At 54.9% G+C, this 49642-nt stretch carries 41 protein-coding genes, 9 tRNA genes, 1 rRNA gene, 1 other RNA gene and 1 pseudogene (1 of these 53 running past the window's edge); 50 read left to right on the top strand and 3 right to left on the bottom strand.

Annotation, left to right across the window (positions count from 1 at the left end; translation table 11 throughout):
- The 9 genes from AAFN83_RS20105 to AAFN83_RS20065 all read left to right on the top strand — a co-directional run.
- Positions 1 to 100: ribosomal RNA gene (locus tag AAFN83_RS20105) — 23S ribosomal RNA — on the top strand; the annotation flags it as partial.
- A gap of 121 nt (positions 101 to 221) precedes the next feature.
- A tRNA-Ser gene (locus tag AAFN83_RS20100) sits at positions 222 to 310 on the top strand.
- 37 nt (positions 311 to 347) lie between these two features.
- A tRNA-Met gene (locus AAFN83_RS20095) sits at positions 348 to 424 on the top strand.
- A 61-nt stretch (positions 425 to 485) separates the two neighbouring features.
- Positions 486 to 561 (top strand) — tRNA-Val (locus AAFN83_RS20090).
- Positions 562 to 564: 3 nt separating this feature from the next.
- Positions 565 to 640, top strand: a tRNA-Thr gene (locus AAFN83_RS20085).
- Between the two features lie 31 nt (positions 641 to 671).
- Positions 672 to 748: transfer RNA gene (locus AAFN83_RS20080), tRNA-Asp, on the top strand.
- Positions 749 to 818: 70 nt separating this feature from the next.
- Positions 819 to 891: transfer RNA gene (locus AAFN83_RS20075), tRNA-Phe, on the top strand.
- 12 nt (positions 892 to 903) lie between these two features.
- Positions 904 to 989: transfer RNA gene (locus AAFN83_RS20070), tRNA-Tyr, on the top strand.
- 12 nt (positions 990 to 1001) lie between these two features.
- Positions 1002 to 1074 (top strand) — tRNA-Lys (locus AAFN83_RS20065).
- 81 nt (positions 1075 to 1155) lie between these two features.
- Here the strand turns inward: AAFN83_RS20065 and AAFN83_RS20060 are convergent.
- A complete protein-coding gene (locus tag AAFN83_RS20060) occupies positions 1156 to 2847 on the bottom strand; it encodes an MFS transporter (RefSeq protein ID WP_347772689.1) in 1692 nt (563 codons plus the stop codon).
- A 176-nt stretch (positions 2848 to 3023) separates the two neighbouring features.
- On the opposite strand from AAFN83_RS20060, the gene AAFN83_RS20055 reads away from it, so the two are divergent.
- The 24 genes from AAFN83_RS20055 to AAFN83_RS19940 all read left to right on the top strand — a co-directional run bounded on the left by AAFN83_RS20055 (position 3024) and on the right by AAFN83_RS19940 (position 26370).
- Positions 3024 to 3677 carry a TetR/AcrR family transcriptional regulator gene (locus AAFN83_RS20055; protein ID WP_347772687.1) on the top strand — a complete coding sequence of 218 codons (654 nt, stop codon included), beginning with the start codon at positions 3024 to 3026 and terminating at the stop codon, positions 3675 to 3677.
- Between the two features lie 59 nt (positions 3678 to 3736).
- Positions 3737 to 4684, top strand: coding sequence for an MraY family glycosyltransferase (locus tag AAFN83_RS20050; protein ID WP_347772685.1), 948 nt, complete (start codon positions 3737 to 3739; stop codon positions 4682 to 4684).
- Between the two features lie 29 nt (positions 4685 to 4713).
- The gene (locus tag AAFN83_RS20045; protein WP_347772683.1) at positions 4714 to 5844 is read left to right on the top strand and encodes a PucR family transcriptional regulator; all 1131 of its coding nucleotides are present in this window, start codon (positions 4714 to 4716) and stop codon (positions 5842 to 5844) included.
- 102 nt (positions 5845 to 5946) lie between these two features.
- Positions 5947 to 7071: an ABC transporter ATP-binding protein gene (locus AAFN83_RS20040; protein ID WP_347772681.1), complete on the top strand. Its 1125-nt coding sequence runs from the start codon at positions 5947 to 5949 to the stop codon at positions 7069 to 7071.
- 171 nt (positions 7072 to 7242) lie between these two features.
- The gene (gene hprK, locus AAFN83_RS20035) at positions 7243 to 8184 is read left to right on the top strand and encodes an HPr(Ser) kinase/phosphatase (protein ID WP_347772679.1); all 942 of its coding nucleotides are present in this window, start codon (positions 7243 to 7245) and stop codon (positions 8182 to 8184) included.
- A gap of 51 nt (positions 8185 to 8235) precedes the next feature.
- The gene (gene lgt / locus AAFN83_RS20030) at positions 8236 to 9444 is read left to right on the top strand and encodes a prolipoprotein diacylglyceryl transferase (protein WP_347772677.1); all 1209 of its coding nucleotides are present in this window, start codon (positions 8236 to 8238) and stop codon (positions 9442 to 9444) included.
- Positions 9445 to 9570: 126 nt separating this feature from the next.
- Positions 9571 to 10236, top strand: a complete 666-nt coding sequence (ppaX, locus tag AAFN83_RS20025; RefSeq protein WP_347772675.1) for a pyrophosphatase PpaX — start codon at positions 9571 to 9573, stop codon at positions 10234 to 10236.
- A complete protein-coding gene (locus tag AAFN83_RS20020) occupies positions 10221 to 10727 on the top strand; it encodes an acyltransferase (protein ID WP_347772673.1) in 507 nt (168 codons plus the stop codon). The genes ppaX and AAFN83_RS20020 overlap by 16 nt, the downstream gene beginning before the upstream one ends.
- A gap of 99 nt (positions 10728 to 10826) precedes the next feature.
- Positions 10827 to 11984, top strand: coding sequence for an ATP phosphoribosyltransferase regulatory subunit (locus AAFN83_RS20015; protein ID WP_347772671.1), 1158 nt, complete (start codon positions 10827 to 10829; stop codon positions 11982 to 11984).
- A 16-nt stretch (positions 11985 to 12000) separates the two neighbouring features.
- On the top strand, positions 12001 to 12636 hold the full coding sequence (gene hisG, locus AAFN83_RS20010) for an ATP phosphoribosyltransferase (RefSeq protein ID WP_347772669.1): 636 nt from the start codon (positions 12001 to 12003) through the stop codon (positions 12634 to 12636).
- 17 nt (positions 12637 to 12653) lie between these two features.
- Positions 12654 to 13940, top strand: a complete 1287-nt coding sequence (gene hisD, locus AAFN83_RS20005; RefSeq protein WP_347772667.1) for a histidinol dehydrogenase — start codon at positions 12654 to 12656, stop codon at positions 13938 to 13940.
- A complete protein-coding gene (gene hisB, locus AAFN83_RS20000; protein WP_347772665.1) occupies positions 13940 to 14539 on the top strand; it encodes an imidazoleglycerol-phosphate dehydratase HisB in 600 nt (199 codons plus the stop codon). Before hisD ends, hisB begins: the two co-directional genes overlap by 1 nt.
- A 1-nt stretch (position 14540) precedes the next feature.
- Positions 14541 to 15146 carry an imidazole glycerol phosphate synthase subunit HisH gene (hisH, locus tag AAFN83_RS19995; RefSeq protein ID WP_347772663.1) on the top strand — a complete coding sequence of 202 codons (606 nt, stop codon included), beginning with the start codon at positions 14541 to 14543 and terminating at the stop codon, positions 15144 to 15146.
- A gap of 112 nt (positions 15147 to 15258) precedes the next feature.
- The gene (gene hisA, locus AAFN83_RS19990) at positions 15259 to 15993 is read left to right on the top strand and encodes a 1-(5-phosphoribosyl)-5-[(5-phosphoribosylamino)methylideneamino]imidazole-4-carboxamide isomerase (RefSeq protein WP_481810531.1); all 735 of its coding nucleotides are present in this window, start codon (positions 15259 to 15261) and stop codon (positions 15991 to 15993) included.
- A gap of 43 nt (positions 15994 to 16036) precedes the next feature.
- Complete coding sequence (gene hisF / locus AAFN83_RS19985) at positions 16037 to 16795, top strand: imidazole glycerol phosphate synthase subunit HisF (RefSeq protein WP_347772659.1); 759 nt, start codon at positions 16037 to 16039, stop codon at positions 16793 to 16795.
- Positions 16792 to 17562, top strand: a complete 771-nt coding sequence (gene hisIE / locus AAFN83_RS19980; RefSeq protein WP_347772657.1) for a bifunctional phosphoribosyl-AMP cyclohydrolase/phosphoribosyl-ATP diphosphatase HisIE — start codon at positions 16792 to 16794, stop codon at positions 17560 to 17562. The genes hisF and hisIE overlap by 4 nt, the downstream gene beginning before the upstream one ends.
- Positions 17563 to 17927: 365 nt before the next feature.
- Entirely contained in the window at positions 17928 to 18875 is a 948-nt protein-coding gene (locus tag AAFN83_RS19975) for a ribose-phosphate diphosphokinase (RefSeq protein WP_347772655.1), read from the top strand.
- A gap of 44 nt (positions 18876 to 18919) precedes the next feature.
- Complete coding sequence (locus AAFN83_RS19970) at positions 18920 to 20683, top strand: tetratricopeptide repeat protein (RefSeq protein ID WP_347772653.1); 1764 nt, start codon at positions 18920 to 18922, stop codon at positions 20681 to 20683.
- Between the two features lie 25 nt (positions 20684 to 20708).
- Entirely contained in the window at positions 20709 to 21665 is a 957-nt protein-coding gene (gene trxB, locus AAFN83_RS19965; protein WP_347772651.1) for a thioredoxin-disulfide reductase, read from the top strand.
- Between the two features lie 313 nt (positions 21666 to 21978).
- The gene (locus AAFN83_RS19960) at positions 21979 to 22926 is read left to right on the top strand and encodes an ROK family glucokinase (protein WP_347772649.1); all 948 of its coding nucleotides are present in this window, start codon (positions 21979 to 21981) and stop codon (positions 22924 to 22926) included.
- A 196-nt stretch (positions 22927 to 23122) separates the two neighbouring features.
- Positions 23123 to 24010: an RNase adapter RapZ gene (gene rapZ / locus AAFN83_RS19955; RefSeq protein WP_347772647.1), complete on the top strand. Its 888-nt coding sequence runs from the start codon at positions 23123 to 23125 to the stop codon at positions 24008 to 24010.
- Positions 24011 to 24027: 17 nt separating this feature from the next.
- Positions 24028 to 25005, top strand: a complete 978-nt coding sequence (locus AAFN83_RS19950) for a gluconeogenesis factor YvcK family protein (protein WP_347772697.1) — start codon at positions 24028 to 24030, stop codon at positions 25003 to 25005.
- Positions 25006 to 25010: 5 nt separating this feature from the next.
- Complete coding sequence (gene whiA / locus AAFN83_RS19945; protein WP_347772645.1) at positions 25011 to 25946, top strand: DNA-binding protein WhiA; 936 nt, start codon at positions 25011 to 25013, stop codon at positions 25944 to 25946.
- A 154-nt stretch (positions 25947 to 26100) separates the two neighbouring features.
- Positions 26101 to 26370, top strand: a complete 270-nt coding sequence (locus AAFN83_RS19940; RefSeq protein ID WP_347772643.1) for an HPr family phosphocarrier protein — start codon at positions 26101 to 26103, stop codon at positions 26368 to 26370.
- 152 nt (positions 26371 to 26522) lie between these two features.
- On the opposite strand, the gene clpP is transcribed toward AAFN83_RS19940, so the two are convergent.
- Positions 26523 to 27119: an ATP-dependent Clp endopeptidase proteolytic subunit ClpP gene (clpP, locus tag AAFN83_RS19935; protein WP_347772641.1), complete on the bottom strand. Its 597-nt coding sequence runs from the start codon at positions 27117 to 27119 to the stop codon at positions 26523 to 26525.
- 246 nt (positions 27120 to 27365) lie between these two features.
- Positions 27366 to 27440 (bottom strand) — tRNA-Arg (locus AAFN83_RS19930).
- Between the two features lie 319 nt (positions 27441 to 27759).
- On the opposite strand from AAFN83_RS19930, the gene AAFN83_RS19925 reads away from it, so the two are divergent.
- From AAFN83_RS19925 to AAFN83_RS19845, 17 genes and pseudogenes are all read left to right on the top strand, one after another.
- Positions 27760 to 28782 (top strand): sugar-binding transcriptional regulator, encoded by a 1023-nt coding sequence (locus tag AAFN83_RS19925; RefSeq protein ID WP_347772639.1) that lies wholly within the window; start codon positions 27760 to 27762, stop codon positions 28780 to 28782.
- 138 nt (positions 28783 to 28920) lie between these two features.
- The gene (gap, locus tag AAFN83_RS19920) at positions 28921 to 29928 is read left to right on the top strand and encodes a type I glyceraldehyde-3-phosphate dehydrogenase (protein ID WP_347772637.1); all 1008 of its coding nucleotides are present in this window, start codon (positions 28921 to 28923) and stop codon (positions 29926 to 29928) included.
- Between the two features lie 108 nt (positions 29929 to 30036).
- Positions 30037 to 31218, top strand: coding sequence for a phosphoglycerate kinase (locus AAFN83_RS19915; protein ID WP_347772635.1), 1182 nt, complete (start codon positions 30037 to 30039; stop codon positions 31216 to 31218).
- A 279-nt stretch (positions 31219 to 31497) separates the two neighbouring features.
- Positions 31498 to 32250, top strand: coding sequence for a triose-phosphate isomerase (gene tpiA, locus AAFN83_RS19910; RefSeq protein WP_347772633.1), 753 nt, complete (start codon positions 31498 to 31500; stop codon positions 32248 to 32250).
- Between the two features lie 2 nt (positions 32251 to 32252).
- Positions 32253 to 33797, top strand: coding sequence for a 2,3-bisphosphoglycerate-independent phosphoglycerate mutase (gpmI, locus tag AAFN83_RS19905; protein ID WP_347772631.1), 1545 nt, complete (start codon positions 32253 to 32255; stop codon positions 33795 to 33797).
- A 148-nt stretch (positions 33798 to 33945) separates the two neighbouring features.
- Entirely contained in the window at positions 33946 to 35235 is a 1290-nt protein-coding gene (gene eno / locus AAFN83_RS19900; protein ID WP_347772629.1) for a phosphopyruvate hydratase, read from the top strand.
- A gap of 282 nt (positions 35236 to 35517) precedes the next feature.
- Positions 35518 to 36249, top strand: a complete 732-nt coding sequence (locus tag AAFN83_RS19895) for a M50 family metallopeptidase (RefSeq protein WP_347772627.1) — start codon at positions 35518 to 35520, stop codon at positions 36247 to 36249.
- Positions 36250 to 36254: 5 nt separating this feature from the next.
- Positions 36255 to 37025 (top strand): sugar phosphate isomerase/epimerase family protein, encoded by a 771-nt coding sequence (locus AAFN83_RS19890; protein ID WP_347772625.1) that lies wholly within the window; start codon positions 36255 to 36257, stop codon positions 37023 to 37025.
- 166 nt (positions 37026 to 37191) lie between these two features.
- On the top strand, positions 37192 to 37563 hold the full coding sequence (locus tag AAFN83_RS19885) for a GntR family transcriptional regulator (RefSeq protein WP_347772623.1): 372 nt from the start codon (positions 37192 to 37194) through the stop codon (positions 37561 to 37563).
- On the top strand, positions 37560 to 38474 hold the full coding sequence (locus AAFN83_RS19880) for an ABC transporter ATP-binding protein (protein WP_347772622.1): 915 nt from the start codon (positions 37560 to 37562) through the stop codon (positions 38472 to 38474). The genes AAFN83_RS19885 and AAFN83_RS19880 overlap by 4 nt, the downstream gene beginning before the upstream one ends.
- Positions 38471 to 39163 (top strand): hypothetical protein, encoded by a 693-nt coding sequence (locus tag AAFN83_RS19875; RefSeq protein WP_347772620.1) that lies wholly within the window; start codon positions 38471 to 38473, stop codon positions 39161 to 39163. Before AAFN83_RS19880 ends, AAFN83_RS19875 begins: the two co-directional genes overlap by 4 nt.
- 194 nt (positions 39164 to 39357) lie before the next feature.
- Positions 39358 to 39591 (top strand): preprotein translocase subunit SecG, encoded by a 234-nt coding sequence (secG, locus tag AAFN83_RS19870; RefSeq protein ID WP_347772618.1) that lies wholly within the window; start codon positions 39358 to 39360, stop codon positions 39589 to 39591.
- Positions 39592 to 40029: 438 nt separating this feature from the next.
- Positions 40030 to 42660: pseudogene (gene rnr, locus AAFN83_RS19865) on the top strand (ribonuclease R); the annotation flags it as partial.
- A 962-nt stretch (positions 42661 to 43622) separates the two neighbouring features.
- Positions 43623 to 44108: an SsrA-binding protein SmpB gene (smpB, locus tag AAFN83_RS19860; RefSeq protein ID WP_347772616.1), complete on the top strand. Its 486-nt coding sequence runs from the start codon at positions 43623 to 43625 to the stop codon at positions 44106 to 44108.
- 183 nt (positions 44109 to 44291) lie between these two features.
- Positions 44292 to 44654: a transfer-messenger RNA gene (gene ssrA, locus AAFN83_RS19855) on the top strand.
- Between the two features lie 337 nt (positions 44655 to 44991).
- Entirely contained in the window at positions 44992 to 49134 is a 4143-nt protein-coding gene (locus AAFN83_RS19850; protein WP_347772614.1) for an NACHT domain-containing protein, read from the top strand.
- Positions 49135 to 49357: 223 nt separating this feature from the next.
- Positions 49358 to 49642 carry the 5' portion of a tRNA dihydrouridine synthase gene (locus AAFN83_RS19845; RefSeq protein ID WP_347772612.1) on the top strand. 663 nt of this gene lie beyond the right edge of the window, so 285 of the gene's 948 nt are visible here — the first part of the coding sequence; its start codon is at positions 49358 to 49360; its stop codon lies beyond the right edge, outside the window.

Below are 49642 nucleotides of genomic sequence, written 5' to 3'. Positions count from 1 at the left end.
TTAGTAAGACCCCTGGAAGACGACCAGGTTGATAGGTCCGAGGTGGAAGTGCGGCAACGCATGCAGCTGACGGATACTAATCGGTCGAGGGCTTATCCAACACAACACATCGGTAAGAATGTTTACTCGCGAGTTGCTTCGCATCCGGTTTTCAGGGAATAACCTTCCTTGAGAGAATTGCTGCTGCACGAAAGCGGGGCTTGTCCCTGTTTACGGGGTTTGGAGAGGTACCCAAGAGGCCGAAGGGGGCGCTTTGCTAAAGCGTTAGGGTGTAACAGCCGCGAGGGTTCGAATCCCTCTCTCTCCGCCATTCCCTTCACCTTAGCCAAGTTTGATGGTTGTTACGTGGCGGTGTAGCTCAGCTGGCTAGAGCGTTCGGTTCATACCCGAAAGGTCGGGGGTTCAAGTCCCTTCGCCGCTACCAAAAAAACTTCTTGTCAAACAGTTTCGAATGTGGTAAGATCTTAAATGTTCGTGTCGATTATGGAGGCTTAGCTCAGCTGGGAGAGCATCTGCCTTACAAGCAGAGGGTCGGGGGTTCGATCCCCTCAGCCTCCACCATAAGCCGACGTAGCTCAGTTGGTAGAGCAGCGGTATCGTAAACCGCAGGTCGGGGGTTCGAGTCCCTTCGTCGGCACCATTTGTACAACATAGTTTTCTTCTGATGATGCGGAGCCGTGGTGTAGAGGCCTAACATGCCTGCCTGTCACGCAGGAGACCGCGGGTTCGAATCCCGTCGGCTCCGCCATTTTTAACCCAATGGCTTGACCCGTATTTGCGCCTATGACGCAAAATTTTTTTTGCCCGTTTGTCCCTGTGGCTCGGTAGCTCAGTCGGTAGAGCAGAGGACTGAAAATCCTCGTGTCGGCGGTTCGATTCCGTCCCGAGCCACTTTTTTGTTTTGGAGGCTTAGCGAAGTGGCCAAACGCAGCAGACTGTAAATCTGTTCTCTGACGAGTTCGGTGGTTCGAATCCATCAGCCTCCACCACTTGTATTCTAAGAGCCATTAGCTCAGTTGGTAGAGCACCTGACTTTTAATCAGGGTGTCGTAGGTTCGAGTCCTACATGGCTCACTCATAGAAAAGGACGTTCGTTCGGAGCAATCCGAGTGAACGTCCTTTTTTGCGTTTCCGGCTATCGTAGAGAAGGTAGGATTAGGCTTTCTCCTTCGAGACAGAGGATAGCCGGAGCTTTCGATAGCTCACATCGCTTCCCATGGCAAGAGGAATCCCGATAAGCAAGAGCAGGCAGGAGAAGCCAAACGTTTGATGGAAGGCGGACTCCCCGGCTCCTTGAAACCGGTCATAGGCTTGTCGGACGAGTTGAAGGACGGTTTCCTTCTGTTCGTCATAGGTGCTCAAGAAAACCTTGCGCGACTCGTCAGGAAGGGTCTTGGCGATCTCCGCCTTTTGTTGGTCCAACTGGGCACTGAGGGTAGAGGGATCAAACCCTTCGGACGTGGTGGAAGAGCCCGAGTTCGTTGCAGCCTGTCCCAGTTGGTCGGTGACCACCTGCTTCCATGCTGGAGCTAAGGTAGGCGATGCTTGAACGGATGTCAGGCTGTTTTCTAGAGCCAGCTTCATTTCACTCGCCAGGGTGTTGTTCAGCATGGTAACCAGGAGGGCTACTCCAAGCACGTTTCCGATGGAACGGGCCATATTGACGACACCAGAGGCAATACCAACTTTCTCTTCAGGAACATTGCGTACAGAAGCCGCGATAACGGGAGACAGGCAGAGCCCGAGTCCAAGCCCCGACAGAGCAAGCCGCCACACAATGGCAAAGGTAGTGGAGTGAGTCGTGAGGTCGCGAAAGGTATAAATGGAGAGGATCATGAGCAGCATTCCGACGACTGCAAACCAGCGGCTGCCGTATTTGGCGGACAACGGTCCGGAGAAGACCGAAGTGGCCATGGAAGCGAGGGCCATGACCGAAATCGTAAGCCCGGCATGAAGTTCGCTCATCCCGACAATTCGGGTGAGGAAGAAGGACATCAGGAAGGCCACGCTCATGATGGCGCCGCCTGCGACGATAAGGGTAGCGGCAGCCCGGCGGAAGACGCCGATCTTGATCAGGGCAAGGGGGAGCATGGGATGCTTGCCTTTGGCTTCAGCAAGGATGAAGCCGAGGAGGGCGAGGAAGCTGCCGCCAAAGAGAAGCAGGATGGCAGGGGACCCCCAACCGTAATCAGGAGCCTTGATCAAGGCGTACGTGAGGCAAAACATGGCCGTCGAAATGGTTAGCGTGCCTACCCAGTCGATTCTTTTGTCTGTGGAGGGGTCATGAGATTCTTGGATATAGCGGAGGGTGAGGACGATGCTTAGGATGCCCAGAGGAACATTGACGAAGAAGATCCAGGGCCAGCTCAGTACATCGATAAGAATTCCGCCCAATGCGGGGCCGCTAGCCGCAGCCAAGCCGGATACGGCCCCCCAGATCCCGATGACGATCCCGTGCATTTCCTTAGGGAATGTCGAGGTAGTCAGCGGAACCGTAACCGGCACAATGATCGCTCCGGCCAATCCCTGTATAATACGGCAAACTACTAAAGCTTCACTCGAAGGCGCAAGCCCAGCTGCTAATGAGGAGAGGGTAAAGATGGAGAGTCCGATGAGGAAAAGCTTTTTTCGACCGAATTGGTCGGCAAGCCGTGCGGCGGTCAGAATGAAGACGGCAAAGGCGAGGTTGTAGCCGTTCATGACCCAGGAGATCTCGCTGACGGAGGCGGAATAGCTGCGCATCATTTCAGGTAGAGCGATGTTCACGATCGTCGTGTCCAACAGAGCCATAAAAAAGCCAAGTACGATTGCGCAAAACGAGAGGGTGGAGCGTTTGGTCCATTTCATGGAGAGGCCTTCTTTCTGCTCAAAATATGAACTATGTTTCATATACGATAATATGAACTTTATTTCATTTTTGTCAATCAAAAAATGCAGCTTTTTCTCCGGGCATGTCCATCGATGAGTGCTTGCAGTGCGAACCGATGTCTTTTAGAATGCGAAGAGAAGGGAGACGAAAAGATATGGAACCAAAGGATCGAGTTCGTACCCCGCGGCAAGAACGAAGCATGAAGACAAAGACAGCGATTCTTCACGCGGCTATCCAGATTTTCTCGGAAAAAGGCTATCACGCCACCAACACGAAAGAGATTGCAGCAGCTGCTGGTGTATCTACGGGCAGCGTATATTCCTATTATGCGGACAAGCGGGCGATCTTCCTGGATGCCGTGCTTTTATACAATCGCGAATTTGTCGACCGGATGGAGCGGGAACTGGGCGATATTGATATCAAGGTAGAAGATAAGAGAACGGTGCTGCCCAAGCTGATCGAAAGCTTGATTAACGCTCATCAAGTGTTTAAGAGCTTCCACAATGAAATGAAGGTCTTGTACTACTCCGATCCCGTTGTACGCCACTTGATGGATGAGCAGTACGAACGCAGCCGGGAGATGACGGTTCGGCACATGTACCATTGGGGGGACGAGCTTACCTTGAGCGATCCGGAAGCGGCTGCCTTTGTCGTTTTTGAAGCGATCAGCCAGGTGGTGGATATGCTCGTCTTCTCAAAAGTACCTGTCTCGGAGGAACGCATCAAAAAGGCTCTCAGCGCCATGGTAGAGAGCTACCTCATGAGTCCGGACGAATCCGAGCACGAAGAGAAAGTCAGCAAGGGATAAGGAGCCAGGTCCAGGGAAGCCTAACAAAGCACTTTGGATAAAGCGGAGGGAATCCGGCCATGACCTACGCAATTCCCCTATTTACCGCCCTGCTGGTCGTGCTCTTGCTCATCCCCCCCATTCGAGCTCTCGCGCTTCGAACCGGCTTTGTGGATCGGCCAGGAGGAAGGAAGATTCACGGCCAGCCGATTCCCCTGCTCGGCGGAACTGCGATCTACCTCGGGGTTATCGTGTCGGTTCTGCTGTACGCCGGGTGGACGGCTCAAACGAAAACGATCCTTACCGGGGGAACGCTGATGGCCTTAACCGGTCTTTTGGATGACTCCTGCAAGGCGAAGGGGAAGGACTTCCCTGTCTGGCCAAGGCTCATCCTTTACTTGGCGGCAGCCGGTATCCCTCTCTTGTATGGAATCGGGATCAGCAGCGTACGAGGGTGGGAGGGGCAGATCGCGTTCCCGCAGGCGGTGATTTGGATCGGGACCATCCTCTGGATGTTCGCGATTCCGAATATGATCAATTTCATCGATGGAGTAGACGGGCTCGCCTCCGGCATTGTGTCCATCGCCTCGGCTGCGCTGTTTTTGGCTGCGCTGTGGCAGAGGCAGCCGGAGTCCGCGGTGCTTGCCGCCATCCTCTTCGGGGTAAGCCTCGGATTTTTGGCTTACAACTTTTACCCGGCACGCATCTTCATGGGGGATTCCGGGGCCGTATTTCTTGGCTATACGATCGCGGTGTTGGCGGTGAATGGCTCCTTTAAGAGTGCAACGGTCATCTCGCTGGCGGTTCCGGTATTGGCGCTGGGGGTTCCAATCTTCGACACCGCTCAGGTGTTCCTGCGGCGGCTCTTGAAGGGGAAGGGGCTTCACCGGGCAGACAACCTTCACACGCATCATTTGCTCATGCGGTGGGGGCTGAGTCAGACGCAAACGGTCGCCTTCTTGTATTTAGTGGAGCTGGCATTTACGCTTCTTGCGGTTATTTTGCTGCTCCTTTATCCATCCCTGTAACCTCTGCGACCTGTCGCGGGGGTTTTATTTTGCCGGAAAAATGGGGTATCATGGAGAAAAACAGCGGATCGGAGCATACGGAGATGAACTGGGAGAGGCTGGCGGAGCAACTGGAGAGTAAGCTCGGAGCATCGGTTGAACTCCGGGTGGAGCCCTTAGGGGAGAACGAGGAAAGGGAAGGGAGAAGCCACCTGCGGACTTATCTTCTGGAAGAGCAGGCGGAAGAACGGCTCATGCTGGCTGTGGCATTGGACGGGATCACGGACCGGGAGGATGCACTCATTGAGCTCGCCATTGAGGCGTATCGGAGTGTAGATTCCTCCGCTTTCGAGCAAGAGGGAGAAGCCCGGGATGAGGAGGAGCAGAGCATTGGCTTCTTGCGGGACTGGATCGTCCAGCACCTGGAGAATGGTCAGCTGTCCGCCGAGCTTCCGGAGCCCTTCGCCTCACGGGTCGGGAAGCTGAAAACCTGTATACCGCTTGTCATTACAGGGGAATTCTCGGCGGTCAGAAAACAGTTGCCCAATCGGGAGCTGAAGCGGCTGCTGGAGTCCTTTTTTGACACGGAGGTCCAGCTCATTCCTCTATCGGACAAGGAGTGGCTGCTGCTCGCCCCCGGCGCCCTTCTTTCCGATATGAGCGGCGAAGAGGGGACGGAGGAACGGATTGAGGATGGGCTCGGCGATTTCGCGGATGGACTGTATGACATGCTGTCGAGCGAATGGCTGGGGGAGTGCCACGTGAGCATCGATTACCCGCTTACGAGTGCCAAGGCGCTGCTGCCTGCTGTGCTCCACTTGAAGGAAGCCATTCAGCTCGGCAAAGCTTTTCATCCAGGAAGCAACATTCATTTTCCATGGAAGCTGCAGCTGGAGAAGCTGCTCACTGGAGTTCCCGAGGAGGAGAGGCTTCACTTTGTCAGCCGAGTGCTGAAGAGCCGAGATGCCCTGGAGGGCGAGCTTCTGACGACGCTGGAGAGCTTCTTTGCTCTGGAATGCAACGTCAGCGAGACGGCGAAGAAGCTCTACATCCACCGCAATACCCTTCTCTACCGGCTGGATAAGTTTAAGCAGGAGACCGGGCTCGATGTGCGGAGCTTTAATGATGCGGTATTGGTACGCACAGCTGTGCTATTGGATAAAGTCACGAAAAGGCAGTAGGTTTTTTTGTAGGGATTGTGCATAGCGTTTTCATTTCCAGTGGGGTAAGATATTCATGTATCAGTTAGGCATGATCAATTTATTTTTCGGGAGGAATATCGCATGGCTGGCGTTCGCTTAAACCACATTGTTAAGAAGTATCCCGGTAACCCAGAAGCTACGGTTAAAGATTTCCATTTGGACATTAAAGATAAAGAATTCCTCGTTCTGGTAGGGGCTTCGGGTTGCGGCAAGTCCACCACGCTTCGTATGATCGCAGGCCTGGAAGAGATCTCCGAAGGCGAGCTGTACATCGGCGACCGTCTCGTGAACGACGTTGCTCCGAAGGATCGCGACATCGCGATGGTATTCCAATCGTACGCTCTGTACCCGCACATGAACGTATACCAAAACATGGCATTCGGTCTGAAGCTGCGCAAGTTCAAGAAAGCCGACATTGACGCTCGCGTTCGTTCCGCTGCCAAGACTCTCGATATCGAACATCTTCTCGATCGTAAACCGAAGGCTCTGTCCGGTGGTCAACGTCAACGGGTTGCTCTGGGCCGCGCTATCGTCCGCGAACCGCAAGTGTTCCTGATGGACGAACCGCTCTCCAACTTGGACGCCAAACTCCGCGTACAAATGCGCGCAGAAATCACCAAGCTGCACAAGCGTCTCGGAACGACCTTCATCTACGTAACGCATGACCAGACGGAAGCCTTGACCATGGGTCAGCGAATCGTCGTTATGGATAAAGGCATCATTCAACAAGCGGCTACGCCGGAAGAAATCTACAACCACCCGGTAAACATGTTCGTTGCAGGCTTCATCGGATCCCCTTCGATGAACTTCCTGACCGGCAAGCTGGTTGACGAAAACGGAGCGCTTCGCTTCAAAACCGAAGGAGCCAACCTGGAAGTACCGGCAGGCCGCGCTCAAACCCTCCGCTCCAAAGGCTTTGTAAACAAGGAAGTAGTCCTCGGTGTTCGTCCGGAAGAGCTTCACGACGAGCCGATCTTCCTGGAAGGTTCCCCGAACTCGATCGTGAACGCTCACGTGGAAGTATCGGAAAACCTGGGTCATGAAATGTACCTCTACCTGAACGGAATCGGCACCGGATCGGTTATCGCCCGCGTCGATGCCCGCACGGCAGCCAAGGAAGGCAACAATGTTCGCCTCGCGATCGACATGAACAAAGTCCATTTCTTCGACAAAGAAACGACGGAATCGATCCTGGTTGAACGCTAATCAGTAGTAGGGTAAGCGCAAAGGGTCAGCCAAACGGCTGACCCTTTTTTGACGAATGAAGGGAAGGAGCCGGCTCTCACAAGTTCTAGGGGAGAGAGGCACAGGTTTTGTTGATTTCACTACTTAATTTCGATACGATGTAGCTAATGGAGAGAGAAGGAGCAGCGTGACATGGCCAAAAAAGTGAAGATCGCCGAACTGGTCAAACGGTTCAAGCTTGAAGTCGTCTGCGGCGAAGATGATCTGCAGCGTCAGATCACGGTATCGGACCTCTATCGTCCGGGCTTGGAAATTGCCGGTTACTTTAATTATCATCCCTCAGAGCGGATTCAGATTCTCGGAAAGACCGAGCTGACGTTCCTGATGACCTTAAGCGAGGATCAGCGCAAGGAACGGCTGGCCAAGCTATGCGATTCGGAGGAAACGCCCTGCATTCTCGTCACCCGGGGCTTGCCCGTACCGGACGAGCTGATTGAAATTGCGACAGCCAAGAAGCTTCCGATCGTACGGAGTACCATTCCGACGACGACGCTGTCCAGCCAGATGACCAACTTCCTCGAAACGAAGATGGCTCCGACCACGACCATTCACGGCGTTCTCGTCGACGTGTATGGCATTGGCGTGCTCATCACCGGTTCGAGCGGCATTGGCAAGAGCGAAACGGCCCTGGAACTGGTTAAGCGCGGCCACCGCCTTGTGACGGACGATTCCGTCGAAATCCGGCAGACGGCAGAGAATGTGCTGATCGGCAACCCGCCGGAGCTGATCAAGCACCTGCTAGAAATTCGCGGCGTCGGCATCATCAACGTGATGACGCTGTTCGGGGCAGGCGCGATCCGCAGCGACGTGAAGATCAACCTGGTCGTCAAGCTGGAAACCTGGCAGCAAGAGAAGCAATACGACCGCCTCGGGCTGGATGAAGAGACCACCCGCATCATCGACACGGACTTGCCGCTCATGACGATTCCGGTTCGCCCGGGACGCAACTTAGCGGTCATCGTTGAGGTAGCGGCCATGAATTACCGCCTGAAGCGCATGGGCTTCAATGCCGCGCTGCAGTTTGCCAACAAGCTGACAGAGACGATTGCCGAAGAATCGGAAAACCTGGAGTAATCCGCAGTACGCGGATAGCAAGGTAAGCATGAAACGGAGAGGAGCAAGAACATGGCATTGGCGTTGGATCGCATTGCGTTTTCCATCGGGAGCCTGTCGGTGACCTGGTACGGCATTATCTTGGCTTCGGCTGCGCTGGCCGGGCTCTTCCTGGCGATTCGGGAAGGGAAGCGATTCGGCATCATCCCTGATTTCTTCATGGACCTCCTGCTCATTGGGGTTCCATCCGCCATCGTGGGCGCACGGCTCTATTACGTCGCCTTCACCTGGAGCGAGTACCGCAACAACCTGATCGATATCTTCAAAATCTGGGAGGGCGGAATCGCCATCTACGGAGCGTTGATCGGTGCGTTCATCGGGGCGTATTTCTACATAAAGAAGAAGGGTTACACCTTCTGGCGCATCGCGGATATTTGCGCACCGAGCCTGCTTATCGGGCAGTTGATCGGCCGATGGGGCAACTTCATCAACCAGGAAGCCTATGGCAGCCCTGTGGATGAGAGCTTCCTCCGAAGCACGCTGCATCTTCCCAAGTTCATCGTAGACCATATGTTCATCATGGGGGAATATCATCACCCCACCTTCCTGTACGAATCACTGTGGAATCTTCTGGGGCTCCTGTTCCTCCTTTGGCTGAGAAGAAGGCCTTTCCTGCGCTCGGGAGAACTGCTGATCAGCTACCTGATGTGGTATTCCCTCGGCCGTTTCTTCATCGAAGCGTTGCGCACGGACAGCCTGATGTTCGCCGGCCCCAAATGGCTGGAGGGCTTGCTGGACGGTCTTTGGTCGCCGATGACGCTGCTGTTTGACCAAGGAGCAACGGAGATCGGCAAGAACATTCGCGTGTCGCAATTGCTCGCCGTACTCCTAATTCTCGGTGGAATTATCCTCATCATCTACCGTCGAAAAACGGGAGCGGCTTCGACCAAGTATCTCGATCCCATCGTCTCGCCCCGTGTGGCAGCGGCAACGGAAGGCCCCGCTGGGGGCGCAAGCCCTGCAGTCGCTGCAGGCACGCTTCCGGTTGTAGACGCGGTGGTGTATCCGCTTGAGTCAACAACGCCGGAGACGGCGGTTGACCCTGAGGAGGAGAACAACGAAGAAGCGGGAGAGCGGGAGGAAGGCGAGTGGACAGAAGGGGCGGCACCGGACGCAGAGCAAGGAGCTGCCGAGGAACCGGCTGTAGACACCGCACCGGATTCTGCGCCGGACTCGACGCCAGATTCGACACCCGATTCCACTTCGAATAACGAATCCTAAGTAACAGCCATGATTCTGAATACACAAGTAAATGAAGAAACGGTCAACGCCCCATACAGGCGCAGCCGTTTCTTCTTGTAATCAGGGCTTCATGGACATTTCATCCCCACTCTAAAGGAGAGCCTTATGTTCGATACGATTTTGTTTGATTTTGACGGAACGCTGGTGGACACCAACGAGTTGATCATCACAACCTTTCTTCATGTCCTGGAAGGGAAAACAGCGACACCGCTGACGAGGGAGACCATTATTCCCCGCATGGGCCTTCCGCTTCGCGAGCAGCTCCATCTCTTTTCCGGGCAGGAGGAGGTAGACGAGCTGATCCTGGCCTACCGCGCTTACAACCTTCAGGTTCACGATGAATTAATTCGCAAGTATCCTTATGTGGATGAAGTTCTTCGCGAGCTGCACGAGAACGGCATCCGAATGGGACTGGTAACGAACAAGGTCCGGATCACAACCGAAAAAGGGCTCAAGCTGATGGGCTACGACGCCTACATCACGGAGGCGGTGACCGCCGATGACGTGCAGGTCGGAAAGCCTGACCCCGAGGGGGTTCTGCAAGGAGTGAGCCTGTTCCAGTCCGATCCGGAAAAGACGCTCATGGTGGGGGACAGCCATTTTGACATTTTGGCCGGACAGCGCGCGGGTGTACGTACGGCAGGGGTAGCGTGGTCACTGAAAGGCGAAGAGTATCTGGCGGAGTATAACCCGGATTACATGCTGAAGGACATGCGCGACCTGCTTGCCATCACCGGAATAAAGAGGGATGTTCCGTGCCGAGAAAAGTAGAACGCTACCCGGTCACCGGGCCGAATTCGCTCTGGCAGGTGTATTCGACGGTCAGCCGCTGGAAGGCGATTCGTAATTTCATCTTCATTCAAGTGTCCCGCTACTCCCCCTCCCTTCGTCTGAAAAATGCAATCTACCGCCGTGTGCTCGGCATGCGGGTGGGCCGCCATACGGCTTTTGCGCTTATGGCGATGCCGGACGTGTTCTTCCCGGAGAGAATCACGGTGGGGGAGGATACGATCATTGGGTACAATACGACCATTCTCTGCCACGAGTACTTGACACATGAATACCGGCTTGGGGATGTGCGGATCGGGTCCCGGGTGATGATCGGCGCGGGCAGCATCCTTTTGCCGGGGGTGACCATTGGAGACGATGCGGTGGTAGGAGCGGGAACGGTGGTTGTGCGGGACGTAGCACCGGGCAGCTTTGTGGCGGGAAACCCGATGCAGGTCATTCGTCCAGGGCAGGGAGAAGCGATTGACGAGTAAAGGCAAGCGTGCTATGATAACAAAACGTTCTTTATCTTGCTAATATGGTAGCGAACTAAAGCGTTTGATTTCGAGCCGAACAAAGCGAGGGGAAACCGCTTGTCCAAGCCAAAAGGATTTGAGAAACCGACGGGCGTAAAGGATTACGTTCCCGAGGCGGTGGAACGGTTAAGACGGATCGAATTCCGCGTGCTGGACTGTATGAAGCGCTGGGGATACCAGCAGATCATCACGCCGACGCTGGAATTTTACGATACGGTGGGAACGGCGAGCGCCACAACCGACCGAAAATTGTTCAAGCTGCTGGACCAGAACGGACGTACACTCGTCTTGCGCTCCGATATGACGGCTCCGATTGCGCGGGTGGTCTCTTCACTTCTGAAGGAGGAGCCGCTTCCGCTCCGATTAAGCTATCACTCCAGTGTCTTTCGGGCTTTTGCCGAAGAGGCGGGGAAAGAATCGGAGTTCTTTCAAACGGGGGTAGAGCTGGTAGGCGATGCTTCTGCGGAGGCGGATGCGGAGGTAGTCGCCCTTGCGATTGCTTCGCTGGAAGCCGCCGGCATTACGGAGTTCAAGCTGGCGATCGGGCACATTGGCTTCCTGAACGGACTGCTGGAGGAATTGCTTCCGTGGCGGAACGAGGAGCAGGAATGGTTGAAGGAAAGCCTGATCAACCGCGACTATGTCGGCTATCGGAGAATTCTCTCTGAGATCGGACTGACCGGACGTTCGGCGGAAAAGCTGGAGGGGTTGCTTGCTCTGCACGGCGAAGGAGGCGGGCTAGAGGTAGCACGAGGCTTAACCCGCAATGCAGAAGCGCAGAAGGCGGTCGATCATCTGAGGAATGTTCTCGAGGTGCTCGATGCTTACGGAGTGTCGGACCGTGTACTCGTCGATCTGACGATGGTAGGCGACTTCAGCTACTACACGGGGATGACCTTTGAAGGATATGCCTCGGGACTTGGGTTTCCGGTGGTGAGCGGGGGGCGCTATGACAACCTGCTCAGCCAGTTTGGAAGACCGGCGCCTGCGACCGGCTTCGCCATCAAGACGAATCGAATCATGGAATGGGGAGCCGCTGCTTCTGAACAAGCGGAACGCACGACGATCCTATACCGCGCAGCCAAGAGACGGGAGGCGCTTGCCCAGGCGGCTGAGCTCCGTGCGGCCGGAAACGGGGTTGTGGTCACACGACTCGTACCGGACGGAGAGGGACTGCCGACGGTAGCCGGCAATCGGCTGATGACGTTCGAGTGAGGAAGGATGAAAAGCGATGGCGGACCTACTGAAAATAGCGATGCCGAAGGGGCGGATCAACAAGTCAGCCATTCGGCTGTTTCAAGCGGCAGGCTATCCCTTGCCGGACGACCTGGAGGAATCGCGCAAGCTCATCGTGACGGTTCCCGATGCGGGCATGGAATTCATTCTGGCGAAGCCGGTGGATGTCGCCACGTACGTCGAGTACGGGGCTGTCGATGTGGGCATTGTCGGCAAGGACGTGCTTCTGGAAGAGAATCGCGACGTCTATGAGTTGCTCGATCTGGGGATTGCCCGCTGCCGGATGTCGGTCATCGGGCTGCCCTCCTACCAGCCGGAGCTTCATCCCCGAGTGGCGACGAAGTATCCGAATGTAGCGTCGGATTACTTCCGCCGCCAGGGACAGCAGGTTGAGGTGATCAAGCTGAACGGCTCCATCGAGCTGGCCCCCTTGATCGGCCTTGCGGACCGCATCGTCGACATGGTGGAGACCGGACAAACCTTGCGGGAGAACGGCCTGGTCGAGCTAACCACGATCTTCCCGGTAACGAGCCGCCTCATTGCGAATCGCGTCAGCTATCGGATGAAGAACGAGCCGATCGAGCGGCTGTGCCGCCGGCTCACGGAAGTGATAGAGCATACAGTCAAGTAGAGAGGACGGGACGAGTCATGCGGATTATCGATGCGGATTCCTTCACGCTGGAGCGGGAGGTAGACAGCGGAACAGCGGAGCAGAGCCGCGCAGTTGCGGATATTCTGGAGGCGGTGCGCCGGGAAGGGGATGCGGCGCTGCTTCGCTATACGGAGAAATTCGACGGCGTTAGGCCGGAGAATCTTCGCATCACGGAGCAAGAGCTTCAAGAAGCTTATGCCGAGGTGGATGATGAATTTCTCGCCGCCCTGCGGGAAGCAGCGGCCAACATCCGCGCCTTCCACGAAAAGCAGAAGCGCAACACGTGGATGGACCTGTCGCCCAGCGGCACGATGCTCGGCCAGATGATCCGCCCGCTCCGTCGGGTAGGCCTGTATGTGCCGGGCGGCAAAGCGGCCTACCCGTCCTCTGTGCTGATGAACGCGATTCCCGCCCAGGTGGCGGGCGTGCCGGAGGTCGTCATGGTGACGCCTCCCGCGACGGCCGGGGTTCCGGGCGTGAATCCGTACGTGCTCGTGGCCGCTGCCGAATGCGGCATCACGGAAATCTATCGCGTGGGCGGCGCCCAGGCAGTGGCGGCACTCGCCTACGGCACGGAAACGATCGCCCGCGCGGACAAGATCGTCGGTCCCGGCAACATCTATGTCGCTCTTGCCAAACGCCAGGTGTTTGGCGCGGTCGACATCGACAGCATCGCCGGACCGAGTGAAATTGTCGTGCTGGCGGACGACAGCGCGAAGCCGGCGTATATCGCCGCGGATCTGCTGTCGCAAGCAGAGCACGACGAGATGGCGTCCGCTGTGCTGGTGACGCCTTCGGCGGCGCTCGCTCAGGCGGTACAGCAGGAGGTCGAGCGGCAGCTCGCCGCTCTCCCGAAGCGGGACATCGCCGGCGCGTCCATCCGCGACTACGGCGCCATCCTCCAGGTACGGGACCTGGAGGAAGGGGTCCGTGTCGTGAATCGCCTTGCCCCCGAGCACCTGGAGGTGGTGACGGAGGCGCCGTTCGACCTGCTCGGGCAGATCGAGAACGCCGGCGCGATCTTCCTCGGGCCGTACAGCTCCGAGCCGGTGGGCGATTATTTCGCCGGCCCGAACCATGTGCTGCCGACGAACGGCACGGCGCGCTTCTCCTCGCCGCTCTCGGTGGATGACTTCATCAAGAAATCGAGCATCATTCACTACAGCCGGCAAGACCTACTAACACACGGCGCGAAGATCGTGAAGCTTGCCAGAGGAGAAGGGCTGGACGCGCATGCAGAGGCGGTCGCCGTTCGGCTGAGAGAGGAAGGAGGGGAAGCCTGATGGAGACGAAGAAGGAGCGAGTGGCAAGCATAGCCCGCAAGACCGGCGAGACAGACATCGAGCTGGCCTTCGGCATCGACGGCAGCGGTCAAGTGGAGCTGGAGACGGATGTCCCTTTTCTGAATCATATGCTTGACCTGTTCGCCCGACACGGGCAATTCGACCTGAAGGTGAAGGCAAAAGGGGATGTAGAGGTCGACGATCACCACACCGTCGAGGACATCGCCATCTGCTTGGGGCAGGCACTCCGCGAAGCACTCGGCGACAAAGCCGGTATCAAGCGCTACGCCAGCGTCTTCATTCCGATGGACGAGGCACTCGCTCAGGTCGTGCTTGACTTGAGCAATCGGCCGCATCTGGAATACCGCGCGGAGTATCCCTCCGCCCAGATCGGTAGCTTCCAAACCGAGCTCGTGCACGAGTTTCTGTGGAAGCTGGCGCTCGAAGCGCGAATCACGCTTCATGTGATCGTGCATTATGGCCGCAACACCCACCATATGGTGGAGGCGGTGTTCAAAGCGCTCGGCCGTGCGTTGGATGAAGCGACGGGCTATGACCCGCGCGTGAAGGGCGTTCCTTCGACGAAGGGAGTGCTGTAGCATGATCGCCATCGTCGATTACGGGATGGGCAACCTGCACAGCGTCTCGAAGGCGATCGAGCGGCTCGGTGCGGAAGCGTTCGTAACCGCCGATGAGCGTGAGATTTTATCCGCCTCCGGCGCCATTCTTCCCGGCGTCGGCGCGTTTGGAGACGCGATGGCTGAATTGACGGCGAGTCGCCTGGACGAGGTCGTTCGCCGGTACGCTGCGAGCGGCAAGCCGCTTCTCGGCATCTGCCTGGGCATGCAGCTGCTGTTTGCCGAGAGCGAGGAGCACGGCGCGCATGCCGGGCTCGGACTCCTGCCGGGAAAGGTGATCCGCTTTGAGGGCAGCTACAAGGTTCCGCACATGGGGTGGAACAAGCTGAACTTCCTTCAGCCGAGCCCGCTCACAGCGGGAGTGGAGGAGGGACACGTCTACTTCGTCCATTCCTATCATGCGTTGCCGGAGCAGCCGAGCGACCTGCTTGCGGTCACGGACTATTATCAGCCGGTCACGGCCATCGTCGGTCGGGACAACGTCTACGGCATGCAGTTTCATCCCGAGAAGAGCGGTGCGGTCGGGCTGCAGCTGCTCGGGAACTTTGTGAGAATGTGCGGGCAATAAGCAGCAAGCAAACTTAAAACAGCGGGCAGGCAGTCCCAAGGTAGTCCAGGGCTGACCATCGGCCATGAGCGCAAGAGAATCGAAACGGGAGACAAACAAGGGGGAGAGCGGGTTGGCATTCATCATCTATCCGGCCATCGACATTCGCGGAGGCAAATGCGTGCGGCTGGTTCAGGGAGATTACAAGCAAGAAACCGTCTACCGCGACCGCCCCGAGGAAGCGGCGGAGGAATGGGTCACGGCGGGAGCGGAATGGATCCATCTCGTCGACCTGGACGGGGCGCGGGAAGGTAGGCCGGTGAACCATGCGGCCATCGGTGCCATTGCAGGAGCAACGGGCATTCCGGTCCAATGCGGCGGCGGCTTGCGCACGCTGGAGGATGTCGCCCTTCTCGCCGACCTCGGGGTATCCCGGGTCATCCTCGGCACGGCTGCGATCGAAGACCGTGCCTTTGTGGAAGAGGCGCTTGCCCGTTATGGGGATCGTGTGGCGATCGGCATCGACGCTCGTAATGGCTATGTGGCTACCCGAGGCTGGCTGACCACATCCGAGGTGAAGGCCGAGGAGCTGGCCAAGGAGCTTGCACAGGCTGGAGCTCGGACGTTCATCTTCACCGATATCTCTCGCGACGGGATGATGCAGGGACCGAACGTCGAAGCGATCATCCGTTTGGCGCAAGCCTCCGGGCGTGAGGTCATTGCTTCGGGCGGCGTCAGCCGCTACGAGGATTTGGAAAAGCTCGCCCGGCATGAGCGAGACGGGGTGGCCGGCGCCATCGTCGGCAAGGCGCTTTACACCGGCCAGATCGAGCTCGGGCAAGCGCTCGCCGGCCTGCGCGAGGCCTAACCTGCCGGATAGGCAACTTTTCGATGCGAAGGAGGACGGCCCGATGCTGGCCAAACGGATTATTCCCTGTCTCGACGTGAAGGACGGACGTGTCGTCAAAGGGGTCAATTTCATCAACTTGCGGGATGCCGGCGATCCGGTGGAACTGGCCGCCTTGTACGACCGGGAGGGAGCCGATGAGCTCGTCTTCTTGGATATCTCGGCATCTGTCGAGGGAAGAGCGACGATGGTGGAGGTCGTTCGCCGGACGGCAGGAGAGATCGCGATTCCGTTCACCGTCGGCGGCGGAATCGCCAGTGTCGACGACATGAAGCGGCTCCTTCGCGCCGGAGCGGACAAGATCGGCATCAACACGGCGGCGATCCTGCGCCCGGAGCTGATCGCGGAAGGGGCGCGGCGCTTCGGCAACCAGTGCATCGTAGTAGCGGTCGACGCTCGCTATAATCGTGAATGGGGCGAATGGGAAGTGTTTACGCACGGCGGGCGGAAACCGACCGGCATTCGCGCCTTGGACTGGGTAGCGCGGGCGGAGGAGCTGGGGGCGGGAGAGCTGCTCCTCACGAGCATGGACGCCGACGGAACGAAGGACGGCTTTGATCTGCCTCTCACCAAGCAGGTGGCGAACCGCGTGGGCATTCCGGTCATCGCCTCCGGCGGTGCGGGAAACGCCAAGCACTTTGCCGACGTATTCCGAGAGGCTCAAGCCGATGCCGCACTGGCTGCTTCGATCTTCCATTACAAGGAAGTGTCCATTCCGGACGTGAAAGCAAGCCTGAAGAAGGAAGGAGTCGAGATCCGATGACGGAATCCTTGAAGGAGAATGAAGCTGCACATCAACCAGTCAATGGGGAGCTGGCAAGCGAGGAAGGCCTTGTCGCCATCCGGTGGGATGAACGGGGACTCATTCCCGCTATCGTTCAGGATGCGCTCAGCAAGGAGGTGCTTACCCTTGCCTATATGAACGAAGAGTCTCTGCAAAGGACGCTCTCCTCGGGTGAAACCTGGTTCTGGAGCCGTTCCCGGCAGGAGCTTTGGCACAAGGGGGCAACCTCCGGCAACACGCAGCAGGTGCAGGCCATTCGCTACGACTGCGATCAGGACGCGCTGCTCGTGCAGGTCATCCCGGCAGGGCCGGCATGCCACACAGGAGCCTACTCGTGCTTCTCAGGAGAATTGAAGCTGGCCGGCCGTGATCAAGCCTCGGAAGAGTGGACGACGGAGGAGGCGGAAAAGGCGGGCTTGGCTGCGCAAGGACTCGATCGCAGCGTCACGCGCGGTGCTGATCGCTTCCGCATTCTCAGCGTGCTGGAGGAAGTGATTGCGCGCCGGGATGCAGAACGCCCGGAGGGAGCGTACACGACCTATCTGTTTGAGCGGGGACTCGACAAGATTCTCAAGAAGGTAGGAGAAGAGACCGCCGAGGTGATCATTGCTGCGAAGAACCATAGCGCCGATGAGCTTCGCTACGAAGCGAGCGACCTCCTGTTCCACCTCCTCGTTCTTTTGCGGGAGCAAAAGCTGCCGCTCGATGATGTGCTTGCCGAGCTGGATCGGCGTCACAACAAGTAAAGGGTACGGGCATGCCTCCTTCCTCCGGGTAAGGGGGCTTCTTGTCTTTCTATGCAAAATCAACGATTTTTTTGGGCGTTTTTATCTCGAAACCCAACTTTCCCTTTTGTAAAATGGAATGGAACAGGTATAATTGTACCGTGACGATTTCTATGACAGTTTGTTGACAATCCCAAGTGTGACGCGCACGCGTCAGGTTTTTTGATTACACTGGGAAAGGACAAGCCAGAGGCAGGGGTTGTCTTAAGGCCGGTCTGTTGGCCTGAACTCGAGGATTCGCCAGCATCTTTCGCGGTGTCTGGTACTTTTTCGAGGGATTCATCTGCCATACAAGAGTGGATCGCACCATTACTAGGAGGTCTAAAATGAACGGCAATTTGAAGATTTTCTCGGGTTCATCGAATCCAAAACTGGCAGAGGAGATATCCCGCGTACTGGATCGTCCCTTGGGGAAAGTGAAGCTTTCTCGCTTCAAGAGCGGCGAGTTGTACTGCTTGTACGAAGAACCGGTCCGCAACTGCGACATCTTTATCGTGCAGACCTTCTCTCACCCGATCAATGAGCATTTTGTCGAATTGCTCGTCATGATCGATGCTGCCAAACGGGCTTCCGCCCGCACCATCAACCTGGTCATTCCCTACTACGGCTACTCGCGCCAAGAGCGCAAAGCAGCTCCGCGGGAACCGATTTCTGCGAAATTGGTTGCCGATGTGCTCACCACGGCCGGAGCAGACCGGGTGATTACGGTGGATCTTCACGCTGCCGCCATTCAAGGCTTCTTCAATATCCCGGTCGACCACCTCACGGCGCTCGATCTCATCAGCGATTACATCCGCAAAAAGGACATCCCGAATCCGATCGTGGTATCGCCGGATGCCGGCCGCGCTACGACAGCCGAACGTCTGGCCAATATCTTGAATGCTCCGTTCGCGATCATGATCAAGAAGCGCCCGGCGCATAACGAATCCGTGATCACCCACGTCATCGGGGAAGTCGAAGGCTATACTCCGATTATCATCGAGGACATGATCGACTCGGGCGGCACCATCGTCAACGTGGTCGAGGGCCTTAAGGAACGCGGCGCCGGTGACTCCTATGTCTGCGCGACGCATCCGATCTTTTCCGGACCGGCCCTGCAGCGGCTTGACCATCCGAACATCAAGGAAGTGGTCATCACGGACACGATCGCCATTCCCGATGACCACTCGTCCCGATTCAGCGTCATCTCGGTTGCGCCTCTTCTGGCCAATGCGATCCACATTGTCATTGAGGGCGGTTCGATCAGCTCCCTGTTCAAATATGGCGGGGTTTAAGAGTACAGATTGGGCAAGCGGGTTCTTGGAGGAGGTGCTGACCCGTGAGTAAGAATATCGCGCTTGAGCGCAAAACGAAACAGAAGGTCATCCCGCTCAAAATCGACGCGACCTTTTTCTTCGAGCGGGCCGTTCGTTCTCTGGATCGCTGCCATTACGATAAAGCTTTGAAATACTTCCGCCGCGCTGTGGAGTACGAGCCGGACAATGCTGTCAATCACTGCAACCTGGCGGGCGTGCTGGCCGAAATCGGCAACTTTGAGGAGTCGAATGCCATTCTCCTCGGCATCCTGGAGAAGCTTGATCCCGGCATGGCGGAATGTCATTACTATCTGGCGAATAATTATGCCAACATGGACGATTTCGAGGCGGCGGAGCAAGCGGTGCTCCGCTACCTGGAGACGGACGAGGACGGCATCTATGTAGAAGAAGCGGAGGAGATGGTCGAGCTCCTCTCCTACGAGCTCGGTCGTCCGGTGCAGATTCGTTCGGTGCGGAGTCGGGGCGGTGTGTACGAGCATGACGAAGCGCGCCGCCTGTTGGAGGAAGGGCGCTTTGTGGAAGCGACCGGGGTGCTGCAAAAGCTTGTGAAGAAGTATCCCGAGTTCCTTGCGGCACGCAACAACCTGGCGCTCGGGTTTTATTACCTCGGTGATTTTGAGCAGGCCCTTCAAACGGTGTTTGATGTGCTCAAGATCGACGAGGGGAATTTGCATGCCCTTTGCAACCTGGCGATCTTCTATCAGCATCTGGGCGAAACGGAGAAGCTTGCGGAACTGAGTGAACAGCTACGCAAAACCTACCCGTTCCATCCCGAATACTTGTTCAAGCTCGCCACGACGATGGGCATCCTGGGCGACCATGAGACGGCCTATCGCTTGTTCCACCGTCTCCTGAAGATAGGAGCGGAAGAACAGGACCCGAGCTTGTACCATTACACAGCGGTCGCTGCGTATAACACCGGCCGTTTTGAAGAGGCGCGCAAGCGCTGGAAGCAGGTCGGCAAGCTCGATCCGGGAGCGGAGATCGCCCGATTCTATCTGGAGCAGTTGGAGCGCGGGGAACACGAGGGTGTCTTCCTTCACTACCACTACCACCTTCCCTTCGAGCAAAAGGTGCTGGCAACAGCCCAAGAAGGGGAAGCCTCGCTGTCGGACAGCATCAAGCGTGATCCGCTGGTGCGGTCGTCCTTTTTCTGGGGGCTGCGTCATGGTGATGCTCAGACGAAGCTGCAGGTGATTCAGGCCTTCGGGGCGATTGCGGACGAGGAAGCGCAGTCGGCGCTTCGCAGCTTCCTGCTGGAGCCGGAGGAGAGCGATTCCCTCAAACGAATTGCGCTCTTTGCCCTCCGCAGCATGGGGGATTCCGAGCCGCTTCCCATCCTTCTGTCCGGGACGAAACGGACGATCGGAACGGCTCCCTATACGCCTTCTCTCCCGGTATGGGAGGAGGACTGGCAGGCGGTGCTGACCCTCGCTCATCAACAGATGGCGAAGCGTTACGATCTGGTGCAGCAATGTGATTTGGAATCGCTCTGGGTGGAATACTTGACCTGTGTGTACCCGGTGAAGCCGCGAATCGCCAAAATCGAAGGCTGGTCGGCCGCACTCGAATACTTGACGGCGAAGATGCACCGGCGGGCCATCTCCTTCGAGGAGGTAGCCGGTCGCTACGGCATCTCCGCTGCCACCGTCAGCCGCACGGCTCGCCGCATCGATGAGGCCTGCCGTCTGATGGAGAAGGTAGCCCCGATGGGGAACCGTTCATCGGACGAAGCGGGCGACGGTTCGGATAACCCGACCCCGTAATTCGTGAAATCAGGAGGAAGCTGCCATGTACAAAAGCATCATTATCGGAACGGGGCCTTCCGGCCTTACCGCTGCGATTTATTTGGCTAGAGCAAACCTGAGTCCCCTTGTGATTGAAGGGCCGGAGCCCGGCGGGCAATTGACCACAACGACGGAAGTGGAGAACTTCCCAGGCTTTCCAAACGGGATACTCGGCCCGGAGCTGATGGCCAATATGCGAAGCCAAGCTGAGCGCTTCGGGGCCGCCTTCCGCTCCAGCTGGGTCGTGAAGGTGGACCTGTCCGCCAAGCCCTACAAGCTTACGCTGGAGAACGGCGAGGTGTTGGAGACGGAGACGGTCATTCTCTCCACCGGCGCATCGGCGAAGCTCCTGGATATTCCGGGAGAGAAGACGAGTATCGGCCGCGGCGTCAGCACCTGCGCGACCTGTGACGGCTTCTTCTTCCGGGGCAAGAAGATCATTGTGGTCGGCGGCGGTGACTCGGCGATGGAGGAAGCCCACTTCCTCACCCGCTTCGCGAGTGAAGTGCGCGTGGTTCACCGCAGAGAAGAGCTGCGTGCCTCCAAGATCATGCAGGATCGCGCTCGTGAGAATGAGAAGATCGTATGGAGCCTGAACCACACACCGCTCGAAGTTCTCTGCGAGGATCGGGTGACCGGCCTCAAGGTCCGGAACAACGAGACCGGAGAAGAGGAAGTGCTGGAGACGGACGGCCTCTTCGTCGCCATCGGTCATCACCCGAATACGGCCTTTCTGGAAGGCCAAGTGGAAACCGACGAGCACGGCTACATCCTCGTCAAGCCGGGGACGACCCGTACGAACGTACCGGGGGTCTTCGCCTGCGGCGATGTGCAGGATCAACGGTATCGGCAGGCGATCACCGCTGCGGGCAGCGGCTGCATGGCCGCCCTCGATTGCGAGAAATACCTCGAAGGGGAAATGGTTCACGACTGGAGCCATTTGCTCGGAGAGAAAGCTTGACGATTGCCGGATAGAAAGGAAATTACGGGAAGCTCCGTTAGGAAGGAGCTTCCCGTTTTATTCCGGCGAGCCGCCTCCAAACCGGCTTGTGATTGCGGCTTTTTTTGCTGACTGAGCGGGCTTTTGAAGCCATCCTTTCTTGACCGCACCCCGGCTAAGCTTTATAGTGGGAACAGAAGTGTTAGGATCCACTCCTCATGTCAATTGACCTGCATGGCCCGGAACATGAATCCGGTCCCTGTATTGTCATGTCTGGAGGAGTCCGGGATCAGGGGAATCAGGAAAGCATATCAAGGGTAGAGGTGACATTGGAATGTCTGGAAAAGTGTATGTCGGTGTCGATCTGGGCGGAACCGCCATCAAGGTCGGACTTTGTGATGAGAGCGGCAAGCTGCTGCAAACCTACGAAGGACCGACCGGTGCCGAGCTGGGTTCGGACGAAGTGATGGAGAGAATTGCGCAGTACATCCGCCTGCTGGTTGAGGAGTCGCCCTTCAAGTGGGAAGACGTTGCCGGGATCGGCGCCGGTTTGGCAGGCTTTCTGGACATTCCGGAAGGCATCGTCCGGTTTTCTCCGAACTTGAAATGGCATGACGTTCCGGTCAAGAAAATTCTGGAGCAGAAGCTCGACAAACCGGTGACCATCGACAACGATGCAAACGTAGCAGCTCTTGGGGAAGCTTGGAGCGGAGCGGGAGCGGGCATCTCCAATGTCGTCTGCTATACCCTCGGAACCGGAGTCGGCGGCGGTATTATCATCGGCGGCAAAATCTATCAAGGCTTTGCCGGCATGGCTGGCGAGCTTGGCCATATGTCCGTCGTACCGGATCTCGAAGCCATTCAATGCGGATGCGGCCAAATGGGCTGCCTGGAGACGGTATCGTCCGCGACCGGCATTGTCCGTATGGCGAGGGATGCCGTCCAACGCGGCGACAAGACGTCGCTTGCGATGATCCAAAACATAACGGCGAAGGACGTCTTCGACGCGGCGAAGGTCGGCGATGAAGTAGCCCTTCGCATCGTCAATCGTGCCGCTTATTACATCGGACGCTCGATGGCGGCCATCGCCGTCGTGTTGAACCCGCAGCGATTCATCGTCGGCGGCGGGGTCTCCAAGGCAGGAGAAATCCTGTTCCAACCGATCCGAGAAATCTTCCGCAAGTACACCCCTCTGCAGGTTCAGGAAAATGTCGATATTGTACCGGCCACGCTCGGAAACGACGCCGGCATCGTCGGTGCAGCCGGCCTTAACCTTCGGTAAGATATGCTGCAAAGCGCGGGCCGCCCGACGGGATTTTTCCGGAGGGCGGCTTTGGGCTAGTCGCTCATAACTACCACTTGGGGATGAAGCGACTATAGCATGGTTACAAGCCCTGAAACGGTCGGCTAGCAGGCGAGAATCGCCTGAAGCTTAGCCGCGCTCCCCTACAACGGAAACGGCCAAGGAGGGATTTCAAATGGAAGAACGAATCGCGTTAGCCAAGCTCGTCATCATCACGGGCATGTCCGGCGCCGGCAAGACCATCGCAGTGCAAAGCTTGGAAGACCTCGGGTTCTTCTGCGTAGACAATCTTCCTCCCGTCCTCATTCCCAAGTTCGCCGAACTGATCGAGCAGTCGAATGGCAAGATCGGCAAGGTTGCCCTCGTCATCGACCTGAGGGGTCGCGAATTCTTCCGTGCGCTGACGGAATCGCTGCATGCCCTTCAGGAGAACCATACCATCAGCTTTGAGATTCTATTCCTCGACGCGACGGACTCCGTCCTCGTTCAGCGATATAAGGAAAGCCGCCGCCGCCATCCGCTGGCCCCCGGAGGGGCTCCGCTGGAAGGCATCCAACAGGAGCGCAAGCTTCTCGAGGAGCTGAGGGGGCTCGCGAGCCAATCCATCGACACCAGCAGCCTGAAGCCCGGCCAGTTGAAGGAGATCATCACCTCCCGCTTCACCCATCTGGGGAGCGAGGGGCTCGTGCTGAATGTCATCTCCTTCGGCTTTAAATACGGAATTCCCATCGATGCCGACCTTATCTTCGACGTGCGCTTTCTTCCGAACCCGCACTACGTGGATACGCTTCGGCCCCTTACCGGGCAGGACCCGGATGTGTACGAGTATGTCATGAAGTGGACGGACACACAGGAATTTCTCATCAAACTGCTTGACCTGCTCCACTTCCTCATTCCCCAGTATCGGAAGGAAGGCAAGAGCCAGGTCGTCATCGGCATCGGCTGTACAGGCGGCAAGCACCGCTCGGTAGCCATTGCTGAATACTTAGGCAGACGCATCGGCGAGAGCGAGACGGAGACCGTCCGCGTCAGCCACCGTGATGCAGAGCGAGACCGGAGGTAGAAGAATTGACGGAACCCATGACTGAGATGGAACCTGTCCCTCATGTCGTCGTCATCGGCGGCGGCACGGGGTTGTCCGTCATGCTGCGCGGCTTAAAGAAAAAGCCGATCGACATCACCGCCATCGTCACCGTTGCCGATGACGGCGGCAGTTCCGGCGTGCTGCGCGATGAGCTGCAGATTCCCCCTCCGGGCGATATCCGCAACGTCATGAGCTCGCTCGCCGACGCGGAGCCGCTGCTGTCGCAGCTGCTCCAATACCGCTTCAAGCAGGTGGACGGCCTGATCGGCCACCCGCTGGGCAACCTGATCCTCGCGGCGCTCAGCGACATCACCGGCGACTTCGTCGGTGCGGTGCGCGAGCTGAGCCGCGTGCTTGCCGTTCGCGGCCGCGTGCTCCCGGCCGCGGACATTCCCATCGTCCTCCGCGCCGAGATGGAGGACGGCACCATCGTGACCGGCGAATCGAAGATTCCCCAGGCCGGCGGACGCATCAAGCGCATCTCCATCGAGCCGGCGGATGTGGCGCCCTTGCCGGATGCGATTGAAGCCATTCGCAGGGCGGATGCCATCGTATTCGGGCCGGGCAGTCTGTACACGAGCATCATCCCGAACCTGCTCGTCCCCGATATCGCGAGCGCGATTACGGAATCGAATGCCCTCAAGATCTACATCTGCAACGTCATGACCCAGCCCGGCGAGACCGATTCCTATTCGGTGAGCGACCACATCGATGCGGTATACGACCACATCGGCAAGCCCATCTTCGATTACGTGCTCGTCAACAACGGCGACATTCCGCCGGAGGTCAAGCAGAAGTATTCCGAGGAGGGGGCGGCTCCTGTCACCTACGATCCGGAGGATGCGGAGCGCCAGGGCTACCAGGTCATCGCCGACGAGCTCGTTTATTTTCATACGTACTTGCGGCATGATGCCGACAAATTGAGCCATCATATTTATCGACTGGTAGAAGGTTGGATGGCGCGAAAGAGGTGAGACCCGTGTCCTTTGCGGCGCAGACCAAAAAAGAACTCACCCTGCTGGAAAGCGGGGGCTGCTGCGAAACGTCCGAGCTCGCCGCGCTTATTCGCATGAATGGATCCGTTCAGAAGACGGGGCAGCGGATTGTTCTCGACATCTCCACGGAGAATGCGGCGATTGCGAGACGAATCTACCTGCTGCTCAAAAAGCTGTACCAGGTCCACACCGAACTGCTGGTGCGCAAAAAAATGCGCCTCAAGAAAAACAACGTCTACATGGTTCGCGTACCCGTTCGGGTCCAGGAGATTTTGTCGAGCTTGAAGATCGTGTCAAACGAAGGCTTTTTGTTTACGCCGGGGATCGACAAGGATCTTATCAAGAACAACTGCTGCAAACGCGCGTATCTGCGCGGGGCCTTCCTCGCAGGAGGGTCCGTCAATAACCCGGAAGGCTCGTCCTATCACCTGGAGATCGCCTCGATGTATGAGGAGCACTGCCATGCGTTAGTTCAACTGGCCAACCGGTTCGACCTGAACGCCCGCTGCATCGAGCGGAAGAAGGGCTTCATCTTCTACCTGAAGGAAGGGGAGAAGATCATTGAGTTCCTGAACCTGATTGGAGCTCACCAGGCCCTTCTGCGGTTTGAGGATGTCCGCATCATGAAGGACATGCGCAATTCCGTGAACCGGATTGTCAACTGCGAGACCGCGAACCTGAACAAGACAATCGGTGCTGCCGTGCGCCAGATCGACAACATTCGGTTGATCGAGAAGGAAATGGGGCTGGAGAACCTTCCTGAGAAGCTCCGCGAGGTGGCCGAGGTGCGCCTGAAGCATCCGGACGTGAACCTGAAGGAAGTGGGCGATCTTCTCAAGGGCACAGTAAGCAAGTCTGGAGTGAACCATCGGCTTCGCAAGCTGGACGAGATTGCCGAGAAGCTAAGGAACTCGCGGTAACGACGCAATTCCGTTTTGACCGACCGGGAAGAAGAGGGACCATGATTTTTCTAGTGCAGCATAGGAAAAAATGTTATAATGGACAATAACTCATTCCTTATTTGTTCCCTGTCGTTCCTATAGAAGAAAATTCATGCAATGGGGGTATCGGTTCATGTCTAAGAGTCCCGCCGTGGTTCGTTTGAAAACGGGTCTGCACGCCAGACCGGCCGCTCTGTTCGTTCAGGAGGCCAATAAGTTCTCGTCCGAAATTTTCGTCGAGAAGGATGAGAAGAAGGTCAACGCCAAGAGCATCATGGGCATCATGAGCTTGGCCATCAGCACCGGTACGGAGATTTCCATCAGCGCGGAGGGCGCGGATTCCGAACAGGCTGTAAACGCTTTAGTCGCACTCGTCAGCAAGGAAGAGCTGGAGAACCAGTAAGACGCTTCCTTCCTGTTTTTGTAGCTTCCGTCGCGGGAGCTTTTTCTCCATGCGGGCCTGTTGAGTCCGCGTCTTGCAGAACGCCTTACCCCTGCACATATGCCAAAAAGCCGCCTCGTTCCGATAATTCGGAAGAGACGGCTTTTTTTCGTTTACAGAAGGCCCTTGGTCGGTGTTTCGATGACCTTGTCGATGATGCCGTAGTTCAGCGCTTCTTCGGCGGTCATGAAGTAGTCGCGATCGGTGTCCTTGTCGATGCGCTCAAGCGGCTGGCCGGTCCGATCGGCGAGGATGCCGTTCAGTTTCTCCCGCAGCTTGATGATGCGCTTGGCGCGGATCTCGATATCGCTCGCTTGCCCTTCGGCGCCGCCCAGCGGTTGGTGAATCATCACTTCGCTGTTCGGGAGAGCGTAGCGCTTGCCCTTCGCCCCTGCGGTCAGCAGGAAGGCACCCATCGAAGCCGCCATGCCGACGCAGATCGTCGAGACGTCCGGCTTGATGAATTGCATCGTGTCGTAGATGGCCATGCCGGATGTAATCGAGCCGCCAGGGCTGTTGATGTAGATGCTGATATCTTTCTCCGAGTCCTGAGCGGTCAGGAACAGGAGCTGGGCGATGATGGCGTTGGCCACTGCATCGTTGATCGGGCTCCCGAGGAAAATAATGCGGTCCTTCAAAAGCCGGGAGTAAATGTCATACGCCCGTTCCCCGCGGGAGTCGGGTTCGACAACCATTGGAATGAAACTCATGCGGATTTCCTCCTTTATTGGCTCGGTATTTTCGATGGTGATTCGTGAAGCTATACCCATCTTACTCAAAACAAAGACAAAAGTCAAAGAAGGTCAGACAATCATTTTAGAAGGGCATGGGGGTCACGATATCTCATAACGGGTAGTTAGGTATGAAGCAGGCTGCAAAGGCGGCTGCCGGGTGCAGGAGGGAAAAAGAACAACAAAAAAACGTCCTGCTAACAGGACGTTATCCAGTCGATTATATGGCGCGCCCGCGAGGGATCGAACCTCGATCTCAGGCTCCGGAGGCCTACGTCATATCCATTGGACCACGGGCGCGTATGATGACTCCTCAAGAAGCCAGCAAATAGTATTATAGAGTAACGATCCTGGAAAAGCAAGCGGAAACTTTGATCAAGAAAGGGGGAGAAAGCGAATCGAGGGAATGAGCGAGAGAATGGGAGCAATTCGAAGAGGATGTGGGATGGATTCAGTCCCGCTGGGACATTTCACAAAAACTTAACCTATCCCGGGGGCGGCTCAACTTGCATGGGCTACCAGAATCCGTTAAAATGGTACGTGGGACAAAGAAATATTTGTATCGTGGGACATAAAATGCTTATGCGGGACGTTGGGTGTCCAAGGCGGGAGTGATAACATGAGAGCGGTCCTGGAGATGCAAAAGCAGCTCGTCCCCGATGTGCTCGACATCGTCAAGAAGCGCTACACCATCCTCCACTACGTCTTGATCTACCGCTTGGTGGGACGCCGTACCTTGGCAGCCAGTCTGAACATGACGGAACGTGTCCTGCGCGCCGAAGTAGATTTCCTGAAGGAGCAAGGGCTTCTGGAGGTCGAATCGTTCGGCATGCGCGTTACTCCTCAGGGCAAGCAGCTCCTGAGCGAGATGGAACCGATGATTAAGGATCTTTTCGGCTACAGTCGAATGGAAGAAGCGCTCAAAGAGAAGTTTTCGCTTCGGGATGCCATCGTGGTTCCGGGCGATTCCGACGAATCGGATTACACGAAGAAAGAGATGGGCCGTGCCGCCGCTACCGCTCTGCGGAAGGCTGTCACCGAGGAGACCGTCATTGCGGTCACCGGAGGATCGACGCTTGCCGAGGTCGCCGCTCAGCTCACCCCGAGCTCTGCCTTGAAGGGAAGCCTGTTTGTCCCGGCTCGCGGCGGAATCGGAGAAAGCGTGGAATTCCAGGCCAACACGCTGGCTTCGGTCATGGCGAAGAAGACCGGCGGGCAATATCGTCTTTTGCACGTGCCGGATCACCTTGGGGAAGACGCCTATCATTCCCTCATTCAAGAACCCAATATTCGCGAGATCCTCGACGTCATCAAGAGCGCCCGTATTCTGCTGCATGGAATCGGAGAAGCTACGGTTATGGCCAAAAGACGGAAGGTTGAAACGGCTACGCTTGCCGAGCTAACGCGAACGGGAGCGCGAGGAGAAGCCTTCGGGTACTATTTTGACCAATCCGGCCAAGTGGTCTACAAGATGCCGACCCTCGGGCTCAAGATGGAAGACCTGAAGCAGGTCGATACCTTGATCGCCGTGGCGGGAGGCAGCAGCAAGGGCGGAAGCATCGCAGCCGTCTTGCGGCAGGGGCTGGAGCACATTCTCGTAACCGATGAAGCGGCGGCCCGCTATATTTTGCAGGAAACCTGATGACTTGCAGGAGAATGGCGTATTTTGGCGAATATCTCTAAGTTGGGCTTGTGGATTCATCCATTTCTGTTTTCTTGACGGCTCTTGTCGTCTTGAGATATAGGTATCACCATTCATAATCACATAGGAGGAGTTACCATGACAGTAAAAGTAGGGATTAACGGGTTTGGCCGTATCGGACGTCTGGCATTCCGTCGCATTCAAGCTGTAGAAGGAATCGAAGTAGTAGCCATCAATGACTTGACCGACGCAAAAATGCTGGCTCACCTGCTCAAATATGATACGACCCAAGGAACCTTCAACGGCGATGTTGAAGTTCACGACGGTTTCTTCAAAGTAAACGGCAAAGAAGTTAAGGTTTTGGCTAACCCGAAACCGGAAGAACTTCCTTGGGGAGAACTCGGCGTTGACATCGTTCTGGAGTGCACCGGCTTCTTCGTAACGAAGGAAAAGGCTGAGCTTCACCTGAAGGGCGGCGCGAAGAAGGTTGTGATCTCCGCTCCGGCTACCGGCGACATGAAGACCGTTGTATACAACGTCAACCATGAAATCCTTGACGGAACCGAAACGGTTATCTCCGGCGCATCCTGCACCACCAACTGCCTGGCTCCGATGGCTAAGGTTCTCAACGACAACTACGGCGTTGTAGAAGGCCTGATGACGACGATCCACGCTTACACCGGCGACCAAAACACCCTCGACGCTCCGCACCGCAAAGGCGACTTCCGCCGCGCTCGTGCAGCAGCTGAGAACATCATTCCGAACACCACCGGTGCTGCTAAGGCCATCGGCCTGGTAATCCCGGATCTGAAAGGCAAGCTCGACGGCGCTGCTCAACGCGTACCGGTAGCTACCGGCTCCCTGACCGAGCTCGTTACCGTTCTCGAGAAGAACGTAACCGCTGAAGAAATCAACGCAGCGATGAAAGCCGCTGCTAACGAATCCTACGGCTACACCGAAGACGAAATCGTATCGTCCGACATCAAGGGCAGCACTTTCGGCTCCCTGTTCGACGCTACGCAAACCAAGGTTCTGACCGTCGGCGACAAGCAACTCGTGAAGACCGTTGCTTGGTACGACAACGAAATGTCCTACACCGCTCAACTTATCCGCACGCTTGAGTACTTCGCTAAGCTGGCTAAGTAAGACCGGTTCATTTTAAGCAATACCAGAAGGGAGAGCGGAAAACGGACGCATACGTTTCCGCTCTTCATCCTGCTTTTACGACCAATTGAAATTTCGGGAGGAACTCTCATGAACAAGAAGAGTGTTCGCGACATCGAAGTAGCCGGCAAACGCGTATTTGTCCGCGTAGACTTCAACGTTCCGCTGGATAACGGCAAGATCACCGACGATACCCGTATCGTTGAAACGCTGCCGACCGTCAAGTACCTGATCGAAAAAGGCGCCAAGGTCATTCTGGCGAGCCACCTTGGCCGTCCGAAGGGCGAAGTGAACGAATCCATGCGCCTGACTCCGGCTGCAACCCGCTTGTCCGAGCTGCTCGGCAAGCCGGTCTTGAAGGCGGACGAATCCGTAGGCGAAGCCGTGAAGGCTCAAATCGCCGGCATGAAGGACGGCGACGTTCTCGTGTTGGAAAACGTTCGTTTCCACAAGGGCGAAGAGAAGAATGATCCGGAACTCGCGAAGCAATTCGCCGAGCTCGCCGACATCTTCGTGAACGACGCGTTCGGCGCCGCTCACCGCGCTCATTCCTCTACCGAAGGCATCGCTCACTACCTGCCGGCCGTATCCGGTCTGCTTATGGAAAAAGAGCTGGACGTTCTCGGCAAAGCTCTGAGCAACCCGGAACGCCCCTTCACCGCCATCATCGGCGGCGCTAAGGTGAAGGACAAGATCGACGTTATCGACAACCTGATCAAGCTCGCCGACCACATCATCATCGGCGGCGGCCTGCTCTTCACCTTCCTGAAGGCAAAAGGCTACGAAGTCGGCAACTCCATCGTGGACGAGGAGAAGATCGACGTAGCCCTCGGCTTCATCAAGAAGGCAGAAGAAAAAGGCGTCAAGCTGCACCTGCCGGTTGACATCGTCGCCGCTGACGCGTTCAGCAACGATGCTAACTCCAAGGTCGTAGCAGCCAACGAAATCCCGGCCGGCTGGATGGGTCTCGACATCGGACCGGAAACGACCAAGGCTTATGCCGACGTCATCAAGAACTCCAAGCTCGTCGTCTGGAACGGACCGATGGGCGTGTTCGAAATGGATAAATTCGCAGCCGGTACCCTCGGCGTATGCCAAGCTTGCGCTGACACGGAAGGCTACACCGTCATCGGTGGCGGCGACTCCGCTGCAGCCGTTGAGAAGTTCAACATGAAAGACAAGATGGACCACATCTCCACGGGCGGCGGCGCTTCCCTGGAATTCATGGAAGGCAAGGCTCTTCCGGGCGTTGTGGCTCTTCAAGACAAGTAAGAATCCGTGAGCCCGGCTTGCCGGGTGAGTGGGTGGACTTTGGATTAAGTAATGGGAGCAGAGGAGACGGAGGGGCCAGAACAGGGTGGAGAAGCGATAGCGTTCGCCTTTGGATTTTGGAAGGATACCGCTCTGATTCAATCAGAGGCTTCCAAAACCAACAGCGATCGGAGCCCTGTTCCTGGGCCTCGGAGTCGAATCGGCCGCTCCTCGTTATGAACGACAATGGCAGCAACGAAAGAGCGGTCCTGACGGGCCGCCGCAAAGGAGGGAATCACGGTGAGAAAACCGATTATTGCCGGTAACTGGAAAATGTTTAAAACGGTCAAGGAAGCGATCGCCTTCGCAGAAGAAGTGAAGGGCAAAGCCGAAGTGGACGGCGTAGAGAGCGTGGTATGCGCTCCTTACACGAACCTGCCTGCTCTGGTAGAAGCTTTCAAAGGCACGTCGATCAAGGTGGGTGCGCAAAACCTGCACTGGGCCGACAACGGCGCCTACACGGGTGAAATCAGCGGGGAAATGCTGAAGGAGCTCGGCGTGGACTACGTCATCATCGGGCACTCCGAGCGCCGCGAGTACTTCGCGGAAACCGACGAGACCGTGAACAAGAAGATCAAGGCCGCTTTCAAGTACGATCTGGTCCCGATCGTCTGCGTCGGCGAGAAGCTCGAAGAGCGCGAAGCCGGCCGTACGAAGGACGTCTGCAAGGTGCAAACCGAAGCGGCGTTCGCGGGCCTCGACAAGGAGCTTGCCGCTAAAACCGTCATCGCCTACGAACCGATCTGGGCGATCGGAACGGGCAAATCCTCGACCTCCGAGGATGCGAACGAAGTCATCTCCTACATCCGCGAGCTCATCGCGAACCTGTACGGAGCAGAGACAGCAGCAGCTATCCGCATCCAATACGGCGGCAGCGTGAAACCCGCTAACGTCAAGGAATACATGGGCATGTCCGACATCGACGGCGCTCTCGTCGGCGGTGCCAGCCTCGAACCGGATTCCTATGTTCAGCTCGTTGAGGGGGCGCGTTAATCATGACGAGACCCAAACCAGCAGCGCTGATCATCTTGGACGGGTTCGGCCTTCGGACCGAAACCCAAGGCAACGCGGTAGCGGCTGCGAAGAAGCCGGTCTTTGACCGTCTGTGGTCCGAATACCCGCACACCCAACTGGGTGCCAGCGGCGAGTCCGTCGGACTCCCGGACGGCCAAATGGGTAACTCCGAGGTCGGTCACTTGAACATCGGCTCCGGCCGGATCATCTACCAGGACCTCACCCGCGTCACGAAGTCCATTCGCGATGGCGAGTTTTTCGAGAACGAGTACCTCGCCGGTGCGGTTCGCCGCGCTAAGGCGAACGGCAAGAAGCTTCATCTGTTCGGTCTTCTGTCTGATGGCGGCGTACACAGCCACATCAGCCACGTGTTCGCTCTGCTTGAGCTGGCGAAACGAGAAGGTCTGAACGAAGTTTACCTTCACGCCTTCATGGACGGTCGCGACGTGGCTCCGAGCTCCGGCCGCGAGTTCATCGAACAAACCGAAGCCAAGATCAAGGAACTCGGCGTCGGCAAGATTGCAACGGTGATCGGCCGCTACTATGCCATGGACCGCGACAAGCGCTGGGAACGCGTAGAGAAGGCGTACCGTGCGATTGTGTATGGAGAAGGGCTGCAGTACAATAGCGCTGTGGAAGCCGTTGTGAAATCGTACGAAAACTCCGTGTTCGACGAATTCATCCTTCCGTCGGTCATCACCGACGCCGAGGGCCACACGAACGGAACCGTCGACAGCGGCGACTCCATCATCTTCTTCAACTTCCGTCCGGACCGCGCCATTCAACTGTCCCAAGCCTTCACCGTAGATGGCTTCGCCGGCTTTGACCGCGGGCCGAAGCATCCGCACGACCTGGATTTCGTCTGCATGACGACCTACAGCGAGACGGTGAACGGCCGCGTGGCCTTCCCGCCGAAGCAAATTGAAGACACCCTCGGAGCGGTTCTCTCGGCTCATGGCCTGAAGCAGCTCCGCACGGCGGAAACCGAAAAGTATCCGCACGTGACGTTCTTCTTTAACGGTGGCAAGGAAGTGCAGTACGAAGGCGAAACCCGCGTTCTGATCAACTCGCCGAAGGTCGCAACCTATGACCTGCAGCCGGAGATGAGCGCGTACGAGCTGACGGAATCGACGCTGAAGGAGATCGCGGAAGACAAGCACGACGTGATCATTCTCAACTTCGCTAACCCCGACATGGTTGGTCACTCCGGTCTCATGGAGCCGACGATCAAGGCGGTCGAAACCGTTGACGAATGCCTCGGCCGTCTCGTCGAAGCGATCACCGCGAAGGGCGGCGTGGTCATGATCACCGCCGACCACGGCAATGCCGATATCGTTCGTGACACGGAAGACAAACCGTTCACGGCGCACACGACCCAGCCGGTTCCGTTCATCGTAACCGACAAGCATGTGGAGCTTCGGGAAGGCGGCATCCTCGCCGACCTCGCTCCAACGCTGCTTGAGCTGATCGGAGTTGCTCAACCGGCCGCAATGACCGGCAAGTCGCTGATCAGCGAACGCAAGTAAGAAACCTTCAGGGGAGGTCTGTCCGGGCCTCCCGTTGACAGGGTGCACGCCTTGCCCCCGCAAGGTGGGTAAGCGGGATATTCCGCTTCGCACATAATAAATGGCATCAACCCCAAACCACACTAACAAACAAGGAGTGTACTGCGAAATGACGATCATCTCTGACGTATACGCACGCGAAGTCCTCGACTCCCGCGGCAACCCTACTGTTGAAGTAGAAGTTTACCTGGAATCCGGTGCCAAAGGCCGCGCCATCGTTCCGTCCGGCGCCTCCACCGGTGCCCACGAAGCCGTTGAGCTTCGCGACGAAGACAAGTCCCGTTACCTCGGCAAGGGCGTTCTGAAGGCTGTTGAGAACGTGAACGAGCACATCGCTCCGGAAATCATCGGACTCGACGCTCTGGACCAAGTTGCCATCGATACCCGCATGATCGAACTCGACGGAACCGAAAACAAAGCAAAGTTCGGCGCTAACGCGATCCTGGCTGTATCCATGGCAGTAGCTCGCGCAGCTGCTGACGCTCTGGACGTTCCGCTGTACACCTACCTGGGCGGATTCAACGCCAAGACCCTGCCGGTTCCGATGATGAACATCGTCAACGGCGGCGCACACGCCGACAACAACGTCGACGTACAAGAATTCATGGTTCTGCCGGTGGGGGCTCCTTCCTTCAAGGAAGCTCTCCGCATGGGCGCTGAAATCTTCCACAGCCTGAAGTCCGTTCTGAAGGCCAAGGGCCTGAACACGGCTGTAGGCGACGAAGGCGGCTTTGCTCCGAACCTGGGCTCCAACGAAGAAGCCATCACCACGATCATCGAAGCCATCGAAAAAGCAGGCTACAAGCCGGGTGAAGAAGTATTCCTGGGCATGGACGTAGCGTCCACCGAGTTCTTCAAAGATGGCAAGTACCACCTGGAAGGCGAAGGCAAGTCCTTCACCCCGGCTGAATTCGTTGACCTGCTTGCTTCCTGGGCTGACAAGTACCCGATCATCACGATCGAAGACGGCTGCTCGGAAGACGATTGGGAAGGTTGGAAGCTCCTCACCGAGAAGCTGGGCGGCAAGGTTCAACTCGTCGGCGACGACCTGTTCGTAACCAACACCAAGCGTCTCTCCAAGGGCATCGACGAAGACATCGCCAACTCGATCCTGATCAAGGTTAACCAAATCGGTACGCTGACCGAAACCTTCGACGCGATCGAAATGGCTAAGCGCGCTGGTTACACCGCTGTTGTCTCCCACCGTTCCGGTGAATCCGAAGACAGCACCATCGCTGACATCGTGGTTGCCACGAACGCTGGCCAAATCAAGACCGGTGCTCCTTCCCGTACGGACCGCGTAGCGAAGTACAACCAACTGCTCCGCATCGAAGATCAACTTCCGGTATCCAACTATGCCGGCAAGCAAGCCTTCTACAACCTGAAGAAATTCAAATAAGAATTCTTCGCGGTTTTGGTTGCTTTAGAACAGCCCGACAGACGTCGATGAGACGTTTGTCGGGCTGTTTTTTTGGATTTTCAAGTTGGTTGGGGCGCTTCATCGGTAGATACTATCTGCCTTGCGAAGCAGCCTTCTTCTCATGAAAGACGTTGTTTTGGGCGGGGATGTAGTGTCCACCTTTGCTTCGACCCTTGCTTCCGGTAAGTTCCTACCTGTAAGATGAAGACAATTCGATAAACGTGCGTAAAAGAGGGTATAAGAGAAAAGGAGGGATCACCCTTGGGTAAATGGATGCGAGCGGTGCTCGTGCTGATCGGTTGCGCGTTTTTGACGCGGTTTTTGCCGACGTCGTTCTTTCGCAACGTCGATACGATGGTGCATGAGTTCGGTCACGCCCTGATGGTGTTGCTCCTGTCGGGCAAGGTGATGAACATCAGCTTGTATGCCGATCACAGTGGTGTGACGCAGTCAGCACTGGCCTCGGCGTCCTCGTTCATTCCGGTTTCGCTGGCGGGCTACATGACGGCTTCGCTGTTTGCCTGGCTGCTCTTTGCTCTCTATGCGAAGAGGCAGTATGCGCTCGGGCTCTGGCTGGTCACCGGCATTGCCGCGCTGTCGCTTGCTCTCTTCGTCCGTAACGGCTTCGGTATGTCCTGGCTCGCGGGTCTTCTCGTGCTCAACTTGCTCTTCCTGCTGTTTCCGTATCCGTTGCTCAGAAAGTACTACTTCCTGTTTATTGCCTTTCTCTCGCTGGAGGAGTCCGTGATGGGGCCGCTCACGCTGGTGATTCTGGCTGTCCGCAATGGGGGAGCCGGGGCGGGAGATGCGAGCATTCTCGCAAGACTAACCCCTCTGCCGGGATTGGTGTGGGCGCTGCTCTTCTTCCTCTTCGCGCTATGGTGCGCGAAGCTGGCCATTGATGCATTCAGCGGGCGCGGGAGGCGCCAGCCTCCGACCAACCAGACGACGGCCGCTTCCCGGCCGGATTCCATTCCATCGACAAGGAGATGATCGACATGGCCCTGCTTCCCATCGGCCTTCAATTGTATACCCTTCGTGACTATACGGAGACCGACATGGCGGGTACCTTGAGACGGGTTGCTGCTCTTGGCTTCGAAATGGTCGAGTTCGCTGGTTATGGAGGGCTGTCTGCTTCTGAGTTAAACGCTGTGCTTAAGGAGACCGGATTGGTTCCGTTGTCGGCACATGTTCCCTACGATCAGCTAAAGCAGGGCCTGGACGAGCAGATTCGCTATGCTAAGGAGATAGGACTGGGCTATCTCATCTTTCCCTATGTGGACCCGGAGCTCTTGAAGACAGAGGAGGGCGTAGCGTCTCTAGTCCGAGACTTGACCGAGATGGGGCATAAGATTAAGGAAGCGGGCTTAGACTTCTGCTACCACAACCATGATGCGGAGTTGGGCACCGTCGGCGGCGAGCTGATCCTCGACCGCATTTACCGGCTGGTGGAGCCAGAGCTGCTTCAGGCGGAGCTTGATCTCTACTGGGTGAAAAAGGCGGGGCTCGATCCTTATCACTACCTGCTCTCCTACCCCGGACACGTTCCGATTGTACACCTCAAGGATATGACCGACGATGAAGAGGGCTTTTTCGCCGAGGTCGGGCATGGCTCTATGGATTTCCCTGCGCTGCTGGGTGCGGCAAGTGAGGCGGGAGTGCGTTACCTGCTGGTGGAGCAGGACCAATGCCGTCGCTCTCCTTGGGAGAGCATTGAGATGAGCTTGAACTACTTGCGCAGCATCGGGGCGGCTAAGCCTTTGACTTAATGGTTCTCTACGCCTGAGTATTTCATAAAAAAAGTAGAAGATCTGCACCGTGAGGTGTGGGTCTTTTTTGCATATTCACAAAAAATGGAGAGCGTCCTATTGACAGAGAGTAGGGTATCTTGTATGGTTAGTTACATAAGTAATTAACCAGTATGGTGGTGAAGCGATGAAAGAGCTGATTGACGATAGCAAGCCCATCTTCGTGCAGATCGCCGAGCGGATCGAGAACGACATTATTTCCGGAATCTTGCCCGAGGAGAGTCAGGCTCCTTCTACGAACCAGTTTGCAACGCATTATCAGATCAACCCGGCGACGGCGGCCAAAGGGGTCAACTTGCTGGTGGAGGAAGGCATCCTGTACAAGAAGCGGGGGATTGGCATGTTCGTAGCGGAGGGATCACGGGAGCGGCTGCTGCAGAAGCGCAAAGGGGAATTTTTCGAGCAGTATGTGGAAGCGATGCTCCGAGAAGCCGAGAAGCTGGCGATCAGCCGGGAGGAAGTCATTGAGATGATTGCCAGGGGAGGGAAGGGTCAATGAGTCAAGCAGTGGTGGAAACGAAGGGACTCACGAAGAAATACGGGCAAATGGTTGCCTTGGACGGAATCGATCTTCGCATTGAGGAGAATCAGATTTGTGGCCTGCTCGGACGTAATGGAGCCGGGAAGACGACACTCATGCACATTATCACGTCGCAGTTTTTTGCAACTTCCGGAGAGCTTCGAGTATTCGGAGAAAAGCCATACGAGAACGAAAAGGCCTTGCGACAAATGTGCTTCATCAAGGAAAGCCAGGCCTACGCGAAGTCCTTCAAGGTAGCGGATGTGGTAAGCCTCTCGAAGGGGATCTTCCCCAATTGGGACGCGGCTTACGCGGAGCGTCTCCTGAACGAGTTCGAGCTGCCGCGGAATCGTTCCGTCGGCAAGCTGTCACGCGGGATGCTGTCCTCGCTCGGAATCGTCGTCGGGCTCGCCAGCCGTGCACCGCTCACCATCTTTGATGAACCGTATCTGGGCCTTGATGCCGCCAGTCGTACGCTCTTCTATGATTTGCTTCTGGAGGATTACTCCAATCACCCGAGAACGATCATCCTCTCGACCCACCTCATCGATGAGGTGAGCCGCCTCCTGGAGCATGTGATCATCATCGATCACGGACGCATTATTCTAGACCAGAATGCCGACGAGTTCCGCGGAATGGCGTACACGGCAACCGGCAATGCCGAGCGGATCCGCTGCTTCGCAGAAGGGAAGAAGGTTTTGCATGAAGAAGGCTTTGGCTCGCTTCAGACGGTTGTCCTCTGGGGACGCGCAACCTCGCAGGAGAAGCGGGATGCCGCGGAGCTCGGCTTGGAGCTCGGACCGGTCTCCTTCCAGCAGTTGTTTGTTCATATGACTTCGGGGGATGCGGCGAAGGCCTCTCTCATTCAGGAAGGAGCGATCCGTCGATGACCAGTAAATCGATGAGCACGCTTTTGAAAATGCACTGGATCAACATGCGGCTGAGTGTCTACATTTACTGGGCGATCATGCTTGTGATCTCCGTCATTTCCTTCACGCTCATGCTTACGGTGGGGAATGGGGACACTCAAATCAACATGGGGGCCATTACTTCGGTTTCCATCTATATGCTCGTGCTCAACCTGGTTTCGGTAAATGAAACCTTTCGCTATGCTCTTGGTATGAACTTTAGACGGAAGGACTTTTACGGCTCAACGGTAATCATCATTCTTCTTCTTGTCTTTGGCTTTGGGACTCTTTCGACGCTTCTTTCCATGATCGAGAAGCCGCTTGCCGAGGCCCTGAAGGTCAACGTCTCCTTGTTCGGGATTATGGGAGATGCCGAGTTGTCCTCGTTAGATGTGTTTCTTCTCTATATAGGATGCGGCCTGTTTCTCAGCGTCGTCGGATTGTTCACCTCAGTGATTTCTTACCGGTTCGGCAAAAAAGGCGTGTTGCTGATGGGCGCCGTTGCCCTGCTCCTGTTTATTGGGGTGTCGGTTATGTCAATGGAGCCGATTGCTCGCTTCTTCGCCAGCATCGGATCGGTTGCCGAAGCGATGGCTTGGCTGATGCTCCCCACTGTGCTGTTGCTTGCGGGTGCCTATCCGCTCATGATGAGCATGACCACGAAGGAATAGTCTTAACGAGAAGAAGATAGCAAAAAATCCCCTTGCACGGTTCCTCTGAGGATCGTTCAAGGGGATTTCGTATGAAGAACAACTTCCAGTAGACTTCCTCTCCATTGCTTGCCGGATGGAAACCCATATGTTACAATAGATATTGCTATGTATCAGGACGGCTTGGGCTCGTCCGGCTTCAAGGAGGTGGAAGTGTGGAATTATTCCTGAAAGTACTGCTCGTGATCGTGTGCGTTGGCCTGATCGCTGTTGTTCTCCTGCAAAAAGGGAAAAGCGCTGGTCTTTCGGGCGCCATCTCCGGAGGTGCGGAACATCTGTTCGGGAAGCAGAAGGCTCGTGGAATGGACCTGTTGCTGTCCCGTGTAACGATGGTGCTGGCTGCCCTGTTCATCTTGGTATCGATGGCTCTGGCCTTCGTATCGAAATAAGCCAACCCCAAACAGTTGAAAGAGGCGGAAGCTTACGCTCCGCCTCTTTTTGAATAGAAGCGGTATCGGACGGATGAGGAACCTCTCTGGGTGAACCGATCCGCATCCATTGCGTCTCCCCCGCGCGAGCGAATGGCTTGTTCGGGGATTTTGTTTACCTTCTGCAGATGGAAAATCTTTCTCCCTTTCAAACGGAGCAAGATCATGCGTAAGCTTTGACTCCATTCGGGGATGCGCGGCCGGAAAAGGGTAATACTGAGGGAAGCTGCATCTGCCAGCGTGTGAAGAGCCCCGAAGGGGTTGAGACGTTGGTGACGCGAGAAACCGGTTGCCCTTCCCGCGGCTCACACGCGATTGTGCGGGCTTTGTTCCGATCGTCCTCAAGCCCGCTGCAGATCATCACAGACGGCATCCTACCCCATTAAAGCAGGTGAAATCATGGTAACAGAGCAACAGGTGCTCGACTATATGGCGCGGGACGATTACCGCCCATTGACGTACCAAGAGCTGGAAAAAGAATTTGCCCCCTCGACCGCAGAGGAATTCAAGGAGCTGCTCAAGCTGCTGAACGCACTCGAAGAGTCCGGGCAGATTTACCGCAATCGCGGCGATCGTTACGGGCTCCCGGAACGGATGAATCTCGTCCGCGGGCGTATGCAGGCTCACCAAAAGGGCTTTGGCTTCCTCATCCCCGAGGATCGCGAGCGCCCGGATATTTACATTCCCGCCTCGGATATGGGCGGCTCGATGAACGGCGATACCGTGCTCGTGCGCATCTCCTCGAAGGGAGCAGCGGGCGGCAAAGTGGAAGGCGAGGTCGTCATCATCGTCAAGCGCGCCACCCAGCAGGTGGTCGGAACGTTCCAAAACTTTGAGAGCTATGGCTTCCTGATTCCCGATGACAAAAGGCTTATCCGGGATATCTTCATCCCCCCGCACGCCTCTCTTGGCGCGGTTACGGGACAGAAGGTCGTCGCTCGCATTGTGAACTACCCGGAAGGCCGCTCCTCGGCCGAAGGGGAAATCATCGAAATCCTCGGTCATAAGGACGATCCGGGCATCGACATTCTGTCGATCATCCGCCAGTTCCAGCTTCCCGAAGCCTTCCCGGACGAAGTCATGGCAGAGGCGGAGAGTGTTCCGGACACGATCCGGGAGGAGGATTTGAAGGGGCGCCGCGACTTGCGGGGCGAAACCATCGTCACCATCGACGGCGAGGACGCCAAGGACCTGGATGACGCGGTAACGGTGAAGAAGCTGGACAACGGCAATTACCACTTGGGCGTTCACATCGCCGACGTCAGCTACTACGTGCGCGAAGGCTCCGAGCTGGACAAGGAAGCCTACAACCGCGGCACGAGTGTCTACCTCGTGGACCGCGTCATCCCGATGCTGCCGCATCGCTTGTCGAACGGCATCTGCAGCTTGAACCCGCGCGTAGATCGGTTGACGATGTCCTGCGAGATGGAGATCAACGCGAACGGGGATGTCGTCAAACACGATGTATTCTCCAGCGTGATTCGCACGGTGGAGCGGATGACGTATACGAACGTCCGCAAAATTTTGCAGGATGAAGATGCCGAAGTGACCGAGCGCTATCGCGACTTGGTGGACAACTTCAAGCTGATGGAAGAACTCGCCATGAAGCTTCGCAACAAGCGGATGCAGCGCGGTGCCGTGGACTTCAACTTCACAGAAGCGAAGATTCTTGTGGATGCGGAAGGCAAGCCGACCGACATCGTAAAGCGTGAGCGCTCGATCGCCGAGCAGATCATCGAGGAGTTCATGCTGAAGGCGAACGAGACGGTCGCGGAGCATTTCTTCTGGCTGAAGGTGCCGTTCCTCTATCGCGTCCATGAGGAGCCGGATGCGGAGAAGCTGCTGCGTTTTGCCGAATTCGTGACGAGCTTTGGCTATGCCCTGAAGGGTGGAAAAGGCGGCAAGCTGCACCCGCGTCAGCTGCAGGACATTCTCGACGAAATCTCCGGCACGAAGGAAGAGACCGTCATCAGCACGGTACTGCTGCGCTCGATGAAGCAGGCTCGCTACGATGCGCAGAGCTTGGGTCACTTCGGACTGGCCGCCGAGTTCTATTCGCACTTCACCTCGCCGATTCGACGCTACCCCGACCTCATCATTCACCGCGTCATGCGCGAAGTGATCGAGAACGGCGGTGCCCTCAGCGACAAGCGGCATGAAGCGCTGACGGCTCGCATGGATGATTATGCGAAGCAGTCTTCGGATCGCGAGCGGCTGGCGGTGGAAGCCGAACGGGAAACGGATGCGCTCAAGAAGGCCGAGTTCATGGTGGACAAGGTGGGCGAGGAATTCGAGGGCATCATCAGCAGCGTGACGAACTTCGGGCTGTTCATCGAGCTCCCCAATACGGTCGAGGGCCTGATTCGTCTGGCCGATCTGACCGACGATTACTACAACTACCACGAAGCGACCCATATGCTCGTGGGCGAACGCACGGGCCGCACGTTCCGGCTGGGCGACGATGTGAAGGTTCGCTTGACGCGCGTCAACCTCGACGAGCGGAACATCGACTTCGAGCTCGTCGATATGCAACCGCGCAGCGGAGGCTTCCGCGGCAAGCAGCGCGGCGGCGAACGGGGCGCTAAGGGCAATGGGCGCCACGGCGGTGTGCCGTTTGACGTGCCCGGCCGCGGCGGCAAGGGCAAGGGCAAAGGCAAGCACCGCAACGGCGATGCGCCTGCCGCTGGCGGAGGCGAACGCGCCCGGGTACACGGCGCACCTGCGGCCGAGCAAGGCGCGGGCGGCGGCAAGCGGCGCCGGGGCAAGGGCGGCTTCGCCGTCGGCCCGACGGAGCAAGCCCAGGCCGCGCGCGGAGCGGCACCGGAAGCGGCGAACGCCGAGCGCGTCGAGCGCACGGAAGCGCCGCATCACGACAACGGCGGCGCGCCTGTGGGCTCGCCGAACGCACGCGGCATCGGACGCCGGCGCGGCAAAGGCGGCGCGGGCGGTGGCGGCGCTGCGGCGCATACGCCGGCGCCTAGCGCAACCGGCAGCGGCCGCAAGGGCGCGCACGGCGGTGAGCCGCGCAAGAGCCGCTCGAGCAAGCGCCGCGAGGAAGAACGCAAGCGGCAGGAGGAGAGCGACGTCTACCTCGGCGGTGGCAAGCGCGGCGAGAAGCCGGGCATCGCGTTCTATGGCGGCGCGGCCTCCGCTTGGTCGAAGACGGCGAAGGTGAAGCCGGCTTGGTTCCGACCTGGCAGCAGCTCGTCCGAGTCTAATGCGGAGCCAGGCTCCTTCATTGCGGCGCGGACCGATCGCGAGCCGAATGCGGGGAGCAAGCCGGGTAAGAAGAGAAGCCGCGGCAAGTCCGGTGCAGGAAGCCAGCCGCTGGTCGCGACGGAGGCGAAGCCAGGCGTGAGTGCGGCTCCCGCTGCATCTCCGTCGGCGGCATCCAACGCTTCGGCGGCACCTGCTGCCGCGAAGAGCCGCCGTCGTCGCGGCAAAGGAACGCAGGAGCCCGGGGCTAAGCCGACAGCGGATCACCAAGCGGCAGAAGCGTCGAAGTCGGCTCCGGTTGAGCCGAACGGCAAGACGGCCGATCCAGGCGCTCCGGTGAAGAAACGTCGCGCGCCGAAGAAAAAGGCGCTCGTCCCGGCAACGCCGATCGAGCAAGCGGCAACGGAGCCGAAGAAAAAGCCGCGTAGACGGGCGGCAAAGAAGCCGAAGTCGGAAGCGACGGAATGATCGGGAACACGTGAAAGCGGAAGTGAAACGATAAGAAGAGGCCCTCGTTCTTTTCACTGCAGGCATAGCTCGCTTGTCCTATCGGGCGGGCGAGTGGACTGCGGCAGGAGGACGGGGGCCTTTTTTCATTTTGGGAAAGAGGAGGGGAAAGGGATGGTGCGTAGGTGAGAGGGATCGTCCACTTGGAAAGGTTCGTTATAGGGAAGGGCTCCCCTTGATTTGTGCCGATGCAGTTGATACAATGAGGTCCTGAACACAGGAAACATCAGGGGAATTCCAGGGGTTCAAGAAATGAAGGAGGGATTTCCATGGCGAAGAAAAGCGATGCGGAACACAAGGCACTCGCCCAAAACAAAAAAGCTTCCCATGACTACTTCATTGAGGAAACCTTTGAATGCGGCATGGTGTTGACCGGGACGGAGATCAAGTCGCTGCGCGGCGGCAAGGCGAACCTAAGCGACAGCTTCGCGACGATCCGGAACGGCGAGGTGTTCGTGCACAACCTGCACATCAGTCCTTTTGAGCAAGGCAATCGCAGCAACCCGACGGATCCCACTCGGGCCCGCAAGCTCCTGCTCCACCGCGCCCAGATCAGCAAGCTGATCGGGTTTGTCAAGCAAGAGGGGTACACGCTGGTTCCGCTCAAGATTTACACGCGCCATGGCTACGCCAAGCTTCTCATCGGCCTCGGCCGAGGCAAGAAGAATTACGACAAGCGGCATGATGCCGCGAAGAAGGACGCCACACGCGACATCCAGCGCGCGCTGCGCGAGAAGCAGAAGGTCGCCCGATAAGGGAGGGCCTGCGGCTGGCGGAACGAATAGCAAGCTGCGACTACACTCGCCAGAACCTTCATGTCGTGCGTACAGTTACCAAGCCTTTTTGCAACGATTTGTGCTATACTGAATGTGTATCAAAAAAGCAGTATCTTTCCGGCTCGCACCGATCCAGACGATCGAAGCATGCAGCCTCATCTCGGGGGCGTTTATGGATTCGACGGGGATAGTTCGGGCATGGATAGCGGGTAGTGGGGCTGTGTCCACTCTAAAACGCGGAAGCCTATTAAACGGCAAACAACAACAAACCTACGCTTTCGCAGCCTAATAATCTGTGAGCGTGCTTCTACCTTCCATCGCCCATGTGGCAGGCTAGGGGCTAACCTATAGTGGGATACGCTGTTTCATCTCCGCCTGGGGTGAACTGAAGAAGACAATCAGGCTGACCCGAAGATGACCCGGTTACGGGGGGCATCTAGGGTGACATCAAAACCGTGACTACACCCGTAGAAGTCTATGTTGCGTTGTCTTCGGACAGGGGTTCAACTCCCCTCGCCTCCATAGGTACGTACATCCACAAAACGAAAAGAAGCCTTTTCACCTAATTGGTGATGAGGCTTCTTTTTTCTTATCATAGCCGATTCTATTTATTATTTACAAATAGGGCTGAACTTCCTATCGAGACACATCATTAGTATGTTCGGTATACGATCCAACAATTTTCGGAGCAGAAATCGAGGAACAACTGGTTACGAGAAGCACGCTAACCTGAGCGGCAAAAAATCAAAATATAGGTATCCTTGGGTGTATAGTATATTCCTTAAAGATAATCCTTAAAAAAGGAGGGAAATCACATAATGTCGGAGAAATATGTGAAAAACTAATCATGCGGAGGAGACACATGTCAAAATATGATTTAAACAAATTAGGACATATTGAGTTTGAGAGAATGTGTCAAAGTCTCATACAGCAATTTATTGGGAATGGTACAGAAGTTTACGGAGCGGGTAAGGATGGGGCTCGTGAGGCTACATTTAAAGGCAAGGCGAATTTTCCTAGCCCCGAAGAACAATGGGATGGCTTATGGATATTTCAAGTGAAATATCACGATATATCGCTAATAGGAGTAAGTAAAGCAAGGAGCAAAATTATAGAAGAAGTTGATAGTGAGTTGAAGAAGGTAACAGAGAAATATAAGCATGAGTGCGATAATTTTGTTCTACTGACTAATGTCCCACTGAGTCCTGCCTTTCAAAATGGGACAAAAGATATAATTAAGAACCAGATTGTAATAAAGCATCCAAAAATAAAAAATATAGCTGTTTTGGGTGCAGATGAAATCTGTGGATTATTAGATGCTAATCCAGGGATTAGAAGGGCATACCGTGAGTGCATAACAAGTGGGGATGTATTGGATTATTTACTAGAAGGGATTGAGAATGAGCAATCGCACTTAGGAGATGTAATCAAATCATACTGCTTTAATTTATTGCATAAAGATGAAAAGCATGCTGTACTTGATGATGCAGGCGATTTTGAAGATAAACGTGTTGAATTACAAGATGTATTTATTGATATAAATGTAAGATGTGTTTCCAAAAGAGAGGATAATGAAGATCAAAACTCTAACCCATTAAGGAATGAGCTGGCTGCAACGGGACAACAGGGTTACTCAGCTTTAACCTATCTATTGGATGATGATATTCCAGATATTGTAGTAGTTGGTGGGCCGGGTGAGGGGAAGTCAACACTTACACAATTCGTTTCACAAATACATAGGGCGAGAATAACAAAGCAAAGTGTACAGTTTTTCAGAAAATATGATGAGAATTATGTTAAAGAAATCGAAAAAGCTAGAGTACGAATTCCATTTAGGATTGTGCTAAAAGACTATGCCCAGTGGTTTTCTGAAACCAACAGTCCCAATTTGCTGGCTTATTTAGCTGAACGTATAACAAGTATTACAGGTAGAGGGATTAATGTTGATGATGTCCATAAAATTCTAAAGAAAGATCCTATCCTGCTTATTTTAGATGGCTTAGATGAAGTTCCTGAAAAGAAACTGAAGAATAACCTTGTTACAAGCACAATAACTAGTATAAAAGAATTTAGAGAACTATTTAATGCAGACATTAAAGTGATAGCTACTACTCGCCCGTTTGGGTATACTGATGAGTTCGATCCTACTCGCTTCCTTCATCTGAATGTTTTGAAGCTTTCCGCTGAACAAGCGCAAGATTATACGAAGAAATGGATTGATGCAAAAAAGTATGATAATGAAGAGGCTAAAAGAATTTTTGATAAGTTTATGATTTGCCTAAAAGATAAAGTCATAAGCGTTTTAACCACAACACCACTTGAAGTAACAATAGTACTGGTAATAATTAGGGCTCGCGGGATTTTACCAAAGCAACGAGAAGAGTTATTTGAGACTTACATGGACACTATATATCAACGCGAGCAGAAAAAGAATATTGATCTACTAAGAACGGATAAGGAGCTAATAATTGGGTTACACAAATATATTGCATACGTTTTGCAAAAAAGGGTCGAGACGGATGAGACGGCGTCCCTTATGGATGAAAGCGAATTCCAAGATCATGTTAAAACTTACATAGGTAATCAAAATCCGATGATTCATAAAGATGGTCTTGAAAAACTAATTGAAAAAATAATAAAGGAAGCTGAAGAGCGATTAATTTTGATTACAAATAATCCGAAAGGTAAAATTGGCTTTCCATTGACGAGCATGAGAGAGTTTTTAGCAGCAGCTCATCTAGTTGATACATCATCTGATACTAATGAGCGTGACAGTAGGTTTAGTAGCATAGCATTATCGCCACATTGGAGAAATGTAGTGCTTTTTTTTGCAGGTAGAGTAGGTAGAACACGTCCCGGTGAAGTTTCGAGTATGATTGATGTATGTAGATCAGAAATCGATTTGAACTTTCCCGATAACTACTTGAAGAGGGGAGCAAATCTAGTTGGTGACATGATTGAGGATAGGGTAATGAGGGTTCCAAGAAATGAAATCAGTGCAATTCAATACGCTATGACTTTATTGGATGAAGGGTTTATAGTAGATGAAGATATTTTTATTGCAAAGCTGGGAAATTACTCGGATGAGGCAAAAAATCAAATTATTAGACCTATTTTACTTAAAAAGATATATAATTATGACTCTTATAAATTGAATTTGATATGGAAAACATACGATAGTTTATACGGTTTAGATGATGATTTTAGATCTGCAATAAGATTTGCTATTGAGAGTGATGAAAAAGAGATTTTAGTTCTAGGGCTTAAGTATGCAATAAAATATGATGAAGATTCTAACAGAGTGATTACTGCATGGAATAAGTTAAATCGGCTCACAAATTTGTCTAATATAATTGATATACAAAAACATCTTATTTGTAATTTGATGTATTACTTAGAAATTGAGATGCCTCACACTGTTCTCACAAGCATTTCTAAAACGTTTTTGGAAGTGATAGTTAATGAAAAGAAGTTTATGCAACCATACGATGTAACTGATCTGACTAATTTCAGTGATGAACTAGAAAGAGGATGTGACACTAATAAAAATAAGCTTTATATACTGACTGTAATAAAAATAGTTTCTTTATATAATATCCATGTAGAGAGTCTCCAACAAATAAGGGATTACAAAGTCAGTAGTTATTTCCCCGGGTATTTTAATCCTAATATCATAAGTTTTATTAAAGCTAATACAAATTTATTTGAAGGCTTTGTATCAGCTTTTGCACTTGAGGAGGAAATGTTAACTATCACATTGTTTAAAATATGTAATTATTTACTTGACATTGGAAACTTAGGGCTGCTAGAACAAATCTCTAAGGAAGATTCCGGTAGTGATATTTCTCGTCTTATTCAAGAGGTATTTCGACTAGATCGGCGGTATCCTACTAACAAAAATCCGATAGAGATGATAAGTAGTTTCAGTATAACACTTGATTTTGAGAAATTTCAGTATGTACTTAACGAAGTAAATCGTATTATTAATCAAAAGAGTGATGTTAAACATAATGCATATAAGTTCTGTGTTTGGTTAGGTACAAACTTTAATAAAATTGTTGAAGAGCATTTAGACCAAACAATACTTTCTGAGTTAAGAGGCTTCTTACAAGTGGAAGGTCTCCCACAGGATGTACTGTTGGATTTAAAACAAGCTATACAGATAGAAGATCAATGGGATTTTCATTCATATATACTTAAGTTAGAATTACGATTTTTAGAAGAGGAAGAGACAAGAGAACTTATTTTTAGAGTAAATTGGATGATTCAATTTAGTGCAGGGAGAGTCCAAAAAAGCAATTTAGAAATTAAGGAATTCCGTGTTTTAATCGAGAGGCTATTAGAGGAAATAATAGGGATATTGACGAAGGAGTCAATAAAAGAAGCTGAGTATGAAATCTATTTAGAATGGTTAATATTTATTGCTTTAGAAATGGACTTGTTGAAGGAAGATCATCTAATTAAATTAGCGAGGGTAGACTTTACTGGTGATTTTAAAGATAGATTTATTAGAGTACGCAGTCACAATAGGGATGTCATGAAAAATTTAAACAATCTATTAAGTAGTAAGAATAGTCAAGTCGAGTGGTTAGCAACTATGCTTTACACCCAGTATGCGCTTGAGATACAAGACATAAATCAAAATAAAGCCATATCCCAAAAACTTTGGAAGCTTTATAGAACGACCCCTAATAAAGGTGCTATCCTTGAAGGGTTAGCATATTCCTACATAAAATGGAGCAAGTTGAAAGCAGAATTTTTACAGACTTTATCAAGTGTACCTGACAACTTGGATAGCGGTTGGGAAAAAGTTATATCCAAGGGGAGATATTCAAATGCGAGTGAGAGAAAGGAGCTTGTTAGTTTTCTTGAAAGTATTCTAATTTCTAATTATAAGTCATCTTATAAAAGTATTTCGTTAAAGCGTCTGCATCAAATAACTCTAAAAACTGAAAAAACAAATATCGAGGAAGGTAAGCTCAATCTTCCACTAAAGACACTTTAATTTATTGTATAAAGGGTTAAGGGATCGGTGGCAAACGAATGAGTGAGCACTTAGCTACACAGTTTCCTTGGACAATCGTGATAATTTGGGGTTTCGCAGCCTCCATTAATGAAAGACCCGCTCTGTGAGCGGGTTTTTCCCGTTACAGGATAAATTCATTGACCGATGATCGCCATCACGGCACAATGAAGGGAATGACTTAACTGAAGGAGCCAGCCGATCCATGAACTTCTACTTTGCCCCTATGGAGGGGGTAACCGGGCACGTCTATCGGAGTGTCCACCATGCATTTTTCAAGAATGTCGATAAATACTTCGCCCCGTTTATTGTTCCCCAGCAAAACGAAAGCTTCAAAACCCGAGACATCCACGATCTTTTGCCGGAGAACAATCAAGGGCTGGTTTTGATTCCGCAAGTGCTGACGAATAATGCGAAAGACTTTTTACATACGTCGAAGAAACTGATGCGGTTGGGGTATCAGGAGATCAACATCAACCTGGGATGCCCT

The organism is Gorillibacterium sp. CAU 1737 (assembly GCF_039888655.1).
GTDB lineage: Bacteria > Bacillota > Bacilli > Paenibacillales > NBRC-103111 > Gorillibacterium.
This window is presented reverse-complemented; position numbering and strand designations above follow the sequence as displayed.

Coding starts and splice junctions, on each gene's coding strand:
- hisD (WP_347772667.1), top strand. CDS start 12,654: ATGCGGATTATCGATGCGGATTCCTTCACGCTGGAGCGGGAGGTAGAC.
- AAFN83_RS20040 (WP_347772681.1), top strand. CDS start 5,947: ATGGCTGGCGTTCGCTTAAACCACATTGTTAAGAAGTATCCCGGTAAC.
- ppaX (WP_347772675.1), top strand. CDS start 9,571: ATGTTCGATACGATTTTGTTTGATTTTGACGGAACGCTGGTGGACACC.
- AAFN83_RS19885 (WP_347772623.1), top strand. CDS start 37,192: ATGAAAGAGCTGATTGACGATAGCAAGCCCATCTTCGTGCAGATCGCC.
- AAFN83_RS19875 (WP_347772620.1), top strand. CDS start 38,471: ATGACCAGTAAATCGATGAGCACGCTTTTGAAAATGCACTGGATCAAC.
- smpB (WP_347772616.1), top strand. CDS start 43,623: ATGGCGAAGAAAAGCGATGCGGAACACAAGGCACTCGCCCAAAACAAA.
- AAFN83_RS19925 (WP_347772639.1), top strand. CDS start 27,760: ATGAGAGCGGTCCTGGAGATGCAAAAGCAGCTCGTCCCCGATGTGCTC.
- hisG (WP_347772669.1), top strand. CDS start 12,001: ATGGCGGACCTACTGAAAATAGCGATGCCGAAGGGGCGGATCAACAAG.
- clpP (WP_347772641.1), bottom strand. CDS start 27,119: ATGAGTTTCATTCCAATGGTTGTCGAACCCGACTCCCGCGGGGAACGG.
- AAFN83_RS20055 (WP_347772687.1), top strand. CDS start 3,024: ATGGAACCAAAGGATCGAGTTCGTACCCCGCGGCAAGAACGAAGCATG.
- AAFN83_RS19960 (WP_347772649.1), top strand. CDS start 21,979: ATGTCTGGAAAAGTGTATGTCGGTGTCGATCTGGGCGGAACCGCCATC.
- AAFN83_RS19915 (WP_347772635.1), top strand. CDS start 30,037: ATGAACAAGAAGAGTGTTCGCGACATCGAAGTAGCCGGCAAACGCGTA.
- AAFN83_RS19940 (WP_347772643.1), top strand. CDS start 26,101: ATGTCTAAGAGTCCCGCCGTGGTTCGTTTGAAAACGGGTCTGCACGCC.
- AAFN83_RS19975 (WP_347772655.1), top strand. CDS start 17,928: ATGAACGGCAATTTGAAGATTTTCTCGGGTTCATCGAATCCAAAACTG.
- AAFN83_RS20060 (WP_347772689.1), bottom strand. CDS start 2,847: ATGAAATGGACCAAACGCTCCACCCTCTCGTTTTGCGCAATCGTACTT.
- AAFN83_RS19880 (WP_347772622.1), top strand. CDS start 37,560: ATGAGTCAAGCAGTGGTGGAAACGAAGGGACTCACGAAGAAATACGGG.
- AAFN83_RS19850 (WP_347772614.1), top strand. CDS start 44,992: ATGTCAAAATATGATTTAAACAAATTAGGACATATTGAGTTTGAGAGA.
- AAFN83_RS19890 (WP_347772625.1), top strand. CDS start 36,255: ATGGCCCTGCTTCCCATCGGCCTTCAATTGTATACCCTTCGTGACTAT.
- hisH (WP_347772663.1), top strand. CDS start 14,541: ATGATCGCCATCGTCGATTACGGGATGGGCAACCTGCACAGCGTCTCG.
- gap (WP_347772637.1), top strand. CDS start 28,921: ATGACAGTAAAAGTAGGGATTAACGGGTTTGGCCGTATCGGACGTCTG.
- trxB (WP_347772651.1), top strand. CDS start 20,709: ATGTACAAAAGCATCATTATCGGAACGGGGCCTTCCGGCCTTACCGCT.
- AAFN83_RS20050 (WP_347772685.1), top strand. CDS start 3,737: ATGACCTACGCAATTCCCCTATTTACCGCCCTGCTGGTCGTGCTCTTG.
- gpmI (WP_347772631.1), top strand. CDS start 32,253: ATGACGAGACCCAAACCAGCAGCGCTGATCATCTTGGACGGGTTCGGC.
- eno (WP_347772629.1), top strand. CDS start 33,946: ATGACGATCATCTCTGACGTATACGCACGCGAAGTCCTCGACTCCCGC.
- hisB (WP_347772665.1), top strand. CDS start 13,940: ATGGAGACGAAGAAGGAGCGAGTGGCAAGCATAGCCCGCAAGACCGGC.
- hisIE (WP_347772657.1), top strand. CDS start 16,792: ATGACGGAATCCTTGAAGGAGAATGAAGCTGCACATCAACCAGTCAAT.
- AAFN83_RS19950 (WP_347772697.1), top strand. CDS start 24,028: ATGACTGAGATGGAACCTGTCCCTCATGTCGTCGTCATCGGCGGCGGC.
- hisF (WP_347772659.1), top strand. CDS start 16,037: ATGCTGGCCAAACGGATTATTCCCTGTCTCGACGTGAAGGACGGACGT.
- lgt (WP_347772677.1), top strand. CDS start 8,236: ATGGCATTGGCGTTGGATCGCATTGCGTTTTCCATCGGGAGCCTGTCG.
- hprK (WP_347772679.1), top strand. CDS start 7,243: ATGGCCAAAAAAGTGAAGATCGCCGAACTGGTCAAACGGTTCAAGCTT.
- rapZ (WP_347772647.1), top strand. CDS start 23,123: ATGGAAGAACGAATCGCGTTAGCCAAGCTCGTCATCATCACGGGCATG.